The organism is Actinosynnema sp. NPDC023794 (genome assembly GCF_040639675.1).
Taxonomy (GTDB): Bacteria; Actinomycetota; Actinomycetes; order Mycobacteriales; family Pseudonocardiaceae; genus Actinosynnema; species Actinosynnema luteola.
The window spans coordinates 115,344-169,925 of sequence record NZ_JBFAFR010000018.1; the positions used below are offsets into that span (position 1 = coordinate 115,344).

Genomic DNA, 54,582 nt, shown 5'->3' on the forward strand with positions numbered 1-54,582 from the left:
CAAGGGCGTGACGCCGACGTCGGCGCGCACGGTCCACGGTTCCTCCGGCCGGGTCAGCACCCGGCCGGTCTCGGTGTCCAGCAGCCCGTTCGGCACCGCGTCCGGCGTGGCCCGCGCGCCGAAGGTCTGGAAGAGGACGACGGCACCGTCCGGCGTGGCGCGCAGCCGGACGTCCTGCCGCTCGCCATTCGCGTCACCACGCCGGACCTCGTGCCGCCACCGTTCCCGACCGGTCACCTCGTCCAAGGCGGTGACACCCAACGTGTCCGCGCACTCCACCGGCACCAGGACCGTCGTGCGGCCCCAGGCCACCTGGCCGAACCACGACGTGCAGCCGGCGGGCGGCGACCAGTGCCACCGCGCCCCGCCGTCGCCGAGGTCGTAGCCGGTGATGACCTCGTGATCGCGCACCACCAGCATCCGCGTGCCGGGCATCACCTGGCCGGTCTCCACCAGGACGGACCGGACCACCATCCCGAACCGGGGCGTGCCGGTGTCCGCGTCCAGCACCACCACCGACTGCGCCCTGGTGTCGTGCAGCGACCGGAACGACACCACGACGGTCCGCCGGTCCATCGACGCCACCAGCGAGCCGACCGGCGCGCCGGGCCGCGCGTACCGCCATTCCACCCGCCCGTCGTTCCCGTTCAACGCCACCACGGCCCCGTCCCGGGTGGCCACGGCGACCCCGTGCAGGACCGGCACGACCTCCACCACGTCGGTGGGCGGCTGCCAAGCCCACTGCCGCGCACCGGGCCGCTCCACCACGGGCTCCGGCGGGAAGTTGCGAGCGTCCCGCGTCTCGGACCGGACGATCACCGCCTGGGCCCCGGCCGGCGCCAGGAACGCCGCGACCACAACCAGCACCACCGCGAGAACGCCAACGGGCCGCACCCGCCACCCATCGGACCGGGCCCGCCCCGTCGACGAACCACCGGCCGCCGCCTGCCGCGTGACGTCATCGCCGTACGCCGCCGCACCCTCGGCCGATCGTGCCTGCGGTTCCGGCTTGTCTTCAGCCGACCCGGTTGGGTGTTCTGCCGCATCCTCGACCGGCGCGTGCTGTTCCGCCGGACTCCGGATCGACAGCTCGGGATCTTCCCCCGAGCCGGACGGCGCCGGCTGTCCCACCGAGCCGCCGACCGCCTGGGAGCGCCGGCCCGCCAACCCGACCGCGCCGACCGCCACCGCGAGCGAACCCACCGCCAGCACCGGCAAGTCGTCGCCGGTCAAGCCGATCAGCAGGTCCGACACCAGGAGCCACCACACCGCGCCGGCCGACCCGACACCCCCCACCGCCGCGAGCACCCGGGCCGGGCGTCCGCCGCCCACCGCCAGCGCGGCCGCGAGCACGACACCCACCGCCAGCCCGATCACCGTCACGTCCGCCTCCGGCCGGGGCACCCCGCCCGACCGGAACGGCGCCCACCCGGCGCACAACGCGCCCGCGACCGTCATGTAGCGCAGCATCTCGGCACCTCCCCGCGTGGGACGGCGAGCACCGCGGATCCGTTCCACCCGGTCCGCGTGCCGATCGCCTCGGGCGAGGTGAAGAGCGGTCGACGGGCCGGTGTCCTCCCGGCGGTCTCGTCCGACCCGGCTCCTCGCGGCACGGCCGTGGATCACCGAGGCGGGCTGCCGGGGAAGCCGCAGGTGGGCCGCCCGCCACCGGCGATGGGGCAGAATCTGCCCGGTGAGCACCAACTGGGCAGGCAACTTCACCTTCTCCGCCGCGCGCACCGCGCACCCCACGTCCGTCGAGGAACTCCAGGACGTGGTCAGGACGGCCGGGTCGGCACGCGTGGTCGGCGCGGGGCACTCGTTCAGCACGATCGCCGACACCGACGGCACGCTGATCAGCCTCGACCGGATGCCCGAGGTGTTCGAGGTCCGCGCCGGATCGGTGCGGGTGGGCGCCGGCACGCGGCTGGCGCGGCTCGCCGAACGGCTGCACGCCGCCGGCCTCGCGCTGCCCGCCATGCCGTCGTTGCCGCACATCACGATCATCGGCGCGTGCGCCACCGCCACCCACGGCTCGGGCAACGACATCCCGTCGCTCGCGAGCCTGGTCCGCTCGCTCGACCTCGTCGCGGCCGACGGCGCCATCCGCACCCTGACCAGGGGAGACGTCGGTTTCGACGGTGCCGTGGTGGCGTTCGGCTCGCTTGGCGTCGTGGTGGCCGTCGAGCTGGACGTCGTGCCGACCTTCGACGTCGAGCAGCGGGTCTACCAGGACATGCCGTTCGACGCCCTGGTCGAGAACGTGGACGCCGTGTTCGGCAGCGCCTACAGCGTCAGCGCCTTCACCACGTGGCAGGGCGTGGCCCACGTGTTCGCCAAGCACCGCACGACCGACACCAGGCACGACCTGAGCTGGACGGGCGCGACACCCGCCACCGGGCCGGTGCACCCCGTGCCCGGCCAGCCCGCCCTGCACTGCACGACCCAGCTCGGCGTGCCCGGCCCGTGGCACGAACGGCTGCCGCACTTCCGCGCCGACTTCACCCCGAGCGTCGGCCGCGAGCTGCAGTCCGAGTACTTCGTGGCCCGCGAGCACGCGGCCGACGCGCTGCGGGCGCTCAACGACCTGTCCGCCGAGATCGCGCCCGTGCTGCTGACCTCCGAGGTCCGCACGATCGACGCCGACACCCAGTGGCTCAGCCCGGTGCACGACCGGCCGAGCGTGGCCTTCCACTTCACCTGGCACCCGGACGACGCGGCCGTGCGCGCCGTGCTCCGCAAGATCGAGGCGGCGCTGAGCCCGTGGCGCCCGCGCGCGCACTGGGGCAAGTTGTTCGAGTTGGCCGACCCCGGCGAGCGTTACCCGGAGTGGGCGCGCTTCGCCGGGCTGCGCGACGAGCTCGACCCCGCCCGCACCTTCCGCAACCCCTTGATCGACGGCTGGTTCACCGCATAGGCGCCGCTCACAACCGCGCGAATCGCCGCAGCCCTTCCAGATCGGGCACGACCACGTCGCGCCGCAGGTGGCTGACCACCACACCGGCCTTGCGCAGGTCGGCGAACGCCTTCTCGGCCGTGCGCGGCTTCATCCCGGCGATCGAGGCCAGCTCCACCTTGGTCAACGGGATGCCGAGCACCCACCCGCCGACCTCCTGGCGGCCGTGCGCGCCGACCAGCTCGGCCAGCACGCGGGCCACCCGCTCGGCGGCGGTGTGCGACAGGAAGTCGCGCCGCCGCCGGTTGGCCCACCGCAGCTGGTCGTCGATGACGCCGATCAGCTCGACGAACCCGTCGTTGCGGCGGTGCAGGAACCCGTGCAGCTCGGCGCTCGTGATCAGCTTCGCCGACACGTCACCGCACGTCACGACGGTCGCCGACCGCGGCTTGTGGTCCAGCGCGGCCAGCTCGCCCACCAGGTCGCCCGCGACCCGCACGGTGAGCACCGCGGTGTCCCCGCTCGAGTCGTTGACCAGCACCTTCACCACGCCTTCGAGCAGCAGGAACACGTGCGTGTCGGTGGCGTCCTGGACGATGAGCTCCCGGTCGGCGGCGTAGCGGACCGTGGTGCCGAGCGACATCAGCTCCTGCCGGCTGCTCTCCCGCAGCCGCGCCAGCAACGTGCCCGGCGGCCACTCCGGCACCGCCGCGTGCTGCCGCGCCGGGGGCGTGCTCGGCTTCGTCGTGGCCAGCGACCGGCCCGCGTCCGCGAACGACGCGTAACCCCGCTCGAACGACGGATCGGGCCCCACCCCGGACAGCAACGCCTCGCACGCCCGCCGCTGCTCGTCCAACGCCCGCACGGCCGGGTGGTCCGCGCCCAGCGCCGACACCGCCCGCATCGACGCGTCGCGCACCACGTCCAGCAGCCGTTGCGCCTGGCCGCGGGTGCCGTCGAGGTGGGCGAGCTCCAGCTCGGCCGACGCCAGGTTCGACGTCGCGATCACCGAGTGCGGGTGGTCGGCGCCGAGCCGGGTCGCGGTGCGGTCGGCGGCCGAACGCAGGCTGGGCAGGGCGAGCCGGGCCCGTTCGGCGGACCGGCGCACCCTGGCCAGCTCGAACTCCGCCGACGCCAGGTTCGCCTGCGCCACGAGTGCCCGCGGGTGGTGCGCGCCCAGCGCGTTCAGCGCCCGGTCGGTCGCGTCACGCAGGTCCGTCAGCGACTCGGCGACCTCCTCGGCGTCACCGTGGTCGCGGGCGATCCGGAACCGCGCGCACATCAGGTTCAGCCGCAGCACGCACGTCTGCGGGTGGTTCGACCCGAGCACCGCCGCGTTGCGCTGTAACGCCAGCTCCAGCGCGCCCGTCTCGCTCGGTTTCGCCATTTCCACGGCCACCGCCACCGACCCGACCGCGACCGGGTCGGCCACCGGCAGCGGGTCGAGGAAGTCGCCGACCACCTGGCGCAACGGCGCGCCGCGGCCGAACGCCGTGGTCGGGGGCCTGCGGCGCACCTGGCGCGGCGCGGTCGTCCCCGGCTCACGCCGACCTCGGGCCACCGACGCCAACGCCTGCAGGTCGCGCACCCGTGACGCCTCCGGCCCGGTCGGGTCGACCAGCGCCAGCATGGCGATCAGCAACGCGTCCGCGGCGTCGGCGGAGCCGATCCGGGTCAGCGCGGCGGCGCAGCGCAGCAGGCGGTCCACGTCGCGGCGCGCGCTGAGCGCGTCCAGCGACCGCGCCAGGTCCACCGCGAGGCGGCGGGCCGCCTGCCGGTCCGGCGCGGACCGGGCCAGTACTGCTTCGAGTTCGACCATTCGGCTGTTCATCCGGCACCCCAGGTGGTTGCTCGGTCCGCGACGGCGCGGTTCCTGCGTTCGGACGCCGTGTTCCGGCGTTCGGGCGCGGGGACTCGTGCCGCCGGAGTGGAATCCTCGTCCATAGCGGCGATATCGGTTGCTCCGGGCATTCGTTAGCGCATCCCTGACATTGTTACGGTACGAATGGTCGGATGTCCGAGTGTTATCCGCACTATTGCGGAGAACCGTGCAAGTTTTTTGTCGTAGTGAACCCCCTGCGACCGGACCTGGGCGAGATCGACCTCCCGCGCGGAGGACTCCTCGGGTTTCCGGCCGTGCCGACACCCCGCCGACGCCGGTGGGGTGCGCCGCCGTCCACCGGCCGCCGTGGCACAGTGATCGCATGCGGGTGGGGGTGCTGGGGCCGCTCGAGGTCACGGCGGACGGCACGACGATCGAGGTCGGCGGCGCCAGGGTGCGCACGCTGCTGGTCCGGCTGGCGGTCGCCGCCGGCCGGGTCGTCACCACCGAGGAACTGGCCGACGCGCTGTGGCCGGACGACCGGCCGGCGGACGAGGTGGCCGCGGTCCGGTCGCTGGTGTCCCGGCTGCGCCGCGCCCTGCCCGCCGACGTGCTGCGGTCCGCGCACGGCGGCTACCGGCTCGACCTGCCCGCCGACGCGGTCGACGCGCTCCGGTTCGACCGGTTCGCCCGCGAGGCCAGGGCCGCGCTGACCGCGGGCGACCCGTCCACCGCGCGGCGGCTGGCGGCGGACGCGGTGGCGCTGTGGCGCGGACCGGCGTTGGCCGACGCGGCGGGCGCGCCGTTCGCGGTCGGCTACGTCGCGGGCCTCGACGAGACGCGGCTGGCCGTCGTGGAGGACGGCGCCGCGGCCGACCTGGCGTGCGGCCGGGCCGAGCACCTGGTCGCCGACCTCACCGACCTCGCCGCCCGGCACCCGCTGCGCGAGCGGCTGCAAGCCCTGCTGCTGCGCGCCCTCGTCGCGACCGGCCGCCCGGCCGAGGCCCTGGCCGCCTACGAGGAGGTCCGCCGCCGGATCGCCGACGAACTGGGCGCCGACCCCGGCCCCGAACTGCGCGAGACGCACCAGGAGATCCTCCGCGCCGAACCCGCCGACCAGCCGCGCGCCGGCAACCTGCGGCTGCCGTTGACCAGCCTGGTCGGGAGGTCCGCCGACGTCGAACGGGTCGCCGGGCAGCTCGCGGGCCACCGGCTGGTCACCCTCGTCGGACCGGGTGGCGCGGGCAAGACCCGCCTCGCCACCACGGTCGCGGCCCGGCTGCCCGGCGGCGCGTGGCTGGTCGAGCTGGCGTCGACGACCGACCCGGACGACGTCGCGCCCGCCGTGCTCGGCGCGCTCGGTCTGCGCGACCGGCGCGCCGTCGACCGACCCGTGGCGCCGATCGACACGATGACCCGCCTGGTGGACGTGCTCTCGCGCACCGAGGCCGTGATCGTGCTGGACAACTGCGAGCACCTGGTCGACGCGACGGCCCGGTTCGCCGACGAGTTGCTCGGCCGCTGCCCGCGGCTGCGCGTGCTGGCCACGAGCCGTGAACCGCTCGGCGTGTACGGGGAGGTGGTCAGCCCGGTGCCGCCGCTGGACGGCGACGCGGCCGTGCGGCTGCTCGCCGAACGCGCGGCGGCGGTGCGGCCGGGCTTCGCCGTGACGCCGGACAACGCCGAGACCGTCGCGGAGGTGTGCAGGCGGTTGGACGGCCTCCCGCTGGCGATCGAACTGGCCGCCGCCCGGCTGCGGTCGCTGTCGGTCGAGCAGCTGGCTGCCCGCCTCGACGACCGGTTCCGCCTGCTCACCGGCGGCAGCCGCACCGCCATGCCCCGGCACCAGACGCTGCGCGCGGTGGTGGCGTGGAGCTGGGACCTGCTGTCGGACCCGGAACGGGACTTCGCCGAACGGCTGGCCGTGTTCCCGGCGGGTTTCGACCTGGAGGCCGCCGAACGGCTCGCCGGCGCCGACGCGTTCGACCTGCTCGCCGCCCTCGTCGACAAGTCGCTGGTGCAGGTCGTCGACGGCGCCCGCTACCGGATGCTGGAGACGATCCGCGAGTACTGCCTGGAACGGCTGGCCGAGGGTGGCCGGGTCGCCGCGGCGCGGGCCGAGCACGCCGAGTACTTCCGCGACCTGGCCGAGACCGCCGAACCGCACCTGCGCGGCAAGGAGCAGCTGACCTGGATCGCCCGGCTGGAAGCCGAACGGGACAACCTGATCGCCGCGCTGCACTTCGCCGCCGACAACGGTGACGCGGACACGGCCGTGCGGCTGGCCGCCGCGATGGGCATGTTCTGGACGATGCGCGGCAACCGGGCCGAGTCCGTGCCGTGGCTGCGCCTCGCGCTGTCCGCGCCGGGCGACGCGCCCGCGACGGCACGGCAGGTCGCGTCCGCGTTCCTGCTGGTCAACAACGCGGTCACGGGCGGCTTCACGGACCTCGACCACCACATCGCCCGGCTCGCCGAGCTGGTCGCCGAGTCCACCGGCGACGACCACCCGGTGCTCGTGCTGCTGGAGCCGATGCTGGGGCTGTTCCTCGACGACGCGCAGCGGGCGTTGGCGGCGGTGGACCGGCGGCTGGAGGTGCCGGACCCGTGGGCGCGGGCCGTGCTGTGGATGGTGCGCGGCGCGGTGCGGGAGAACGAAGGCGACCTGCGCGGCGCGCGGGAGGACGTCACCACGGCGATCGCCGGGTTGCGTGAGGTGGGCGACCGGTTCGCGCTGGCGCAGGCGTTGACCGGTGCGGCCGAGGCGCACCTGGGCTTCGGCGAACCGGAGGAGGCGGTCGCGGCGCTGGAGGAGTCGATCCACCTGCTCTCGGAACTGGACGCCGACGACGACGCGGCGCACGAACGGATCCTGCTGGCCACCGCGCGCGTGCAGCTGGGCGACGTGGCGCGGGCCCGTGCGGACTGCCTGGCGTTGACCAAGCCGACGTCGCAGCCGTGGTCGGCGCGCGGTGTCGCGTTCGCCTGGCTCGTGCTCGGCGACCTGGCCCGGTACGAGGGCGACCTGGCGGACGCGGAACGGCAGTACGAGGCGGCCCGGGAGTCGCTCAGGGGCGAGCCGTTGGTGATGCCGCAGTTCCACGCGCGGATCCTGACATCCCGCGCGCACCTCGCCGTGGAGCGCGGTGACCGCGAGGTGGCCGCGGAGGCGGTCCGCGCGGCCTTCGAGCAGGCGATGTCGGCCAAGGACATGCCGGTCCTGGCCAGGGTCGCGGTCGCCGAGGCGGCCGTGCGCGCCTCCTTCGGCAACCCGACCGACGCGGCCAAGGCGCTGGGCGTGGCCGAGCAGCTGCGCGGCGCGCCCGACGCCCGCAACCCCGAGGTGGCCCGCCTCGCCGCCCGCCTGCGCGCCGACGTGGGCGACGCCGCCTACGACCTCGCCTACGCCACCGGCGTGGCCCTCGACCGCGCCGACGCCATCGCCCTGATCCACCCCGACACCTGAACCACCTCACGACCACCACCGCGCGCGAGTCTGGAGCGCCATCCGGGGTGGGGTTGTCGTACTCGTCGATGACCGCGTCGGGGTCACGACGAGGAAGCGGTGAGGTAGCTGAATGAATGCTCCAACCAAGTGAAGCAAGGCTGAATATCAGGTCGGTGCGAATAGCCGCAGATAAGCGGAAGGAGAAGCGCCGGACCACCCATGTAGGGCCGGTGCTCCGCCATGTGCGGCGTGTCCGCCGAGGTCATGTGGTCCAGACGCGGAACGCGCCGCGCGGGGCGGGTGCGGGTGGCCGAAGCAAGTCAACTCGTCCTCGGTGAGGTAGAGCACACCGCCTCGAGGTAGAGCACACCGCCGTTCCCGTCCGGCGGGTCGGACAGGTCCGGCACAAGGGTACGGACGATCACCGAGACGTCACCGACCAGCACGGCAGCGAAGGTCTGCTGCTCGATGGCCGGCATCTGCCCCGATGCGCCCGGAGGGTCGGCGACGGTGGCCGGCGGGCCGAGAACGGCCGGCTCGGCCACCTCCCGAGCGGCCGGTACCGACATCCGACGCACGGCGGGTAATTCATTTCCCGCCGAACGCCGTGATCACGTGCGACGACCGGCTGAACCTGCCCCGGAGTTGTGACTCATTCGGCCCTTGTGGGAGGTGTGGCGCCGAACCAACAATCAATCACGGTTCGGCCGGACCGTTATTCGACGGTGCGCAACAGGTCGGGCCGGAACACTCGGCCTTTTCCTCTTCCTGCGCCAGGTCTGCCATTCGGCGGATCGGACATTCCCGGAAGGACGATCATGTCACGAAGATCCACCGCCCTGTTCCGCCTCTTGGTGCCGGCGGTGCTCGCCGCAGGCGTCATGGTGCCGCTCTCCGGGGGTGTCGCCTCCGCCGCGGAGCCGATCTGCCTGAGCGGCAACCTCAACTTCGACTACCAGTCCGCCGAGGAGGGCACCGCCAAGCCGATCCGGACCAGGGCCGTGCGCAACGTCTCGGTCGAGCTCTGGGGCCGGGAGAAGTCGACCGACACCGACCAGAAGCTGAACACCGACACCCGGCTGACCGGTGCGGCCGACGGCTCGTTCAACCTCTGCCACACCCCGGTCACCACCACCGCGATGGACCGCCTGTTCGTGCGCTTCGCCACCCGCAACAACCAGGTGTGGCGGGTCGCCAACGCCGCCGGCACGGTCTACACCTACGACACGCCGGTGCAGTCGAACGTGTCGGCGAGCATCGCCCTCGGCGTGGTCAAACCGGCCGCCGCGGCCCGCGCCTGGCACGCCTTCGACACCGTCAACCTGCTCTGGTCGCGCCGGGCCAACTCGACCACCCCGTGCTGGACGACCGCCGAGGCGAACGCCGCGACCTGCACGACGCTGACGCTGCGCTGGCACTCCGGGTCCGTCGACGGCACGTACTACGACCTGGCGAACACCATCCACCTGGCTGACGCCGACCCGGACTCCGAGCACACCGTGCTGCACGAGGCCGGCCACTTCTTCCAGCACCGGCTGTACAACAGCACGTTCCCGAACGTCACCAACTGCAACCCGCACTTCATCGAGAAGGCGTCGTCCGCCACCTGCGCCTGGACCGAGGGCTTCGCCGACGCGGTGGCGGCCTACCTGCTGGGCGACAAGCGCTACGTGTTCCCGAGCGGTACTTCCTCCCCGTTCATCCACGCCGCGGGCTGGGAGACCGGCGACCACGTGCAGGGCAACGTGGCCGGCTCGCTGCTCGGACTGTGGAACCAGGTGGACGGCAGCTGGGACCGCACCATCAGGACCCTGGCCTCGAACACGCCCGCGACCTTCGCCGACTGGTTCAAGAACGTCCGCCCGACGGCCGTGCCGCCGCTGTCCACCACCGGCGCCGCGCTGACCGCACTGGAGTCCTACGCCGTCAACTACGGCCCCACGGTGGTCGGTGACAACGCCTACCACGCGCTCAGCAACGGCGGTGGCGTCGCGCTGCAGCGCGGCGGGACGTGCAGCGTCACCATCCAGACGGTGGCCGAGTTCGCCGCGCTGGACACCTCCCGGGCCTCGCAGCGCTGGAAGTTCACCTCCAACGGCGACGGCACCGTGCGCGTCTACGACAGCTGCCTGGTCCCGCTCTACCTGACCGCACCGACCACTGCCGGCGGCCAGGTGTCCCTGCAGGCCGTCAACCTCGGCGCCCCCAACCAGCGCTGGCAGGTCACGCAGAACAGCGTCGGCACGTACACCCTGATCAACCCGGCCACCGGCTACGCCCTGGACGGCAACGCGGTCGCGGGCCAGGCGGTCACCGCCAACACCGCATCCGCCACCTCGACCAGCCAGAAGTGGGCGTCGGTCTTCTCGATCTCCTGACACCGGCCGGCCGAGCTCCATGACGTTCCACGATCCGCAGGCCCAGGGTTCGAAACCCCGGCAATCACGCGGCCGAGGACCGGCCCGAACACCGTTTGGGCCGGTCCTCGGGCCACGGCGGTCGGCCGGAGAACCAGGAACCGGCCGCCCTGCTCGGACAGCTCGCCGAGCCGTCGCCCGAGCCCCGCCTGGTGGTCGCCTCGCGGCGGCCTCGCCCTTGCCGAACGCCGTGTCGCGCTGGGCGTGGGTCACCGGGCGGCCCCGAGCCCACCACTCCGCACGGGAAGCGCAGGTCAGGCGCGACGCCGGTAAGCCTGCACGGCCAGCGGCGCGAACACGGCGACGAACAGCGCCGACCAGGCCACCGTCCACGCCACCGGACCGGCCACCGGGCCACCCACCATCAGACCGCGGGCCGCGTCCATCACGTGCGTCACCGGGTTGACCTCGACCCACGACCGCAACCACCCCGGCAACGTCTCCGCCGGCGCGATCATGCTCGTGCCGAACGTCAGCGGGAACATCACCAGGAACCCGATGCCCTGCACCGAACCCGAGGTCCGCACCAGCATCCCCACCAGCACGAACGCCCAGCTCACCGAGAACGCGAACAGGATCGCCAGCAGGCACGCCGCCAACGCGGGCAGCACGCCGGTCTCCACCCGGAACCCCATCAGCGTGCCGAACGCCAGCAGCGACACCACCGCCACCACGTACCGGATCAGGTCGCCGAGCACCGACCCGATCAACGGCGCGGACCGGCCGATCGGCAGGCTCCGGAACCGGTCGAACACGCCCTTGCCGATGTCGGTGTTCAGGTTCACCCCGGTCGCCATCCCGCCGAACATGGTCGTCTGCACCATGATCGCGGGCAGCAGCAGCTGCAGGTACTCGTGCGTCGACCCGGACACCGCGCCGCCCAGCAGGTACACGAAGAGCACCACGAAGAGCACCGGCTGCAGCGTCACGTCCAGCAGCTGCTCCGGCGAACGCATCGTCTTGATCAGACTGCGCCGCGCCAACGCCGAGCTGTGCCGCACGAGGGCGAACGGCCGCTGCGCCTCCGCCCGACGGGCCACCACCGGCGAAGTCGTCACCGTCGTCATGCCGCCACCTCCGTGTGCTTGCCGGTCAACGTGAAGAACACCTCGTCCAGGCTCGGCAGCCGCAACGACAGCTCCGTCACCGAGATCCGCCGCTGGTCCAGCCGCCGCACGACCTCCGTGAACGCCGCGTCACCGTCCACCGGCACGGTCACCACACCCCGCGCGGTCGACTCCGGCTGGTGCCCGGACACCTCGGCCAGCACGGCGGCGGCGTCCGCCAGCCGGGCCGGGTCCGCGGGCCGCACCAGCACGGTCTGCCCGCCGACGACCCGCTTGAGCGACGCGGGCGTGCCGTGCGCGATCACCCGCCCGTGGTCGATGACCGAGATCTCGTCGGCCAACGCGTCCGCCTCCTCCAGGTACTGCGTGGTCAGCAGCACGGTCGCGCCATCGGCCACGAGCGTGCGCACCACGTTCCAGATGTCGTCCCGCTTGGCCGGGTCGAGCCCGGTGGTCGGCTCGTCCAGGTAGATCACGTCGGGTCGGCCGACCAGGCTCGCGGCCAGGTCCAGTCGCCGCCGCATGCCGCCCGAGTAGGTCTTGACCTGCCGCCCGCCCGCCTCGGCGAGCTCGAAGTCGCGCAGCAGCTCGGCGGCCCGCGCCTTCGCCTGGGAGGTGCGCAGGTTGAGCAGCTGCCCGATCAGCACGAGGTTCTGCACGCCGGTCAGGTCTTCGTCCACCGAGGCGTACTGCCCGGTCAACCCGATCAGCCGACGCACCCGCGCCGCCTCCGACACCACGTCCAGCCCGCCAACGGCGGCACGCCCGCCGTCCGGTCGCAGCAGCGTCGCCAGGATCCGCACGGCGGTCGTCTTGCCCGCGCCGTTCGGCCCGAGCACCCCCAGCACGGTCCCGGGACGCGCGGCGAGGTCGACGCCGGCCAGCGCGGTCGTCTTGCCGTACCGCTTGACCAGGCCTTCCGCCTCGAATGCGTACTCCATGTCCGTTCCCTTCCCCGTTGTTCGGGGACGACAGTCCGGGATGGACATGTCATCGGGCGTGCAGACGCGTGTCACGACCCGTGTCGACCGCCGTGTCAAGACCCTCCCGACGACAGGGCAGGTCCGTTCACAGACGTTCGCAGGCGTTCCGGGGCGTTCCGCCTCCGCCTGCGGGCACCGGCAGGACCGGTCAGCGTTCCGCTTCCCGAAGCGGAACGCGCTCGTCCGGTTCTGCGCATGCCGTCGCTGAGTCATCCTGTGCCCTCGAAAACCCCCGGTCAGCGGTGCCCCGTTCCGGGGACGGACCTTGTCCGACGCGTCCGCCGCTGTTGACCTGTCCCGAGCCCGATCTCCACCGCAGGAGGACTTCCCGATGACCGTTGCCCACGACGATCCCCACGTCGCGCGGCTCTTCGAACAGATGGCGCAGCTCGTCTGCGACGGCGTGGGCGACCCCCTCGACATCCGGGAGCAGCTGGTCGAGCTGGCCGTGGCGAACTCGCCGGACGTCGCCCGCTACTGGAAGCAGGTCGGCGTGGGCGTCGGCGTGCCGGACACCGCCTACAAGGACGGAGGTCCGCACCTCTTCCCGGACGCGCCGACCGTCCGGGTGTTCCGCACCAGCGGAACGAGCGGCAGCGCCCGGGGCAGCGTCCGCTACTCCAGGCTCGGGCTCGAGCTGAAGGGCCTGGCGGTCGAGGCGAACGCCCGGCGGCACGTCTCGGTCCCGGACGACGACGGCCCGCCCGTGGTCCTCGCGTTCGTGCCGTCCGAGGAGGCCGCGCCCGAGATGGCGATCGCGTTCGACATGGCGCGCATCGCCAGGTCGTTCGGCGACCCGGAGCTCAGCGCGTCCGTCGTGGGCCCGCACGGGGTCGACTTCGACCTGCTCGGTCGACGCCTGGACGTCGCCGTGGCGGAGGGGAGGCCGGTGGTGCTCCTCGGCGGCACGTTCGCGTTCGTCAACATCTGCGACGCGCTCGAGGCGCAGGGACGGGGGTGGCGACTGCCGCCAGGCTCGGGGGTGTACGAGGGCGGCGGGTTCAAGGGCCGCTCGCGGGTGATGCGCGTGGACGACCTGCGCGCCGCCGTGCGCCGCGTCTTCGGCGTCGAGCGGCACCGCAACATGTTCGGCATGACCGAGCTGGCCAACACGCTCTACGACGCCTCGGAAACCCCGGTCGGGCCGCTCGGCGAACGCCCCAAGGGCGGCCACCCGGCGGGCGGTCCGAAGGTCCGCGACCCCCGCACGCGCGAGCACCTCGCGGAGGGCCCCGGCCTGCTGGAGATCACCGACCTGTCCCTGCTGGACCGGCCGCACGTGCTGCTCACCGGCGACCTCGGCATCGCCGGGCCGGAGGGCGTGGCGATCGCGGGCCGGATCGCGGGCAGCAGCCGCGGGTGCTCGCTGACCCTGGACGAGATGACGGGAGGTGCGGTGTGAGCGTGTCGTGGGCGCCGGGGTGGCTGACGGCGGGCGGCGTGCCGTTCACCCTCAAGTCCGGCCCGCACGAGTGGCGTGGCGTGCGACCCGCCGACTGGGCCGCGGTCGGCGACGGGCTCCGGTCCGCGCACGAGGACCTCCGGCGGCTGCCCGTGCGCCGGATCGTCGAGGCCGTCGACGCGGTCGTCGACCTGTGGGCCAAGCGCGACTTCACCGCCCGCCGCGCCGCGGTCCGCGACGCGGCACTGGTCACCGGCATGTCGGAGGAGACGATCGACCACGCGCTGGACGCCGAGCTGGGCACGCTGCGCGCCGATTCGCTGCTGGCCGCGCTCACCCGGGAACTCGGCGACCCGGAGGTGCTCGACGGCTTCCGCGGCGGCACCACGGCGATCGGGCCCCGCACCGTGCTGGCGGTGTTCTCCGGCAACGTGCCGGGCCTGCCCGCGCGGTCGCTGGTGCGCGCCCTGCTGGTGAAGGCGTCGGTGATCGCCAAGATCCCGGCCAAGGAGCCGCACTTCACCGCCGCGTTCCTGCGCACCCTGCACGACGTGGAGCCGGTGCTGGCCGACGCGGTCGTGGCCACCTACTGGGACCGCGACGACGAGGCCACGCTGGAGGCGGCGCTCGGCCAGACCGACGCCGTGATCGCCTACGGCGGCGACCAGGCGTGCGCGGCGATCCGGGCCAAGGTCGGGCCGCACCAGCTCTACGAGGAGCACGGGCACAAGCTGTCGTTCGGCATCGTCAGCGCCGAGTACGCGGCCCGGCTCGGCGCCGCCGAGGTGGCGCGCCGGATCGCCGCCGACTGCAGCGACTTCGACCAGCACGCGTGCCTCTCGCCGCAGGTCTACCTGGTGCAGCGGGAGCACGCCCGCGCGATCGCCGAGCACCTGGCCGGGGCGATGCGGCGGGAGGCGCGGGACCGCCCGCCCGGGACGATCGACGCGCAGGACGCCACCGTGCTGCAACACCGCAGGTTCGTCGCCGAGTGGCGTGCGGCCACTGCGGACGGCGGCGAGGTGTGGGCGCCCGACGGTCTGGAGTGGACGGTCGTGCTGGACGACGTGCTGATGCCGCTCAGCGGCGCCGGCAACCGGGTCGCGCGGATCGTGTCCGTGCCGGACGTGGCCGCGGCGGTCGACGCGATGCGCCCGTTCGCCCGGCACCTGCAGAACGTCGGCCTCGGCGCGGTCGGCGAGGAGTTCCGGCGGACCGCGCGCGAACTCGCCGTGCTCGGCGCGAGCCGGGTGTCCGCGCCCGGTGAGATGACCAAGCCGTCCATGGCGTGGCGGCACGACGGGCAGCCACGCATCGCCGGCCTCGTGCGCTGGTGTGACATCGAGCTCCACCCGGAGCTCGACAGACCTCAGCCCCGCCAGGGGTGACGACTCCGCCGTGCCGCCCGCGGGTGGGCACGGCCATCCTCCGGGGAGGATCGGCAATGTCTGTGACGGTGAGCGGCGCGCCCGGCGCGCTGGGCGAGAGAGACCTCCGCCGGCTGGCGGAAACCGTGGCCTTCGCGCGGGACCGGAGCACCGGGGACGCGTTGGCGGCGGTGTTGGGTGGCGACCCACCCGGGCCTCTCGTGCGCCACCTGGAGTTCGCGCGAGCCGCGGCGCTGGTCGCGGCGGTGGCGGCGGCGGACGTGATCGGCGTGCTGGCCGACCTCGGCGTCGACGCGCGGGAACCGCGCCCGGGCGCGGTGGTGCGCGACCGGCTGCGCGTGCGGACCGGGCAGGAGTTCGACGTGCGGCTCGTGCGCGGTCCCGTCGCCGGCGGCCCGCGTGAGGTGGAGCTGGTCGTGGTGCCGGGCGGGTCGGCGTTGTCCGAGGCCGGCCGGGACGCCGAGTCGCACGTGGCGTTCCACGTTCCCGGCGACGACGACGTGCTGCTGCGCGGGGTGTGCGGGACGTTGCGGGACGCGGGCCTCACCGCGGACGGCGGCGGCTACCACGACGACGAGAACGTGACGGTGCTGTGCTTCCGCGGCGCGACCCGGATGCGGCTGGAGCTGGAGGTCCCCGGCCGGCACGCCGCGCTGCTGGAACGCCACGTGGGACGGCCCGACCAGCCGCGTCGCTCGATGCTCGACCTGATGACCGGCGCGTGGCGCACCCGCGCGGTGGCCGTGGTCGCCGAACTCGGGATCGCCGACCTGCTCGCCGACGGCCCGCTCGGCACCGCCGAGCTGGCCGCGCGCACCGGCTGCCGTGCGGACAAGCTCCGCCGCGTGCTCGCCTTCCTCGCCGCGCTGGGCGTGTTCCGCCGTGACGACGAGCAGTGGTCGTTGACCGAGGTCGGCACGATGCTGCGCGCCGACGCGCCCGGGTCGCAACGGGACCTGGCGCGCATCTACGGCGGCCTGTTCTACCGGTCGTTCAGCGGGCTGGAGCACGCCGTCCGCACCGGTGAGAGCGGGTTCAGCCACGTGTACGGCGCGGAGCTGTTCGAGCACTTCGCGGCCCACCCGGCGGACGCGCGGCTGTTCGAGGGCGCGATGGCGGCGGGCACGAGCTTCCTGGAACTGGTGCCCGGCCTGCTGGACCTGCCCGCCACCGGCACGGTGGTCGACGTGGCGGGTGGCGACGGCCGGCTGCTCGACCTGGTGCTGACCGCCGCGCCCGGCCTGCGCGGAGTGCTGTTCGACCGGCCGCACGTGGCCGGCGCCGCGGCCGACGTGCTGGCGGCCCACGGCGCGCGGGCGTCGGTCGTCGCGGGCGACTTCTTCCACGACCCGGTGCCGCCGGGCGGCGACCTCTACCTGTTGTCCCGGATCCTGCACGACTGGGACGACGAGCGGTGCTCGACGATCCTGCGCAACGTGCGCGCGGCGATGGCGGAGGGCGCGACGCTGGCCGTGGTGGAGCGGCCGATCCAGGATGACCCGCGCACGCTGCTGCCACTGGCGTTCAACGTGCACATGATGGTCAACACCGTGCAGGGCGGCGAGCGGACCACCGAGGAGCACCGCAGGCTGTTGGCGGCCAACGGCTTCGCGTTGGAGGACATCCGCGAACTGCCGCTGGACATGGCCGTGCTGGTCGCGCGCGCCGCGGTGTGAGCGCTCTCACTGGTCCGCATGCTGGAAATCGGCTTCCTCGTCGTCCACCCCGGCGACGAGGATCGCCGATGTGCCCGCGCTGAGCGAAACCCCTGTCCAATCCCGGTCCCGACCCTTCGTGCCGCTGCTGTCGGTGAGCCTGCTGACGGGTGTCGGGTACGCGTTGGCGGCCCCGTTCCTGTCGCTGTTCCTGATCAAGGAGATCAAGGCGGGTCCGGTCGCGGTCGGGGCGTTCCTGCTGATCAGCGCGCTGGTGTCGATGGTGGTGAGCACGCTGGTCGGGCGGTTCTCCGACTCGCGGCCGATCCGCCGCACGGTGCTGGTCGTGGCCGGCGTGTCGGGCGGACTGGCGTGGGCGCTGTTCGCCGTGCTGCGGGACTACTGGCTGCTGCTGGTCGTCGCGCTCACGGTGTGGGCGATCTCGTCCACGCAGATACCGCAGATGTACGCCTACGCGCGGCAGTTGCTGGAACGCAGCGGCTCGACCAAGGCGCCGTTGGCGATGAGCGGCCTGCGGACGACCATGTCGATCGCGTGGGTCGGCGGTCCGCCGCTGGGCGCGCTGCTGCTCGCCGGCGGCGGGTTCTCGGGTCTGTTCGCGGTGAGCGCCGCGGTGTACGTGCTGGCCGTCGTCGTGGTCCTGGTGTGGCTGCCGGAGCTGGGGCCGTCCGCGGCGCCGTCGCACGAGGTGGCGCGGCAGTCGGGGCTGCGGCGGGAGGTCGTGCTCGCGGCGGCGGCGTTCGTGCTGCTGCAGTGCGCGACATCGCTCGGCGTGACGGCGATGCCGTTGTTCGTGACCGAGAGCCTGGGCGGGACGACCCGTGACGCGGGCCTGGTGCTCGGGCTGTGCGCGGCCCTGGAGATCCCGCTGATGCTCGGCTTCGGCGCGTTGGCGGTGCGGCACAACCTCCGGGTGCTCGTGCTGGCGGGCGGCGCGGTCGCGCTGGTGTACTACACGATCATGCTCCTCACCCAGGCGACCTGGCAGGTCATGGCGGCGCAGGTGCTGCACGCCGTGGTCATCTCGGCGGTGATGGGCCTCGGCATCTCCTACTTCCAGGACCTCGCGCCCGACCGGCCCGGGTACGCCAGCACGCTGTTCACCAACACCTACAAGACCAGTGCGATGCTCGTCGGGCCGTTGCTCGGCCTCGCGCAGCACCTCGGCTACCGCACCGCCTACGGCATGGGGCTGGTGATGTCGGTGCTGGGGTTGGCGTTGCTGCTCGCCGCACGTCCCAAGTCGGCGATACCGGCCGCGTGATCGACGAGTTGCTGCGGCGCCAGGGCGACCTGCAGGCGGAGGCGGACGCCGTGGTGGCCGACCTCGGGCCGCACGTGCTGCTGTCCGCGACGGTGGACCGGGACGCCGTCGTGGACGTCGCCGCCGGCTCGCGCGGCACGAGCGGGTGCGTCTGGTTCGTGGACGAGCCCGAGCGCCAGCCCGACCTCGGGCACGTGCGCGCGCTGCCCGACCGGATCACGCCGGAGACCAGGGCGGCGATCCTGCTGATCAAGCACTCGCGCCCCGCCTGCCGCAGCTTCGACGTCCACCGGTCGGTGCTGGACGACGGCGTGCGGACACCTGAGGACTACGACCGGTGGCGGGTCACGCACGGTCAGTGAACCGACCGTCTGGTTTGCGCTCTTCGAGCGGTTCTCCGCGAAATTCGGGTCTCGTGGCCCTCGGCGTTGCTAAACCTTCCTCAGGGGGAGGAGGTCACGGTGCCAAAGGGTTTCTACACCGACGACCGCGGCCGGGTCCGGCCGGTCGCCGGCGGGGGCGGGCGGAGCAGGTCGGTGCTGCTGGCCGGCTTGATAGCGCTCAGCGCGGTCGGGTACGGGGGAGCGGTCGGCCTCAGCGCGGGCGGCTCCGGTGGCGGCGGCGGTCCGGGACTGGGCGTCGAGGCGCGCAAGGCCGAGAGCGGTGACCTCGCCCGGCGCGGTGACGCCGACGGCGCGTGGCGCCGGATGGGGCTGCGTGGGCTCAAGCGGACGGAGAAGCAGCAGGCCGCGTGCGTGGACGCGGCGTTCGGCGCGGTGCGGGAGTTCCTCCGCGAGACCGGGTGCACGTCGATGGACCGGGTGCTGTTCACCGTGGGGGACGACGCGGGCAACTCGGCGGTGATCGCGGTGGCCTGGGTCGTGTTCGCCTCGCGCGGCGACGCCCAGGAGTTCCAGGCCATCATGGACGCGCCCGGGACCGGTGACGTGAAGGCGCTGGGCGCGGCCCAGGTCGGTCTCGTGGACGTGGCGTTCACCGGCGCCAACTACGGCTCGGGTCGGGACCGGTCCACGGTCACCGTCGCCGAGGCCGAGATCGCGACCGGCTACGTCACGCCGGAGGTGTTGGACGCGTTGGCGGAGGTGGCGGCGCAGCTGCCCCGGTGAACACGGGATCGCCGAACGACGCCCGGCGAGCGGCCCGGCGCAACGTGCGCAGCAGCACCGGGCCGGTCACGAGCACCAGGATCGTGGTGGTGACCGCGCGGCCGACGTCCCAGCCGAAGGACGTGGCCAGGCTGAACGCCACCACGCGCACCAGGTTGTCCAGGACCGGCGCGCCCGGCTGGAAGGACAGCGAGGTGCTGCCCGCGCTCAACGCGAACGGCCAGAACGACAGGTTCAGCAGCAGCCCGTAGACCAGGGACGCGATGGCGCTGTACGCGGCGAGCAGCGCCAGTTCGGCCTTGCCGCGCGCCGACGGCAGCAGACCCGCGCCCAACGCCACCCAGGCCGCGCCGAGCATCTGGTACGGCAACCACGGCCCCACACCGCCCGTGAGCAGCGCCGACGCGAACAGCATGGTGTTGCCCAGCACGAACCCGAACCCGGGCCCGAACACCCGGCCGCCGAGGACGAGCAGGAAGAACACGGTCTCGATCCCCGCCGTGCCCGCGCCGAGAGGACGGATCGCCGCGCCCAACGCGGACAGCACGCCCAGCATCGCCACGGCTTTCGCGTCCAGCCCGCCTTCGCTGATCTCGGCCAGCACGACGGCGAGCACGAGCGGCAGGAGGAGGGCGAACGTCCACGGCGCGGTCGCGCCCTGCGCGATGACGGCGTCCGCGGAGACCAGCAACGGCCACCCGAAGGCGACCACGCTGATCGCCGCCGCCACGGCCAGGGCCAGGGTGGCGCGGGGACGGATCCGGACCGGCGGGTTCACCGGGCCGCCAAAGCCGCGCGGACGTCCGCCACCGTCAGCCACGGCGCCGGCGCGAGCACCTTCGCCACCTGCGGCGAGAAGACCGGGGACGCGGTGACCACCTCGGCGGTCGGTCCGTCGGCCACCACCTCGCCCTCGGCCAGCACCACGACCCGGCTCGCGTACTCCGCCACGAACTCCACGTCGTGCGTCGCCAGCACGATCGCGTGCCCGTCGTCGGCGAGGTCGCGCAACGCCGCCGCGAGCCGCGTCTTGGCCGGGTAGTCCAAGCCCCGCGTCGGCTCGTCCAGCAGGAGCGCCCGCGGCGACGGGGTGAGCGCCACGGCCAGCACCAGCGCGAGCCGTTGCCCCTCCGACAGGTCACGCGGGTGCCGGTCGTCCGGGATGCCCGGCGCGAGTCGGTCCAGGAAGTCGCGGCACGTGCCCTCGACCTTGCCCGACTCGCGGTCCGCCTGCGCGCACTCGCCGCCGACGGTGTGCAGGTACAGCAGGTCACCGGGCTGCTGCGGCACCAGACCGATGGCCTTGCGCCGCGGGCCGGGCTTGAGCGTCGCCGGGTCGACGCCGTCCACCGCGACCTCGCCGCCGGACCGCTTGCCCGTGCCCTGCACCGCCCACAGCAGGCTCGACTTCCCCGACCCGTTGCGACCCATCACGGCCACCCGCTCACCCGCGCCGACGCTCAACGACACACCACGCAGGGCGTCCACAGTGGAGTAACGCACTCGCAGGTCACGCGCGTGCACCAGCTCCGCCGGCCGGGGCGGCGTCGCCACCGGCGGCTCGGGCAGGCGCTCCCGCAGCGGAGCGGCCAACCGCCGCGCGTCGCGGATCGACACCGGCACCGGCTCCCACCCGGCCAGCTGGCCCAACCGCACCACGGGCGGCGCGACCGGGGCGTCCGCCAACACCGGGCCGGGCTCGCCCGCGACCGGCGGCAGACCACCGCCGGGCAGCCACACCACGCGGTCGGCGTACTGCGCGACCCGTTCCAGCCGGTGCTCGGCGATCAGCACGGTCATGCCCAGGTCGTGCACCAGCCGGTGCAGCGCGGCCAGCACGTCCTCCGCCGCACCGGGGTCCAGCGCCGAGGTCGGCTCGTCCAGCACCAGCACGCGCGGGTGGGCGGTCAGGGCCGCGCCGACGGCCACGCGTTGCTGCTGCCCGCCCGACAACGTCGCCAGCGGCCGGCGCCGCAGGTCCGCGAGGCCGAGCAGGTCCAACGTCTCCTCGACCCGCTTGCGCATCACCGGCTGCGCCAGCGCCAGCGACTCCATCGAGTACGCCAGCTCCTCCTCGACCGAATCGGTGACGAACCCGGCCTGCGGGTCCTGCGCCACCATGCCCACCACGTCGGCCAGTTCGCGCGGCGGGTGAGTGCGGGTGTCGCGTCCGGCCACGAGCACCCGGCCGGTGAGCGTGCCGCCGGTGAAGTGCGGAACCAGGCCGTTGACCGCGCGCAGCAGGGTCGACTTGCCCGACCCCGTCCGCCCGACCACCAGGCACAACTCGCCTTCCGGCACGTGCAGGTCCACCGCGGCCAACGCGGGCGCGTCGGCGTCGCGGTAGGTGACGGAGACGTTCTCGAACCGGATCACGTGTTCACCCTGTTCCTCGCGCCGGCGTTCCCGGCGGTGACGACGGGCGCGAGCGCGCACAGCAGACCGACCGCGGGCAGCAGCGGCAGTTCGGGCACGGTCAGCGGCACCGTGCTCGGCGTCAACGCGCCGCCGCCCAGACCCTCCGGCGCGAGGAACGTCGCGAGCGCAGCGACCAGCCCGGACCCGATGATCACCAGCTCGCGCGGACCCCACCGGTCGGGCCGGTACCGGCTGCGCCGCACCCGCCGCGACCCCGTCCACAAGCCCGTGACGGCCAGCGCCGAGCCCACCACCAGCATCGGCGTGCCGACCACGCCCGGCGCGCTGCCGCCGAGCAGCCCGTACGCGCCGACGCACAGCCCCAGCAACCCGCCGAGCACCAGCGCACCGGTCACGACCCGGGTCCGCTTCGGCAGTCCCGCCGTCCGGCCGTACCCGCGCGAGTCCATCGCCGCGGCCAGCACCAGCGACCGCTCGAACGCGTCCTCCAACACCGGCACCATCAGCACCCGCATCGCCTTCACGCCGCGGACCGCGTCACCCCGCAACGCCCGCGCCCGCCGCACCGACCGCGCGCTGGCCACCAACTGCGGCGCGACCGTCAGCGCCACCACCACCGCCACGCTCACCTCGTACAACGCGGCCGGCAACGACCGCAGCAGCCGCTTGGCGTTGGCCAACGCGTTCGCCGCGCCGACGCAACACAGCAACGTGGCCAGCTGAAGCCCTTGGTACAAGGCGAACGCGAGCCCTTCGGCGCTGACCGGGCCGCCCAGCCGGATGCCCTTCGTCCACTCCGGCAACGGGATCTCCGGCAACGTCACCAGCACCGTGGGTCCGCTCACGCCACCCAACAGCACGTGCAGCACCACCCGGATGGCGAGCACCACCAACGCGAACTTGAGGAACACCCCGTAGGCGCCGGCCCACGGGGTGTCCTCGCGGCAGGACACGGCCACGTACCCCGCGACCGCGATGACCAGTGCCAACAACACCGGGTTGGTGGCACGGCCGGCCACGGCGGCGAGGCACAACGCCCACAGCCACCACGCGCCGGGGTGCAGGCTCACTCCGTAGCCTTGGCGCGCCGGCGCGCGGTCCACAGACCCAGACCGGCCAACGCGGCGATCACCACGATCCCGGCGATCAGGCCGACCGTGCCGCCGGACGACGTGCCCGCCGTCGGCTCCACGGCCACCGACGTCGAGCCCGTCGGCGCGGCGGAACCCGACGTCGTGCTGCCGGACGTCGCCGCCGCCGACGAGGGCGGTGCGGTCGTCGTCCCGGCGGTGGTCGACGCGGACGTCTCGGACTGCCGGGTGGTCTGCTGCGTCGGCTGACCCGGTTGTGGCGGCGCGGGCGGCGCCGGTTGTCCGGGCTGGACGGGTTGCGTGGGCTGACCGGGCGCCGGCTGTTGCGGCGCGGGCTGGGTGGGTTTCGGCGCGGGCGCGGGCGGCGCGATGCCCGGTGGCTCACCCGCGCCGAACGACCAGCCCTCGACGCTTCCCGGAGCGGGGTCGTACGCGCCCGCGCTGGTGTTGCCGTAGACCCACGAACCGCCGGGTCGGCCGTGCCAGTAGCCCCAGTACGCGGTGGTCGGGGACGTGTTCACGCACGGGTCGTTGCTCGGCTTGCCGTTGATCCGGCACACGAAACCGGGCTGCCGGGACGCGAACGTGTAGCCGAACCCGGCGGCGGTCAGCGCGGCCGTCCCCGTGGCGGGATCCCCCGGAGCGCACCCCGTCTGCACGCCGCCGCCCAAGGAGCGGAAGTCCACGACCACCGTGACCCCCGAGCAGTCGGCCGCCTGCGCGGTCGGCGGGGCGGACGCCAAGGCGAGCCCGACGGCGGCCAGCGCCGTCAGGCCACGCCGCGACCGGCCGGTCATCGTGCCACGACCGCGGCCGGCGTGCCGCGATCACGTGCCGTCACTTCCGTGCCTCCGCGTACCGCCGGCGCGCCAGGACGACCGCGAGCACGCCGCCCACCAGCAGCAGCGCGCCGATCCACAGCATCGGACCGACGTCCGCGCCCGTGCGGGCGAGGTTGCCGCCGTTGCCCGCCACGGCCACCACGCCGGTCGTCGTCGTGCTGGTGGCGGTGTCCGAGGTGGTGGTTGCGCCCGTGGTCGTCGTCGTGGTGTCGGAAGTGGACGTGGAGGTCGACGTAGTAGGCGTCGTGGTGGTCACCGGGCAGTCGAGCACCGGCGCGGACGGCGTGCCGCCCTCCGCCGTCAGGTCCGCGAAGTTCACGCCCACCAGGCCGAGGACGCCCTGTGCGCTCGCGCGCAACGACGTGGCCTGCGTGAACCCGGTCTTGTCGAACGCGATCGCGCCCCGGCCCGCCTCGGCGGCCGCGCAGCCGACCTGCAACGACGTCAGGAACCTGGCCGCCAGGTCCGCGGCGGCCGTCCGACCGCCCGCGCGCAACGCCTGCGCGGCGAGCCCGGTGCTGTTGGCGTTGCCCTCGCCGGCCTGGCCCTCGTCGCGGAACCCGCCGCCGGGCTGCTGCACACCGGTCAGCCAGTCGAGCGCCTTGCCCGCCTCTGCGGTCTTGTCGACCGCCAGCAGCGCCTGCACGACCATCGCGGTGGCGTCCACGTGCGACTCGCAGTCCTCGGCCTCCAGGACCAGCGGGAACCCGCCGTCCGGGCACTGCGTGCCGACGAGGTAGTCGACGGCGGCGTGCGGCGCGCCGTCCCACCGGTCCAGCGCGAGCACCGCGAACGCCTGGGTGAAACCGTTGGAGTAGTCGCCCCACTGCGACTTGTCCTGGAACCGCCCGGACGGCGCCTGGAGCGCGGTGAGGCCGGCGATCAGGTCCTCGCCGCCGAACGCCGTCGGGTCCTGGCCTCGCACCTGGGCCGCCAACGCCAGCTTGGCGTGCGCGCCCGCGTACGACTCGGCCGGGTCGCCGGCGTGCAGGTAGTTGGCGATGATCGCGGGCTCGGCGAGCCAGGCGGCGGCCTTGTCCGAGCTGGCGGACGCGACGCCGGCCGCGGTGAACGCGAACACCGCGTCCAGCGTCAGGCCCTGGTCGGGGTAGGCGATGCCGTCGAAGACGTTCTCGAAGTGGTCGCCGTCGACGAGCTGCCGGGCGAGCCAGCCGGCGGCGGCGTCGCTCACGTCCGTCGTGGGCGCCACGCGCTCCTCGCTCCGGGCTGCGGGAGCCGACGCGAGGGCGGCGACCGCGGCGGTGAGGATGACGGCGGCGGTCCGTCTCAACGACATGTTCGGCCTTTCCGGGGGCAAGGCGTGGGCGGACCCCGGACAGCCGTGACCGACTTCCCCCGGGCTCCGACCCGTTGACCTCGACGGTGTCAGGAGCGTGGCACGCGCGACGGGCGTTCGGGCTCGTCCCGGGTGGGACCTACCGTTGCGGGTCAGCGCCGGATTTCGACCGGCTTCCCCCGTAATCGCGCGCGATTGCCGATCGTCTGTCACGGACCATGAAGTGTCAATCCGCCTCTAGCGCGATGCTGCTCACCCGTGCGTGCGGCTACCGTCGGGCGATCCAGTCTGGGGAAGAGGGGTGTTCGATGACGACTCTGGCGTCCGTGCGCGACGGTTTGGTGGCGTGGGTCGCACGGCGTTCGGCGACGCGGTGGGTGTTGGGCAAGATCGGATCACGGGCGTTTTCGCTGCTCCCGGACCGTGCGCTGGTTCCGCTGAAGCGCGACGGGGTGGTGCCGGTGCCCGAGTTGGAGCGGATGCGGGAGTCCGGCGCGGTGCACCGGATCCCGGTGCCGTTCGGCTTGCGGGTGTGGCTGGTCACCGGTCAGGACGAAGCGAAGAACGTGCTTTCCGACACAGGGGCGTTCAGCAACGACTACGCGCGGCTCGGCGCGGCGGTCGGTCGGCTGGAGCAGTCGCCCGGTGGCCTCGGCTTCGCCGACCCGCCCGACCACACCCGGCTGCGCAAGCTGCTCACGCCGGAGTTCACCATGCGGAGGCTGTCCCGGCTCGTGCCGCGCATCGACGCGATCGTCACCGAGCGGCTGGACGCCATGGAAGCCGCCGACGGGCCGGTGGACCTGGTGCAGGAGTTCGCCCTGCCGATTCCGTCGTTGACGATCTGCGAGCTGCTCGGCGTGCCCTATGAGGACCGTGACCGGTTCCAGGAGCTCGCGGCGGCGCGGTTCGACCTGTTCGGCGGCGCGGGGCAGGCGTTGGGCGCGATCTCCGAGTCGCTGTCGTACATGGAGGAGATCGTGCGTCGCGAGCGCCGGTCTCCGGGGGACGGCCTGATCGGCTCGATCATCCGGCAGCACGGCGACGACGTGAGCGACGTCGAGCTGGCGGGCTTGGCCGACGGGGTGCTGACCGGCGGGTTCGACACCACGGCGTCGATGCTCGCGTTGGGTGCGATCGTGCTGCTGAAGGACGACGCCGCGCGTGCGGCGATGCGTGACGACGACGCGGCCGCCGCGCCGTTGGTCGAGGAGCTGCTGCGGCACCTGAGCGTGGTGCAGGTGGCGTTCCCGCGGTTCGCGCGGCACGCGTTGCGGGTCGGTGATCAGCAGATCGAGGAAGGCGACGTGGTCGTGGTGTCGCTGTCGGCGGCGAACCGCGAGGAGGCGTCGGAGTTCGACGCGGGCCGTTCGTCGTCGCACCTGGCGTTCGGCTACGGCGCGCACCGGTGCGTCGGCGCGGAGTTGGCGCGGTTGGAGCTGCGGGCCGCCTACCCGGCCCTGCTGCGCCGCTTCCCGAACCTGCGCCTGGCCGCCGAGCGGCCCGCGTTCCGGGCCGCGTCGATCGTGCACGGTGTCGAGTCGCTGCTCGTCCACACCCGCTGACCTGAGCGTTGAATTCGGGGGTCCTGACCGTAGGACACACGCGTTCCGAACGTAGGACACGCGGGCGCTGGACGTTCGACACGCGCGGCGCGAAGGCAGGACTCTCGCGCGTGTCCTACGTTCGGCGCCCACGTGTCGAACGTTCAGGTACCCCGAGTTCTACGTTCAGGTGGAAGCGACGTTGTAGCGCTGCTTAACGTGGCGTCATGATGTTTCACTTTTCTTGAAGGTGGTCGTGGGGGACGGTGGTCCCATGACCGGACGTGGCGTGCTGCGGTTGGGTGTCCTGGCCCTCTTGTGGGGGTCGGGGTTCCTGTGGATCAAGCTGGCCCTGACCGGGTTGTCGCCGGTGCAGATCACGGTGATCCGGTGCGCGCTCGGCGCGGCCGTGCTGGTGGTCATGGCGGGGGTCGGGCGGCAGAGGTTCCCGGCGAGGTTGTGGGGCCACCTGGTGGTCGCGGCGTTCTTCTGCAACGCCTTGCCGTTCCTGCTCTTCGCGATCGGCGAGCAGACCGTCGACTCCGGCGTGGCGGGCGTCCTCAACGCGACCACCCCGCTGTTCTCGCTCCTCATCGGACTGGTGATCGGCACGGACCGCGGCACCACGCCGGTCCGGGTGGCCGGCCTCGTCCTCGGCTTCGCCGGCGTCCTGCTGATCTTCGCCCCCTGGCAGCAGCACGGCCTGGCCGGCGTCGGCGCTCTCGTCCTCCTCGGCGCTGCGGCCAGCTACGCGGTCGCGTTCGCCTACATGGGACGCAAGCTGGTCGGCGAGGGCGGACCGATCGCGGTGTCCGCCGCCCAGCTCACCGCCGCCACCGGCCTGGCCGCCGTCATGCTCCCGTTCGACCGCACCCCGGCCACGCCCAACGCCACCGCGATCGTCGCCGTGGTGGTGCTCGGCGTCTTCGGCACCGGCATCACGTTCGTCCTCAACTACCGGATCATCGAGGACGAAGGCCCGACCAGCGCCGCCACGGTCGGCTACCTGCTGCCCGTCGTGTCCGTCGCGCTGGGCGCGATCGTGCTGGACGAGCCGCTGACGGCGCGGATCGTGGCCGGGATGGCCGTGGTCCTGGTCGGTGTCGCGCTGACCCGGTTGGCCCCGGCCAAGCGGCCGGGAGAGCGAACCGGGCATTACCAGTTGTCGGTTATGTCCACCGAGCGTGACGGCGGCGGCGGCCGTTCGGCCGACCACGGTTGACCATGGCATAACCGCTGGTCAGGCTGCTGGTCTGAACCTCGGTCGAGTGACCGTTCGCCCCGTCAACCCTGCGTCGGGGCGCACTCGCCCGGGTTCACCCGAAGGAGCCAACCCGTGCGTCCTTTCCGTCGAACGCTCACCGTTCTGGCCGTCGCGACCACCGCCGTCGGCCTCACCGCCACCACCGCCTCGGCCGAACCCCTGCACGAGGCCGACATCATCACCGCGACGGCGTCCGCGACCGTCCACCCGATCAAGGACTCCTACATCGTCACGCTCGGCGCGACGGCCCGCGGCGGCGCGAGCGTGGCCGCCACGGCGGGCGTCACGCCGACCCACGTCTGGGACGCGGCGTTCCACGGCTTCGCCGCCAAGCTCACCCCGGCGCAGCTGCGCAAGCTCAGCCGCGACCCCGCGGTCACCACGATCGAGCAGGACGTGCTGGTCACCGACGCGCTCGACGCCACCCAGGCCAACCCGCCGTCGTGGGGCATCGACCGGGTCGACCAGCGCAACCTGCCGCTGTCGGCGAGCTACACGTACACCTACACCGGCGCGGGCGTGCACGCCTACATCATCGACACCGGCATCACGCCGGGCCACGCGGACTACGGCGGCCGGGCCACGTTCGACTACAACGGCATCGACAGCAACAACACCGACTGCCACGGCCACGGCACGCACGTCGCCGGCACCATCGGCTCCAACACCTACGGCATCGCCAAGGGCGTGCGGCTGCACGGCGTGAAGATGATGAACTGCTCCGGCGGCGCGACCACCACCTCGGCGCTCAACGCGATCAACTGGGTCACCGCCAACCACACCAAGCCGGCCGTGGCCAACACGTCGTGGAACTTCACCGCGTCGGCCAGCCTGGAGACCGCGATCCGCAACATGATCGCCGCGGGCGTCTTCCTGGCCACCTCGGCGGGCAACACCGGCGGCAACTCGTGCGACCGCCTGCCGCGCAAGGTGGAGACGGCCAGCGTGGTGGCGTCCTCGACGAACACCGACGCCCGGTCGTCGTTCTCCAGCACCGGCGCGTGCGTCGACCTCTACGCGGCGGGCAGCTCGATCGTCTCGACCGTCCGCACCGGCGGCTCGGGCACCATGAGCGGCACGTCGATGGCGACGCCGCACGTGGCGGGCGTGGCCGCGCTCTACAAGCAGCGGTTCGGCGACCAGTCCTCGGCCACCGTGCACAACTGGCTGAACTCCAGCGCCACGCCGAGCGTCGTCAGCGGCGGCGGCACCGGCGGCACGGTCAACCGCCTGCTGTTCACCAACGGCCTGTGACCGGTCCCCGGCGCGCGGGGGTTTCGCGCCCTCGCCCCGCGCGCCGGGGAACCCTACGCGTCCAACACCGCCGAGAGGTGCCGCGCGACGACCGACACGTGCGGCAGGTCCACCATCGAGAGGTGGTCGCCGGGCACCGGCACGACCTCCAGCGCGCCGCACGCGTCGGCCCACCCGAGGTCGTCGTCGTCCTGCCGGCGCAGGTAGCGCGGGTCGAGCACGGTGGTCAACGTCTCCCGGTCGGTCGCCCGGTAGAACACGACCCGGCCAGGGTAGTGCCGCGGCGTGAACCGCTCGGCCGCCCGCGCGTCCAGGTAGGACGTGCGCTGGTGGCGCAACGCGCCGGGGCTGATGCCCAGGCCGGCGACCGCTGCCAGCACCGCGTCGATCTGCCCCACCTCGTCCAACGCGGACAACGACTCCCAGGGCAGCTCGACCGACGCGCCGTAGACCTCCTCGACGTGCCGGACGTACCGGGCGAACCGGTGGCGCACCAGGTCGGCGGGCGAGACGTCGGGCGCGGGCAGCGGCCGGACCGCGTCCATCATCACGACCAGCTCGACCTCGGCGCCATCGTCCAGCAGCAGGCACGCCACCTCGTGCGCCAGGCACCCGCCGAACGACCAGCCGCCCAGCACGTACGGCCCGGACGGCTGCACCGACCGCACCAGCTCCACGTACCGCGCCGCCTTGGCCGGGATGTCCGGCGCCTCGTCGATCCGCTCGTACCCGTAGCACGGCCGGTCCTCCAGCAACCCCACCAACGGCTCGTACACGCTGGTCGGGCCGCCCGCCGGGTGGAACAGGTGCAACGGCCGCCGCGACCCGCCCGCGCGCAACACCCGCACCGGACCGCCCGCGTCCTCGAACGCCGAACGCAGCCGTTCGGCCATCGCCTCCACGGTGGGTGAGGCGAACAGGGAGTCGTCGGCGGCGACCCGGCGGCGGACCAGCGCCAGCAGTCGTTGCCGCGAGCCGCCGAGGGCGGAGAAGTCGTCGTGGACGCCGAAGTCCCGCCGTCCCAGCACCTCTGCCCACAGCCCGAACAGCCACCGCTCGGTCGGGTCACGCGGCTCGACCCGGGGCGAGGCCTCACGTTCGACCCCCGAGAGGTGACGTTCGACGTCCCGCAGGCTCGCCCCGCGCAGCAGCAACGGCACCGGCAGCTCCACCCCCAGGTCGTGCTCGACCGCGTTGCGCAACCGCATCGCCATCAACGAGTCCAACCCGAGCGACGTCAACGGCGATGAGGGATCCGGCGCACCACCCATCACCCGCGCCACGATCGCGCCCAGCCGGTCCGCCGCCGGCAGGTCGGGCGGAGGCTGGAGGAACGACTCGAAGAACGGCCGGTGCGCGAGCCCCGGGAACAGCTCCACCACGCGCCGCCGGTCGAACCTCACCACACCGGTCGCCACCCGTCCGGACAGCAGCAACGCCTCCACCGCCTGCACGCCCTCGGCGGGCGAGATCGGCCGCAGCAGCGGGTTGTCGTTGTCCCGGGCCGACCCGACCCGGCCCCACGCGCCGAAGTCGATCGTCGTGGCGGGCAGCCCCGACGCCCGCCGCCACCGGGCGAACCCGTCCAGCCACGCGTTGGCCACCGCGTAGGCGGCCTGACCGGGCGAGCCGAGCAGTGCCGCCGCCGAGGAGAACACCACGAACCAGTCCAGCCGACACCCGGCCGTCGCCTCGTGCAACCGCAGCGCCCCGTCGACCTTGGGCCGCAGCACGCGCCGCACGTCGGCCGGGTCGAGCCGGTCGAACGACGCGTCGGCCAGCACACCGGCCGCGTGCACCACGCCGCACAGCCGCGACCCGCCGTCCACCGCCGCCGTCACCGCCCGCTCGGCCACGCCTGGTTCGGCGACGTCACCGGTCACCACGACGACGTCCGCGCCGAGCGCCCGCAGCTTCGCCACCTCCGCCCGAGCGTCCGGCGACGGCTCACGACGGCCGCACAGCACGATCCGCGCCGCACCCCGCTCGGCCAGCCACCGGGCCATGACCAGCCCCAACGCGCCCAACCCGCCGGTGATCAGGTACGCGCCCGAGTCGACCACCGACCCCGTCGCGGGCACGTCGACCTCCGCGCGCCGCAGCCGTGCCGCGTACCTCGCGCCACCGCGCCAGGCGACCTCGTCGTCGGCCCGGTCGGCGAGGAGTTCGCGCGGCAGCACCGCGACGTCGTCGACGTCCACGATCGTGGCCCTCAGCTGGGGTCGTTCGAACGCCAACACCCGCACCGCACCGCGCAACGCGGCCTGCTCCGGCACGCCCGCCTCACCGTCCAGGACGCACGCCGCGTCCCGCGTGACGATCCACAACCGTCGCGCGTCGTGCGCCAACGCCGACAGCCGCGCCAAGTCCTGTTCGAGGTCACCGCCGGGGACGAACACGATCCCGTCGGCCGCTGCCGAGGGACCGGTCGTCACGTGCTGCCCGGCGTCGATCAGGACGCGGGCCAAGGTCGGGGAGTCGGAGAGCAGCAGCCACGTGCGGGACGCGCCCTCGACGGCGGGCAGGTCGTGCCGTTCCCACCCGGTCTCCAACGCCAGGCCGGACAACGCCACCGACGCCGGCCGCACCCGGACGTCCGCGACCTCCACCAGCAGGGCGCCGGCGTCGTCGTAGAGCCACACCGACCCGGTCAGCTCGCCGCCGCCGCTCTCCCGGACCACGGCCTCGCACCGGTTTGCCCGGCGCGGGTCACCGTGCGGTCGCACGGCGCCGATGCCGACCGGCAGGTACGGCCCACCGGCGGCGACGTCGAGCGCGGCGGCGGCGAGCGCGTGCAGGCACGAGTCGAGCAGCGTCGGCGGCAGCCGCAACCCGCGGTCCGGGCCGTCCGGTCGGTCGACCAGGCAACTCGCCGCACCGGCGCCGGCCAGGGCGGACCGGATGCCCCGGAACGCGGGGCCGTAGTTCATCCCGACCTCGGCCAGCCGCTCGTAAAGGTCGACCGGTTCGAGTCCACTGCGGACCGGTGGTGCGGCGCCACGTTCCTCGCCCGGCACGACGGTGGCGGTGGCGTGCCGAACCCACCCGTCGCCGGTCTTCGCGTGCACCTCGACGCGTCCGGCCCGGAACGTGGTGCTCAGCGTGACCTCGTCGGCCAGGGGCAGCAGCGCCTCGAACGCCACGTCGCGCACCGCGAGCGGCCCCGGCACCACCTGCGCGCCGGCGGCGAGGGCGATCTCCGCGTACGCCGCGCCGGGCAGCACGGCGGTGTCCTGCACCCGGTGGTCGCCCAGCCACGGCAACGCGGCCAGACCCACGTCGGCCTGCCACGCGTGCGTGCCGTCGGGCAGTTCGACGTGGTCGCCGAGCAGCGGGTGCCGGTCCACCGGACGGGTCGGGGGAGCGGTCCAGTGCGGGCGGTGCTCCCAGGGCGCGGTCGGCACGTCGGTGACGCCTCGGGCGGGCACCAGGCCGTGCAGGTGGAGTGACGCGAGGTTGTCGTGGAAGGTCCGCACGTCGTCGGTGTCCCGGCGCAGCGAGCCGACGAGCGCGAGGGACGGCGCGTGCTCGGCGATCGCGGACAGCGCCACGGGATGCGGCGAGACCTCGAGGAACGCGGTGAAGCCGTCCTCGATCGCGGCGGTCACGGCCTGGGTGAACCGCACCGGGTGGCGCATGTGCGCGGCCCAGTAGGCGGCGGTGAACGGCGGGGCGTGCCTCGGATCGGCCAGCACGGTCCCGTACAGCGGCACGTCACCGCGCCGTCCGGCGACCTCGCGCAGGGCCGACGCCAGCTCGTCCAGCACCGGCTCGACGGCGGGGGAGTGGCCGCTGGTGCGCAGCGGCAGCACGCGCGCCGTCCCGCCGTCCGCCTCGACCCGGGCGACCAGGGCGGCGAGCCGGTCCGCCGGGCCGGACACCGTGCAGCGGCGTGGCGCGGCGTGCACCGCGACCGACAGCGCGGGGTCGTCCACCTCGTCGGCGGGCAGGTCGACCGCCGCCATCCCGCCGTCGCCCGCCGCGTCGACCACGTCCAGCAGCCGGGCGCGGGTGGTGATCACGAGGGCGGCGTCGGCGAGGGACAACGCGCCGCTCACCACGGCCGCGGCGACTTCGCCCGCGGACTGCCCGATCACCGCCGACGGCCGCAGCCCGCGTGACTCCCAGAGCCGCGCCAGGGCGACCTGCACGCCGAACAACGCGATCTGGCCGTCCCCCAAGGTGTCCGACGGCGACTCCAGCAGGGACCGCACCGAGTGCGGCGCGATCAGCCGGTCCACTTCGTCCACCGCCGCCGCGAACACCGGCTCCGCGTCGAGCAGCCGACGTCCCATCCCGGCCCAACCCGAGCCGTACCCGGAGAACACCCACACCGCGTCGGTGCGACGTTCGGCCCTGCTCACGGGGCGCTCTCCCGAGGCCAACGCGCGCAACCCGGCCACCACGGCGGCCCGGTCGTGTCCGGCGACCACCGCGGCGTGGGGCTCACGTCCACGACGTCGGGCCAAAGTCGCGCCCACGTCGTGCAGGTCGGCGTGCGTCGTGGCCAGCCACTCGGCCAGCGCCGAGGCGTGCCGCCGCACGCGACCCCCGGACGTGCCCGACACCACCAGGAACGCCGGGCCGTCGGGCCGGTCGGCGTGGTCGGTCGCGGGCGGCTCCTCCAGCACGACGTGCGCGTTCGTGCCGCCGAACCCGAACGACGACACACCCGCCGTGATCCGGCCCGAGTACCGCGGCCACGGCGTCGGCTCGGTCACCACGCGCAAGCCGGTGAAGTCGATGTGCGGGTTGGGCACGCGGAAGCGCAGGCTCGGCGGGATCTCGCCGTGCCGCACCGCCAGCACCGCCTTCACCAGCCCGAGGACACCAGCGGCCGACTCGGCGTGGCCGAAGTTCGACTTCGCCGACCCGAGCAGCAACGGCCCGTCGTCGCGGGCCGCCTCGTCCTGGCCGAGCACCTCGCGCAGCGCGCCCACCTCGATCGGGTCGCCGAGCAGCGTCCCGGTGCCGTGCGCCTCCACGTAGTCCACCCGGGACGGGTCGACGCCCGCGTCCGCGTACACCTGACGCAGCAAGTCGGCCTGCGCCTGTGGGTTCGGCGCCATCAGCCCGTTCGAACGCCCGTCGGAGTTCACGCCGCTGCCCCGGATCACCGCGAGCACCCGGTCGCCGTCACGTCTCGCGTCCGACAGGCGCTTGAGCACGACCGCCGCACAGCCCTCGGCCCGGGCGATGCCGTCGGCGGCGGCGTCGAACGGCTTGCAGCGCCCGTCGGCCGACAGCAGGCCCGCCCGGTGGAACGTGAGCGTGACGGCCGGACCGAGCAGCAGGTTCACCCCGGCGACCACGGCGGCGTCCGCCTCACCCGCGCGCAGGCTCTGGCACGCGTGGTGCACCGCGACCAGCGACGACGAGCACGCCGTGTCCACCGCCAGGCTCGGCCCGCGCAGGTCCAGCAGGTACGACAGCCGGTTGGCGGCGATGCTCAACGCGGCGCCGGTCGCCGTCCACGGCTCCACCCGGCTCAGGTCCGCCGCGCTCGCCGTGCCGTACTCGCCGGTCGAGATGCCGACGAACACGCCGGTCCGGCTGCCGCGCAAGGTGTCCGGCGCGATGCCCGCGTGGTGCAGCGCCTCCCACGACACCTCCAGCACCAGCCGTTGCTGCGGGTCCATCAACGCGGCCTCGTGCGGCGCGATGCCGAAGAACTCGGCGTCGAAACCCTTGATGTCGGACAGGAAGCCGCCGAACCGGGGCGTGCCGTCGGGCAGGCCGGGCCACCGGTCCGGCGGCGCGGGCGTGACCGCGTCACCGCCCGAGCGCAGGAAGTCCCACAGCCGGTCGGGGCCGTCGACGCCGCCGGGCAGTCGGCAGCCGACGCCGACCACCGCGATGCCCTCGTCCACGGGTCGGCCGGGCTCGGCGTCCGGCGTGGGTGCGTGCCCGGCCAGGTGGCGCGCCAGGCGGGCGATGGTGGGGTGCTGGTAGAGCACGGTCGGGGGCAGCGGCACGTCCAGGAACTCGCCCAACGCGCCCGCGAGCACGACGGCGTCACGCGATGACAGGCCGAGCTCGGCCAACGGCTGGTCGACGTCCACCTCGCCCTCCGCGAGGTCGGCGAGTTCCGCGACGCCGCGCACCAACCACGTGCGGAGTTCCGCTTCCGCGGACGTGCCGAAGCCGGTCATGAGTCACCTTTCGTACGATTTCCACAAAAACGCCTCGAAGTATTTTAGGGATGGCGGACGACACGTTCCCGATCCGGGTGTCTGCGGCGTGCGAACGATCGTGGCCTGGTCAACGTGCGTGAACAATAGGCCGATCGGGTCAATGGTCGGTCGCGCGAAGTAGTTGTTGACAGTTCTTCTACTCGTCGGTAGCTTCTGCGCCCGGCGTGCTGTGAAATCACTTCGGCAAAAGTTGTGACGATCGCACAAAACCTATTTCGGAATTTGTCGCCGCGCAGAGGAGAGGGTGTTCATGACGGTCACCGCGACCACCACCGGCACGGTCGTGGACGCCGTGCGGCGTTGGGCCCGAGAGCGGCCCGGCCGCACCGCCTTCACGTTCCTCGACCACGAGGCGGACCCGCGCGGAGTGCCGGTCTCGATCACCTGGGCCGAGCTGGACGCGCGGGCCCGCGGCGTGGCCGCCGAGCTGCGTCGTCGGTGCGCGCCCGGCGACCGCGTGCTGCTGTTGCTGCCCCAAGGGCTGGACTACGTGGTGGCGTTCGTCGCCTGCCTCTACGCCGACGTGCTCGCCGTGCCGTTGTTCCCGATCACCGGCGACGGCCACCGCGAACGCCTCGACGGCATCCTGCGCGACTGCGCGCCGACCGTCGCGCTCACCGACGCGCCGGCCGCGCTCGACCTGGACGTGGTGGTGGTCGGCAGCGTGCCGCCGTCCGCCGAACCACCCGTGCGACGGCTCGGCGGACCCGCCTACCTGCAGTACACGTCCGGCTCCACGCGCACGCCGGCCGGTGTGGTGGTGACCGACCGGAACTTCCAGGTCAACGTGCGCCAGGCGCTCACCGCCTACGGCCTGGCCGACGTGGTGGCGTCGCCGGTGAGCTGGCTGCCGCTGTTCCACGACATGGGGTTGGTGCTCGGCGTCGGCGTGGCGTTGGCGACCGGTGTCGAGGCGGTGCTGATGGACCCGTCGGCGTTCCTCTACCGGCCGTCGCGGTGGCTGCGGGCCATGCACGGGCGGCGCAACGTCCTCAGCGCCGCGCCCAACTTCGCCTACGACCTGTGCGCGCGGCGGGTGTCGGCGGCCGACCGGTCGGGGTTGGACCTGAGCGGCGCGGTGGCGCTGATCAACGGCAGCGAACCGGTGCGCGCGGCGACGTTGGCCCGGTTCCAGGAGGCGTTCGGGCCTTGCGGGCTGCGGCCGGACGCCCAGCGCCCCTCGTACGGCCTGGCCGAGGCGACGGTGTTCGTGACCGCCGCCGCCAGGCCCACGACCACCGGGTTCGACCGCGCCGCGCTCGCCCGAGGACGCGCGGTCCGCCAGGACGACCCGGAGCGGGCGAGCGTGCTGGTCGGCTGCGGCGGCGCGGTCGACCAGCACCTCGCGATCGTGGACCCGGCGACGGGGGAGCGGGTCGACGGCGACCGGGTGGGCGAGATCTGGGTGTGCGGGGAGAACGTCTCGCCGGGCTACTTCTCCGGTGGCGAGGGTTTCGGCGCCCGGCTGCCGGGTTCGCCGCGAGGGCCTTGGCTGCGCACCGGTGACCTGGGGGTCCTGCACGACGGCCAGCTGTACGTGGTCGGCCGGATCAAGGACCTGATCGTCATCGACGGCCGCAACCACTACCCGCAGGACGTGGAGGCGGTGGTGGAGGAGGCCGACGACGTGATCCGGCGTGGTCACGTGGCGGCGTTCGCAGTGCCCTCGGTCGACGGCGAGGCGGTGGTCGTGGTCGCCGAGCGGTCCTCGAAGGTGCCGCGCGTGGCCGTCGACCACGCCCGCGTCCGCGCCCGCGTGCGTGCCGCCGTGTCCCGGCACCACGACGTGCGGGTGCGGGACGTGCTCGTGGTCGAACCCGGCTCGGTGCCCAGGACGTCCAGCGGGAAGCTCTCGCGCGCCGCCTGCCGCGACCGCTACCTCGCCGGCCTGCTGCCCACCTCGTGACCGCTGCGGTCTGGCGCCCACCACGTGATCACAACCCCGGACGCGTCGCGGAGGTCCCCGCCCAGGGGGACCCCTGTTCTCAATCTACCGACGGGGTCCGACAATTTCGGGAGAAGTCATGTCGCGCGTGCTGTTGCCCGCCCTGTCCGCCCTGGTCCTGATGGTCGTTCCCGCGCAGGCCACACCCGTCGCGGCCGATGACGGGGCAGTAGTCGTCGGCGAGCGGTGGCTCGACGCCCGCACCGTCGACCTCACGGTGTCCTCGCCCGCGATCGGCGGCCAGGTCCCCGTCCGCGTCCTCACCCCACCGGGCTGGTCGCCGACCGCCTCCAGGACGTGGCCGGTCCTCTACCTCCTCCAAGGGGTCGGCGACGACTACACGTCGTGGACCAGGGAAACCGACGTCGAGGAGCTCAGCGCGTCGAGCGACGTCCTGGTCGTCATGCCCGACGCCGGACGCGCCGGCTGGTACACCGACTGGTGGAACGGCGGACGCGGTGGCACGCCCAGGTGGGAGACCTTCCACACCGGCGAACTGCCGCAACTCGTCGAGCGGAACTACCGGGGCGGCACGGCGCGCGCCGTCGCGGGGCTGTCGGCGGGAGGCACGGGCGCGTTCGGGTACGCGGCCAAGCACCCCGGCATGTTCCGGGCCGCCGCCTCCTACAGCGGTCTGCTGTCCACGCAGTTCATCGGCGTGCCCCAGTTCATCTACACCACCGTGCTGCGGGAAGGCCTCGACCCGTACGGGCCGTGGGGCCGCGAAACCCTCGTGCCCGCCGTGTGGGCGGCGCACAACCCCAGGCAGCTCGCGGCGAACCTGCGCGGCATGTCCCTTTACATGTCCTACGGCAACGGCTTCAAAGGCGCGCTGGACACGGACTGGTGGTCCTACGACGCGTTCGAGACGATCGTGGGCACCACGTCGCCGGACTTCGTGGCCCGGATGCGGTCGCTGGGCATCCCGATCACGGTCAACGCCTACGGCGGCGGCACGCACACCTGGAAGTACTGGCAACGCGAGCTGCGGGCGTCCTGGCCGATGCTGATGGCCGCGCTCGCGTGAAGCGCGTCCTGCTGGTGGCCTGCTTCGCGGCCTTCGTCACGGCGCTGGACAACAGCGTCCTGGTGGTCGCCCTGCCCACCATCGGCCGCGACCTCGGCCTGTCCACCAACGACCTGCAGTGGGCCGTGATCGGCTACATGCTGGTGTTCGCGAGCCTCATGCCCGCGGCGGGCGCGGTGGGCGACCGGTTCGGGCACCGGCGGGTGCTGCTGGTCGGGCTGCTCGGGTTCGCCGCCGCGTCCCTCGGCTGCGGCACGTCGGACGCCGGCTGGGAGTTGGCGCTGTGGCGGGCGGCCCAGGGCGCGTCGGCGGCGGCGATCGTGCCGACCGGGCTGGCCGTGCTGCGGACCGACCTGGACGCCGCCCGGCGCCGGACGGGGATCGCGGCGTGGACGGCCGCGCTGGCCGTGGCGCTCGCGGTCGGGCCCGCGCTGGGCGGCCTGCTCAGCGAGGCGGCGCACTGGCGGTGGATCTTCCTCGGCAACGTCCCGGCGTGCGTGGCGGTGGCCGCCTTCGCCGCCCTGGCCCTGCCGTCACGGCGGATCACCCGCCCGACACCGCTGCCGGTCCGGTCGACGGCGGCGTTGACCGCAGCCGTCTTCGCGGTCACCGCCACCGTGCTGAGCGTCGGCGGCGAGGGTCCGGTGGCGGCGTTGGCCGCGTTGTCCGGCGCTGCGTGCCTGGCGTTCGTGGCGGCGGAGCGGTCGGCCGCGCACCCGTTGTTCCCGGCGGGCCTGGCCCGGTCGGTGTTCGTCGGCGGCACGGTCGCGCAGGCGTTGTGGGGGCTGGCGGTCAGCGGTGTGCTGTTCGTGCTGCCGCTGCACCTGCACCGCGCCGAGGGCCTCACCCCGCTGGCCACCGGCCTGGTCTTCGTGCCCGCCGCGTTGGCCGTCATCGCGGGCGCGCCGGTCGTGCCCGTCCTGGTGCCCCGGCTCGGGCCGTGGCGGACGGCGGCGTGCGGGCTCGGTGCCGTGACGGCCGGGCTCGTGGCGATGCCCTTCGCGCGTCCGCCGGTGGTGCTCGCGTGCCTGGTGGTGATCGGGTTCGGCTCGGCGTTGACGACCCCGTTGACCACCGTGGCGCTGGACGCCGCCGACGAGCGGTGCGCCGGGGTCGCCTCGGCCACCGTCACCGCGAGCCGTGAGCTCGCGGGCGGTTTGGGCGTGGCGGTCATCGGTCTGGCGTTCACCGCGGCCGGGCTCTTCGCGGCGCTCGTGGTCGCCGCCGGCGTGGTGGCGGTGGGGCTGGGGATCGTGATCGCCCTGGACCTGGCCGCGCGCACGCGGTCGGTGAGCCGTTCGGCGGGTTCCCGCAACGGGACGTGAGCGCCGGTGCGAAGATCGTCACATGGGGACCACCGCGTTGGTGCTGCCGCTAGCCGATCCCGCCGCCGACCTGGAGACGGTCGGCGGGAAGGGCTCCTCGCTGGCCAGGCTCGCCGCCGCGGGCCTGCCCGTGCCGGCCGGCTTCCACCTGACCACGCACGCCTACCGCCGCGTCACCGAGGGCCTCGACGCCGGGATCCGGGCCGGACGGGGAGGCGAGGCCGCCATCGCCGCCGCGTTCGAAAGCCTGGACATTCCCGCGGACATCGCCGACGCCATCCGCGCGGCCCTGCCGCCGGGACCGGTCGCGGTGCGTTCGTCGGCCACCGCCGAGGACCTGCCGGACCTGTCGTTCGCGGGACAGCACGACACCTTCCTCGACGTGTCCGGCGACGAGGTGCTGGACGCGGTCAAGCGGTGCTGGGCGTCGCTGTGGACGGCACGCGCCACCGCCTACCGCGCCCGCAACGGCATCACCGACGTGGCGCTCGCCGTCGTCGTGCAGGAGATGGTGCCCGCCGACGCGGCCGGCGTGCTGTTCACCGCGAACCCCGTCACCGGCGCGCGGACCGAGACCGTGGTCAACGCCGCGCCCGGCCTGGGCGAGGCGCTGGTCGGCGGCACGGTCACCCCGGACGAGTACGTCGTGTCCGCCGACGGCGTGGTGCGCCGGTCGGGAGGTTCCCTGCTCTCCGACGCGCAGGTGCGGGAACTGGCCGGGTTGGGCGCACGGATCCAGGACCTGTGCGGCGTGCCGATGGACGTCGAGTGGGCCGTGGCCGGCGGGCGGGTCGCGGTGTTGCAGGCCAGGCCGATCACCGCGCTGCCCGAGGTCTGGAACGACACCCTGCGCGGCGACTACCTGTGGACGTGCGCGAACCTGCGCGAGGCCGTGCCGAGCGTGATGTCGCCCGCCACCTGGTCGTTCGCCGGGGTGCTCGCCCAGCCGCCGATCGCCGGTCACCCGACGTCGGGCAACATCGGCGGCCGGTTCTACCTCAACCTCAGCGCCGCGCTGGCCGTCGGCCGGGCGCTCGGCCTGAGCCGGTTCACGTGGCGGACGGTCGAGCTGTACTTCGGCCGCGTCCCCGCGGGCGTCGAGGTGCCGCCGCTGCCGCTGTCACGCCTGGCCGTGCTGCGGGCGGCGATCGGGGCGGCGCTGCCGTTCCTCCGGCAGAACCGGGAGTTCCGGGCGAAGATCGACGACCTGCTGGCCTCCGCGCCGGGTCGGGCCGAACGGCTGCACGCCGCCTTCCGCGCCGCCTCGACGTCCGCCGACCTGCTCGCGCTGTGGAAGTCCGACGTGCACGACGTGCTGCACGTGGACGCCAAGGTGTTCGACGCCGGCGCGCGCAACGGCTCCATGTCGTCGGTCAAGCTGCGGCGCAAGCTGGCCGAGCTCGTGGGCGAGGACGACACCACCGCGTTGCTGACCGGCGCGCACGGCGCGGCGGGGGAGTTGGAGAGCCTCGGGCCGGTGCTCGGCCTGGCCCGGCTCAAGCGCGGCGAGATCACCCGCGAGGCGTACGTCCGCCAGTACGGCCACCGGTTCGCCGACGAGTTCGAGGTGTCCGCGCCGCGCCCGGCCGAGGACCCGGAGTGGCCACGCCCCGACGACGTCGGAGTCGACCCCGAAGGGCTGCTGGCCAGGCAGGCGGCCGTGCGCGACGCGGCGTGGGAACGCCTGCGCGCCGCGCACCCCGGCAAGGTCGACCGGCTGCGCCGTGAGGTGGACGGGCTCGCCGCGCTGGCCCGTGAGCGGGAACGGGCGCGGTCGGAGTTCGCGCGCACGTTCGCCGTGCTGCGGGCGTTCCTGGTGCGGGCGGGCGAGACCACCGGGCACGGCGACGCGGTGTTCTTCCTGCCGATCGAGGAGACCTTGCGCGTCCTGGAAGGCGATGAGGCCCCGTTGGCATCGGTGCCGGCCCGCCGTGCCGCCTACGACCGCTACCGCGCGCTGCCGCCCTACCCGACCGTGATCCGGGGCCGGTTCGACCCCGAGGCGTGGGCCGCCGACCCGAACCGCCGGCTGGACGTGCACGACGCCTCCGCCGAACCCCTCGGCGACGCGGTGTCCGGCTTCCCCGGCGCGGCGGGCGTCGTGGAGGGCGTCGCCAGGGTGATCCACGACGTCGCGGACGCCGACGCGCTCCGACCCGGCGAGATCCTGGTGACCACGGTGACCAACATCGGCTGGACCCCGCTGTTCCCGCGCGCCGCCGCCGTGGTCACCGACGTCGGCGCGCCCCTGTCGCACGCCGCGATCGTCGCCCGCGAGCCGGGCATCCCCGCCGTCCTCGGCTGCGGCAACGCCACCACCCGCATCAGCACCGGCGACCGCGTCCGCGTGGACGGCGGGCGCGGCGCCGTGACCGTGCTGGGCTGATCACTCCCGTCGGGGCAGTTGCCCGGTCGGCCCGCTGGTCACGGTCAACCGGCCGGGACCGAACGTGACCTGCCCGGTCGGACCCGGCGACACCATGGCGCTGCCCGCCTGGAGGTCGGCCTCGAAACCGGGCAGCTTGAGCCGGATCAACGCGGGCAGCAGCACGGCCACGGTGAACAGCCCCACCAGCACCGGCGTGGTGGCCGTCAGCATCACCGCGGTCACCTTGGCGGAGAAGAAGAACGCCGTCCACATCGTGCCGAGCAGCAGCAACGAGATCGTCGCCACCGCGTAGCCGCCCCAGATCGCGGGGGCCACCGCCTTCATCTCTCGTTCCAGGAGCTGGAGGTTCCGCTGCGCCTCGACGTGGCCGCGACTGCGCTTGAGGCACTCGCGCAGGTGGTGCATGGCCCGCAGCCGGTAGCCGAACCGGCCGCGCGCGTCGGCGGCCAGCGACCCCATGCGGTGGTGCGCCACACCGGCCACGAAGTGCGGGTCGGCCTCCGCGTCCGGCGCGGTCTCGATCGCCGACTGCGCCTGCGCGTACGCCTCCGCGTGCAGGTCCGGGTTCTGCTGCTTGTCGCCGCGCTGCACCAGCAGCCGCGCCAGCGCCAAGTGCGTGCGCCACTTCCGCGACGCGTCCTGCCGCTGCTCGGCGAGCCGCAGCACCGACTCGGCCTCCGCCTCGTCGCCGGCCCTGGCCAACGCCTGCGCCAGCCCGATCGCCGCCGCGCCCGAGGCGGGGTCGATCGCGATCGCCTGCCGGAACTCCCGTTCGGCGTCGGACAACCGCTCCTCGCCCAGCTGCAGGAACAACGCGCCCAGCTCGACGTGCGCGTTCACGTCGTACCAGTCCCGCGCGACGGCCTTGCCCAGCTCGACCTCGGCTTCCTCGTACCGCCCCATCTGGACGTACAGCGCGCCGAGGTCGGCGTGGCTGCCGTGGTGCGGGTCGATCTCCAGCGCCTTGCGCAGGTGGTACTCGGCCGAGGCCAGGTTGCCGCGCCGGAAGGCGAGCACGCCGAGGCACACGTGCACGGGCGCGGAGGCCCGCCGGTCGAGCAGACCGCCGGCCAGGCCCTCCGCCTCGCGCCACCGCCGCTCGCCGTCCTGCCGCGCCAGCGCCCACACCAGGGCCAGCACGTAGTCGTAGTCGTCCGGGCGGTCCGCCAGCGCCGCCCGGAACTCCTTCTCGGCGGTGACGAGGTCGTCGTCGGTGAACGCCACCCAGCCCAGGGCGTGGTGCGACGCCGCGCGCTCGTAGTCGTCGCGCGAGTCGGCGAGCAACGCGGCGAACACCCGGCGCGCCTCGCCGAGCCGGCGGGCGTCGTGGTGGATCCACCCCAGCTCGAACCTCGGCCCGCGCAGGTGCGGCGCCCGGGCGCAGAACTCGGCGACCAGGCGTTCGGCCTCACCGAGGCGGCGCAGGGTGCGCAACGTCGCCGACAGCGCGACCACCAGGTCCACGTCGAAGGGGTCGACGGCGCGTGCGGCGGCGAACTGCTCCTCGGCGCGGTCGAACGCGCGGACGTGGTCGTGCACCTTGGCCAGCAGCACGTGCAGGTCCACCACGCCCGGCGCGTTCACCAACGCCTGCCGCGCGGTCTCCTCCGCCTCCTCGAACCGGTTGAGGAGCATCAACGCGGCGACGCGCGCCTCGTAGGCGGCGACGTGCCCGCGGTCGAGGTCGAGAGCGCGGTCGGTCACCACCAGCACGCGGTCGAGATCACCCATGTCGCCGTGCAGCCAGGCCGCCGCGACGAGGGCGTCCGGCTCGTCGCGGCGGAACTCGAGCATCCGGTTCGCGGCGCCGAGCGCCTCGGGGTAGCGGCGGGCCGCGCGCAGCAAGCTCACCTTGGTGCGCCACGCCCACTCGTGCCCCGGCCGCAGCTCCAACGCCCGCTCGACCTCGGCGAACGCCGCCTCGCCGCGGTCGAGGTCCGAGTGCAGCCAGGCGATGTCGACGCGCAGGTCGGCGTCGTCGGGGAAGCGCGCCAGCGCCTCGTCGGCCGCCCGCCCGGCCTCGTCGAACCGGCGGGCGAGCCGCAGCACGCGGATCTTCCGGCGGTGGGGCAGCGCGTAGGCCGGGTCGACCGCCGACGCCCGGTCCAGGTGGGACAGCGCCTCGTCGACGAGGTGCCGGGCGGCGGCCAGTTCGGCGGCGGTCACGTGCAGACTCGACGAGTCGGGGTGCAGCGCCGCCGCCTTGGCCGCCGTCTCCAGGGCCTCGTCCACCCGACCGGCGGTGTGCAGGACCGCGGTCCGGCTGCGCAACGCCCACTCGTGCTCCGGGTCGAGCGCCAGCGCGGCGTCCAACGACGTCAGGGCGTCCGGCACCCGGTGGCGGTCGGCGTGCAGCCAGGCGACGGTGACGTGCAGGTCGGGGTCGTCGGTGATCCGGGCCAGCGCTTCGTCGGCCGCGCGCCCGGCCTCGTCGAACCGGCGGGCTTCGCGCAGGTAGCCGATCAGGCTCCGCACGGCGGTCCGGTCGTCGGGCTCGATCGCGAGCGCGCGTTCGGTCGTGGTCACGGCGTCGTCGTGCCGTCCGGACTGGTTGTACGCGTCGGCCAGGCGCAGGAGGGTGGGCACGTCCTCGGGTTGCTGCTCGGCGGCGGCTTCCGCCGCGCGCAGGGCTTCCGGCAGTCGGCCGAGGGCGTCGAGCGCGATGATCCGCGCGCTGTGCGCCCCGGAGTGCCGGGGTTCGAGCGCCAAGGCCCGCTCGGACGACGTCACCGCCTCGTCCAGCCGGCCGCGGGCGATGTGCAGGCGGGCGATCGTGACGTGCAGCTCGGCGTCGTCGGGCTGCCGGCGCACGGCCTCCGCCGCGGCGGAGATCGCCTCGTCGAACCGCTTCGCGTAGGTCAGGAACCTGACGCGGCTGCGCAGCGCCCAGGCGTGGTCGGGGGACAGGCGCAGCGCGCCGGTGACCGCCTCGACGGCCTCGTCCTCCAGGTCGAGCGAGCTCAACGCCCACGCTTGCTCCACGTGCAGGTCGGGCTCGTCCGGGCGCAGCGCCACGGCGTGCCGCCCCGCCTCCACGGCCTCCTCCCGCCGGCCGAGGGAGCCGAGGCAGTCGATCCGCGCCTGCAACGCGTTGGTGTCGCGGGGGTTGACCGCCAACGCGCGCTCGACGTGGTCGAGGGCTTCCTCGTGCCGGCCCTCGTCGGCGTGCAGGCGGGCCAGCGCGAGGTGGATCGAGGGGTCCCGGGGGTGGAACGCCAGTGCCCCCTCGCCGGTCTCCAACGCCTCCGCGGACCGGCCGGCGTCACGGAGGATCATGATCTTGCGGCGCAACACGCCGGCGTGCCGCGGGACGCCGGCCAACGCCTTGTCGCAGCACGCGACGGCGAGGTCGGTCTCGCCGCGACCCACGTGCACGCCGGCCAGCGTGAGCTGGAGGTCGGGGTCGTCCGGGTAGTGCTCCAGGGCCACGGCCGCCGCCGCTTCGGCCTCGTCGTGCCGGCCCGCCGACACCAGGATCGAGATCCTGCTCCGCACCACCGACTCCTGCGTCGGCGTGATCGCCGACGCCCGGTCCAGGTGCTCGACCGCCCGGTCGTGCTCGTCGCGCCCGGCGTGCAGCCAGGCCGTGGAGACGAGGAACATGACGTCGGACGGGTGCCGGGCCACCGCGTCGGCCGCCTGCTCCAGCGCGTCCTCCGTGCGGCCGAGCGACTGCAGCAGGTCGATCCGGCTCTCCAACGCCCAGCGATGCGCCGGGTCGAGCGCCAACGCCCGGTCGACGGCGGCCAGGGCTTCGTCGTAGCGGTGCTGGTCGCTGAGCACCCACCCGTGCTCGACGTGCAGCCGCGGCACGGCGGGTACCGCCGTCAACGCGGCTTCGGCCACCCGTTCTGCCTCGTCGTAGCGGTGTTGGGAGCGCAGCGCGGTGATCTTCCACTCGAACGCGTCCGGGTGGTGCGGGTCGAGGTCCAGCGCCGCGTCGAAGCACGCCACCGCGTCCGCGTGCTCGTACGAGGTCGAGTGGACGCGGCCCAGGACGTAGTGGGCTTTCGGCACCTCGGGATGGGCGCGGACCACCTCGCGGGCCGTCGCCTTCGCCTCGTCCAGCCGGGCCAGGTTCGCCAGGGCGACGGCGAGCCAGCCGGCAGCGCGCCAGTCGTCGGGCGCGAGGCGACGGGCTTCGGTGAAGGCCGCGAGCGCCTCGCGTGACCGCCACGCGTCCAGGTGCGCCCGGCCGAGGGCCAGTCGCAGCGGCACGCTGTCCGGGTGCCGCGTGATCGCCTCGGCGGCCACGGCGAACGCCTCGTCGTCCCGGTACATGCGGGACAGGGTCGCGACGCGCCACGCCAGCAGGCGGTCGTCGTCGTCCGCGAACAGCGCCAGCGCCTCGTCGTAGCGGTGTCGGGCCAGCGACAACCGGCCACGCGCGATCCGCAGGTCGGTGTCGTCGGCGGAGTGGTCGGGCCCGGCCAGCGCCTCGGCCCGGTCCAGCTCACCCTGGCGGCGCAGCCGGTCGATCTCGGCGGCGGTGGGCATTGGTCCCCCTCGGTGGCCCGGTCCGTTGTGGATCACAGTGCACCGTAGTCGGCGGGGCCGTGCGCCTTCGTCGGAATCACCGTTGCGGCAGCCGGAGTATTCCATCGGGGTGACGGAATCGTTACAGTCGGTGTCTGGGAACGCTCCCAGAGACGACAACGAAGGGGTTGTTGTGCGAAATCTGCTGGCGGCGGTGGCCGCTGTGGTGTCGATAGCCGGGTTGGTGGTGATCGGCGGGACCAGCACGGCGGGGGCTGCTCCCGTCTGCGCCGTGGACTACAAGCTCAACCAGTGGGCCACCGGGTTCACCGCCAACGTGACCGTGACCAACCAGTCCGCTCCGGTCACTTCGTGGAAGCTCACCTGGACCTTCGCCGGTAACCAGGCGGTCAGCTCCGGTTGGAGCGCCGACGTGAAGCAGTCCGGCGCGGTCGTGACGGCGTCCAGCATGCCGTGGAACGGGTCGCTGGGCACGGGCGCGAGCGCGCAGTTCGGCTTCCAGGCCACGTACAGCGGCACGAACGCGGTGCCGACCGACTTCGCGTTCAACGGTGTCTCGTGCAGCGGCGACGGCCCGACCACGACGACCACATCCACGACCACATCCACCACGACGTCGACCACCACCACGACCACGACGACCGGCAACCCGCCGGTCGGCTGTGACACGGCGGCGCTGTGCGACGACTTCGAGCAGCAGACCGGGTCCGCCCCGAGCGGCCGGTGGACCGTCGGCGCGGCCAACTGCACCGGCCAGGGCACGGTCGCCATCGACAACTCGGTCGCGCGCAGCGGCTCGAAGTCGGTGCGGGTCAACGGCGCGTCGGGCTACTGCAACCACATCTTCTTCGGCACGCCGCTCACCGGCACGAGCGTGGTGCACGGCCGGTTCTACGTCCGCCACACCACGGCCCTGCCGATGGCGCACGTGACGTTCATGGCCATGAAGGACTCCGCCGACGGCGGCAAGGACCTGCGCATGGGCGGCCAGAGCTCGGCGTTGCAGTGGAACCGCGAGTCCGACGACGCCACCCTGCCCGAGCAGAGCCCGGTCGGCGTGTCGAAGAGCAAGCCGCTGCCGACCGGCCAGTGGAACTGCGTGCAGTTCACCGTCGACCCGGCGGGCCGGATCTCGACCTCGCTCAACGGCGCGGTGGTCGAGGGCCTGGTGGCCGACGGCGTGTCCACGCCCGACGTCGACTCGCAGTGGCTGCGCAAGACCAACTGGCGGCCCGCCGTGACCGACCTGCGGCTGGGCTGGGAGAGCTACGGCGACGGCGCCGACACCCTCTGGTACGACGACGTGGCGGTCGGCTCCTCGCCCATCGCCTGCTAGTCGGGCCGTCCTCGGCGGCGCACCCCACGCCGCCGAGGACCCCTTTCCGGACGCGACGCGGGTGTCCGAACCGGCGGGGCGGCCTTCCTCCGAACGGCTGACCGCAGGCCGATCCGCACACCCCCGGCGATGCGCGTGGCTACCGTTCGGCGGGACCAGATCCGCCAGTCGGTTGGGGTGCATGAGCCGTGGGAGCCGATCCGGCACGGGTGCACACCAGAGCGGACCTGGTGCGTGAGCTGGACCTGCTGCGCGGCCACGCGGCCCTGGACGGACCTGGACGTGCGTCGGCGGCCGGAGGGCGTCGGGCCCACCGGCCGCCGACCGGGGATCAGGCCGCGTTCACCGAGACGTCGTCCACCACGAACGAGGTCTGGTAGGACCAGTCCTCCACGCCGGAGAAGCTCAGCGTGACGCTCTGGCCCGCGTACGCGCCCAGGGCGAAGGTGCGCACCTCGTAGCCGGACGGGTTGAGGTTGGTGTAGGTCGCCAGGGTGGTGCCGGCCACCGAGACCGTGAAGGTGTCGAACACCTCCGGCTCGTACTCGTCGGTGCTGATCTTGAGCCACAGCGACAGCGTGGTGTTCGTGCAGCCCGCCGGGATGGTGACGGTCTGCGTCAGCGTCTCGGTGTTGCTGTAGCCGTAGCCGCTGATCCACGAGGAGCGGGTGCCGGAGCGGGGCGAGCCCTCGCCGGTCCACGCGGCGATGGTGTGGGTGGCGTTCGACCACCCGGTGGTGCCGCTCTCGAAGCCGCCGTTGACCGCCTTCTCACCAAGCGCGGCGCACGTGCCGCCCGCCGGGGTGACGGTCCAGGTGAACGCCGTGCCGGCGGACTTGCCCGCGCTGTCGGTCACCGTCGCGGTCACGTTGTAGGCGCCTGCGGCGGTGGGCGTGCCGGAGATCAGGCCGGTGGACGCCGCGATCGTGAGGCCGGGCGGCAGGCCGGTGGCCGACCACGTGTACGGCGGCGCGCCGCCGGAGGCCTTGAGCTGCAGGCTCGTGGCCGTGCCGACGCTGCCGGTCTGGTTGCCCGGCGGCGTGACCGACGGGTTGCCGGGTCCGGGGTCGCCGGTGTTGACGAACAGCAGCTGGTTCGGCGAGCCGGTGCCCGGACCGGTGATCTTGTTCGGGGTGGCGTTGCCGATCATCGCGCTCGCGACCTGCGCGGGCGTCAACGACGGCGTGGCGCCGAGCAGGACCGCGGCGCCGCCGGCCACGTGCGGCGCCGCCATGGACGTGCCGCTGATGGTGTTGGTGGCGGTGTCGTTGGTCATCCACGCCGAGGTGATGTTCTGGCCGGGCGCGAAGATGTCCGTGCACGTGCCCCAGTTGGAGAACGAGGCGCGGGCGTCGGTGTTGGTCGACGCGTTGACCGTGATCGCCTCGGCGACGCGGGCGGGGGTGAAGTTGCACGCGTTGGCGTTGGAGTTGCCCGACGCGATCGCGTAGGTCACGCCGTCGGCGATCGAGTTGCGGACCGCGGTCTCGCCGGTCACGTCGCTGCCCTGGCCGCCGAGGCTCATGTTGGCCACGGCCGGGCCCGAGGTGTGGTGGCCGGTGACCCAGTCGATGCCCGCGGCGACTCCGGCGAACGAGCCGGAGCCGGCGCAGTTGAGCACCTTGACCGCGATCAGCCGCACGCCCTTGGCGACGCCGTGGGCCGTGCCGCCGACCGTGCCCGCCACGTGCGTGCCGTGGCCGTTGCAGTCGGTGTTGTTGGTGTCGACGGTGTTGGTGCCCCAGGTGGCCCGGCCGCCGAAGTCGGAGTGCGTGGTCCGGATGCCGGTGTCGATGATGTAGGCGGTGACGCCGGTGCCGTCGTTGGGGTAGGTGTAGGACGAGTCGAGCGGCAGGTCGCGCTGGTCGATGCGGTCCAGGCCCCACGACGGCGGGTTCGGCTGGGTCGCGGTCGCCTTGACCTCGCCGTTCTGCTGGACGTATGCCACGCCGGGCTCGGCCGCCAGGCGGCGCGCGTCCCGTTCGGACAGCGTGCCCGCGAAGCCCTTCAGGGCGTTGCGGTAGGTGTAGTCGACCTTGGCGTCGTACTTGGCGCTGAGGTCGGCGGTGAGCGCGTCGACGCTCTGGGTGGACAGCTGGTCGTAGACGACGATGTAGCTGTCCGCGATGGCGGTCGGGTTGTTCGTGCCGAGGATGTCGCCCTCGGCGGCGGCAGGTGTGGCGCCGGAGGCCAGCGCCGTGGTGGTCGCCGCGACCGCGGCTAACGCGATCAGGGCTCGTCTGGATCCGCGAACGTCTCCCATTGCAGGGTTCTCCCTCGTGCAGGGGTTCCGGCAGACCCATAGCGGCGCGGGTCGGCCGGGGAGTGGAGGTTCTGCGATCACGTTCGCGCGGACGTGATCGGCAACGTTAGAGGACCGCTCGGTACCGGACAATCGACCGGCAGTGGGAACGACCTGCGGTATTCCGAACGACGGCCACGATCGGGCTACCCACGCCCCATTGGCCAATTATCTTAATAGCTTCAGTGTCCACTAAACCCAGTTTTCTTCCGGCACCGGACGTGGCACCGGAAGAAAACTGGGTCCAGAGCAACCAGGACGGTCAGCGGCCGACGTAGGCGCCGAGGTGTCGGGCGGTCAGGGTGGAGGCGTTCTCGACCAGGTCGGCGGGTGTGCCCGTGAAGACGACCCGGCCGCCGTCGTGCCCGGCGCCGGGGCCGAGGTCGATGATCCAGTCGGCGTGCGCCATGACGGCCTGGTGGTGCTCGATCACGATGACGGTGTTGCCGTCGTCCACGAGTCGGTCGAGCAGGGCGAGCAGCTGGTCGACGTCGGCGAGGTGCAGGCCGGTGGTCGGCTCGTCGAGGATGTAGGTGGACGCCTTCTCGGCCATGTGGATGGCGAGCTTGAGCCGTTGCCGCTCGCCACCGGACAGCGTGGTGAGGGGTTGGCCGAGGGAGAGGTAGCCGAGGCCGACGTCGACGAGTCGGTCGAGGATGGCCTTGGCCTGCTTCTCGGTGAAGAAGTCGCGGGCCTCGGTGACGGACATGCCGAGCACCTCGCTGATGTTGCGGCCCCGCAGGGTGTGGGTGAGGACCTCGGCGGTGAACCGCTTGCCCTCGCACTCCTCGCAGACGGAGGCGACACCGGCCATCATCGCGAGGTCGGTGTAGACGAGGCCGATGCCCTTGCACTTGGGGCAGGCGCCTTCGGAGTTGGCGCTGAAGAGGGCGGGTTTGACGCCGTTGGCCTTGGCGAAGGCGGTGCGGATGGGGTCGAGCAGCCCGGTGTAGGTGGCGGGGTTGGAGCGCCGTGAGCCGCGGATGGGCGCCTGGTCGACGGTGACGACGTCGTCGCGCTGGGCGAGGGAGCCGTGGATGAGCGAGCTCTTGCCGGATCCGGCGACGCCGGTGACGACGGTGAGGACGCCCAGGGGGATGTCGACGTCGACGTCCTTGAGGTTGTGGAGGGTGGCGCCGGTGATGGGCAGCCGGCCGGTGGGGGTGCGGACCTGGTCGCGGAGTCGGGCGCGGTGGTCGAGGTGGCGGCCGGTGAGGGTGCCGGAGGCGCGGAGTTCGTCGACGGTGCCGGTGAAGGTGATGTGGCCGCCGTTGGTCCCCGCGCCGGGGCCGAGGTCGACGACGTGGTCGGCGATGGCGATGGTCTCGGGCTTGTGCTCGACGACCAGCACGGTGTTGCCCTTGTCGCGCAGGCGGAGCAGGAGGTCGTTCATGCGCTGGATGTCGTGGGGGTGCAGGCCGACGGTGGGTTCGTCGAAGACGTAGGTGACGTCGGTGAGGGCGGAGCCGACGTGGCGGACCATCTTGACGCGTTGGGCCTCGCCGCCGGAGAGGGTGGCGGCGGTTCGGTCGAGGCTGAGGTAGCCGAGGCCGATCTCGACGAGGTTGTCGAGGAGTTCTTTGAGGGTGGTGAGCATGGGGCCGACGGACGGGTCGGTGATCTTGGCGACCCAGTCGGCGAGGTCGCTGATCTGCATGGTGGAGCAGTCGGCGATGTTCACGCCGTCGATCTTGGACGAGAGGGCGGCGGCGTTGAGGCGGGCGCCGCCGCAGGTCGGGCAGTCGGTGAAGGTGACGGCGCGGTCGACGAAGGCGCGGATGTGGGGTTGCATGGATTCCCGGTCCTTGCCGAGGTAGAGGCGTTGGACTTTGACCAGGAGGCCTTCGTAGGTGACGTTGGTCTTGCCGATTTTGACTTTGGTGGTTTCGCGGTTGAGGAAGGCGTCCCATTCTTCGTCGGTGAAGTCCTGGAGCGCCTTGTCGGGGTCGTAGAAGCCGGAGTGGACGTAGGTCTGGACGTACCAGTTGTCGACGGTGAAGCCGGGGACGGTGATGGCGCCTCCGGTGAGGGATTTGGTGCGGTCGACGAGTTGGTCGATGTCGACGGTGGAGACGCGGCCGAGGCCCTCGCAGTTGAGGCACATGCCTTCGGGGAGGTTGAAGCTGAAGGCGCCGGAGGTGCCGACGTGCGGTCGGCCGAGGCGGCTGAAGAGGATGCGGAGCATGGTGTGGGCGTCGGTGGCGGTGCCGACGGTGGAGCGGGAGTTGGCGCCCATGCGTTCCTGGTCGACGATGATGGCGGCGCTGAGGTTGCGCAGGGCGTCGACGTCGGGACGGCCGAGGCTGGGCATGAAGGACTGGATGAACGCGGTGTAGGTCTCGTTGATGAGTCGTTGGGACTCGGCGGCGATGGTGCCGAAGACGAGGGAGGATTTGCCGGAGCCGGAGACGCCGGTGAAGACGGTGAGTCGTCGTTTGGGGATGTCGACGGAGACGTCGGCGAGGTTGTTCTCCCTGGCGCCGCGTACTTGGATGACGTCGTGGCTGTCTGCTGGTGCGGCCATCGCCTGGCTTTCCCCCTGCTTTGTTTATGCCGTAAGGTGCTTGCGGCACCGTACTTTACGCTGTAAGGGGTGGGCAAGTGGCGGTCTTCGCCGGACAGGGTGACGCGCGTCGGTCGATGCGGCTGCTGTGGCGTGCGCCGGGTGGTGGTGCGGGGTCGGGGTTGTCGGTGGACGTGATCGTGGACGCGGCGATCGAGGTGGCGGATCGGGACGGCATGGCGGCGTTGTCGATGCGTGCGGTGGGTGAGCGGTTGGGGCGTTCGGCGATGGCGTTGTACACGTACGTGCCGAGCAAGGCGGAGTTGTTGGACCTGATGTACGACCGGGTGTTGGGGGAGTTGCCGTCGGAGTACCCGGTGGACGGCGGGTGGCGGGTGGCGTTGCGGGCGTGGGCGCAGGACGCGCGGGCGTTCTTCCTGGCTCATCCGTGGGTGTTGCAGGTGTCGCAGGCGCGGCCGGTGTTGGGGCCGAACGAGTTCTTGATGGTGGAGGTGTTGTTGCGGATCCTGCGGCCGACGGGTCTGGGCGCGTCGGTGTTGCGGGGTGTGGTGGGTGCGGTGGTGCAGTTCGTGCGTGGTGCGGCGGGGGTGATCGCGGAGGCGCGGCGGGCGGCGCGGGAGACGGGGATGACGGACGAGGAGTGGTGGTTCTCGCGGTCGGGGGTGTTCGAGGAGGTTGCGCCGGACTTCGCCGAGCGGTTCCCGCTGTCGGCGTGGCTGGGCGCGGAGGAGCCGCCGGCGGTGGAGGGGGAGGAGGACGTGCCGTATTTGGAGCGGGACGCGGTGGGGAACTTCGTGACGGGGTTGGAGGTGTTGTTGGACGGCGTGGAGGCGGCGGTGGCGCGTGCGCGTGCCGGTGGGGGCTGAGGTGGGTGGGCGGTGATATACGGTGTGCCGGTTGGCGCGGACGAGGGAGGTGGGACCCATTTCTGCTGGTGTGCATCGGGTCGCTCCCGGCCGCGTCGTGGCGGTGTGAGGGGCGCCCTCGGGTTTCACGCGAGAGGCGTTCGTTTCCATGGATCTTGATGTCGTCGCGCGGTTGCGTGCGGCCGGGTGTGTGTTTGCCGAGGACGAGGCGCGGGTGTTGGTGGAGGCCGCGCGTGGTCCGGAGGAGTTGGAGTCGTTGACGGCTCGGCGGGTGGCCGGGTTGCCGTTGGAGCACGTGGTGGGGTGGGCGGAGTTCTGCGGGTTGCGGGTGGTGGTGGATCCGGGGGTGTTCGTGCCCCGTCGGCGCACGGAGTTCCTGGTGCGGGTGGCGGTGGGGGTGGCGCGGGCGGGTTCGGTGGTGGTGGACCTGTGTTGTGGGTCGGGTGCGGTGGGTGCGGCGGTGGTGGATCGGGTGGCCGGGGTGCAGTTGCACGCGGTGGACGTGGATCCGGTGGCGGTGGCTTGTGCTCGGCGCAACGTGGGTGCTCGTGGCGATGGGCAGGGTCGGGTGTACGCGGGTGATCTCTACGAGCCGTTGCCGGTGTCGTTGGCGGGGCGGGTCGACGTCCTGGTGGCGAACGCGCCGTACGTGCCGACCGGGGCGATCGGGTTGATGCCGCCGGAGGCGCGTGAGCACGAGCCGCGGGTGGCGTTGGACGGTGGGACGGATGGCTTGGACGTGCAGCGGCGGGTGATCGCGGGCGCGGCGCGGTGGTTGGCGCCGGGTGGTCGGTTGTTGGTGGAGACGGGTGCGCGGCAGGCGGCGGGGACGGTGGAGGCGTTCGCGGCGGGCGGGTTGCGCGCGGAGGTCGTGTCGGACGAGGAGCTGTCGGCGACCGTGGTGATCGGTTCGGTGCGGTCCTAGTGCGTTGACCACATACGTTCACCGGGTTGGAGACACGCCGGACAAGATCCCCGACGCCGGTTCGTGGTGATCCCATGCTCGGTGGTGACGT

At 73.3% G+C, this 54,582-nt stretch carries 33 protein-coding genes and 1 riboswitch (1 of these 34 cut by a window edge); of the genes, 19 read left to right on the plus strand and 14 right to left on the minus strand.

From position 1 onward, the window contains the following. A protein-coding gene (locus AB0H12_RS30060; RefSeq protein ID WP_499627396.1) for an outer membrane protein assembly factor BamB family protein crosses the window boundary here: on the minus strand, window positions 1–1,470 show its 5' portion. It extends 339 nt beyond the left edge of the window; 1,470 of the gene's 1,809 nt are visible here — the first part of the coding sequence; the start codon lies at window positions 1,468–1,470; its stop codon lies off the left edge, out of view. Between the two features lie 223 nt (window positions 1,471–1,693). Between AB0H12_RS30060 and AB0H12_RS30065 the strand changes: the two genes are divergently transcribed. Continuing rightward, a complete protein-coding gene (locus AB0H12_RS30065) occupies window positions 1,694–2,917 on the plus strand; it encodes an FAD-binding protein (protein WP_499627398.1) in 1,224 nt (407 codons plus the stop codon). Between the two features lie 7 nt (window positions 2,918–2,924). Here the strand turns inward: AB0H12_RS30065 and AB0H12_RS30070 are convergent, their stop codons facing one another. Next, entirely contained in the window at window positions 2,925–4,727 is a 1,803-nt protein-coding gene (locus AB0H12_RS30070; protein ID WP_499627400.1) for a Crp/Fnr family transcriptional regulator, read from the minus strand. Window positions 4,728–5,100: 373 nt separating this feature from the next. Between AB0H12_RS30070 and AB0H12_RS30075 the strand changes: the two genes are divergently transcribed. Next, window positions 5,101–8,184 (plus strand): BTAD domain-containing putative transcriptional regulator, encoded by a 3,084-nt coding sequence (locus AB0H12_RS30075; RefSeq protein WP_499627402.1) that lies wholly within the window; start codon window positions 5,101–5,103, stop codon window positions 8,182–8,184. Window positions 8,185–8,486: 302 nt separating this feature from the next. Here AB0H12_RS30075 and AB0H12_RS30080 read toward each other — a convergent pair whose 3' ends face one another. Beyond that, on the minus strand, window positions 8,487–8,711 hold the full coding sequence (locus AB0H12_RS30080; RefSeq protein ID WP_499627404.1) for a hypothetical protein: 225 nt from the start codon (window positions 8,709–8,711) through the stop codon (window positions 8,487–8,489). 273 nt (window positions 8,712–8,984) lie between these two features. Between AB0H12_RS30080 and AB0H12_RS30085 the strand changes: the two genes are divergently transcribed. Continuing rightward, a complete protein-coding gene (locus tag AB0H12_RS30085; protein ID WP_499627407.1) occupies window positions 8,985–10,544 on the plus strand; it encodes an RICIN domain-containing protein in 1,560 nt (519 codons plus the stop codon). Between the two features lie 293 nt (window positions 10,545–10,837). Here AB0H12_RS30085 and AB0H12_RS30090 read toward each other — a convergent pair whose 3' ends face one another. Both AB0H12_RS30090 and AB0H12_RS30095 read right to left on the minus strand, forming a co-directional pair. Further along, window positions 10,838–11,650 carry an ABC transporter permease gene (locus tag AB0H12_RS30090; RefSeq protein ID WP_499627409.1) on the minus strand — a complete coding sequence of 271 codons (813 nt, stop codon included), beginning with the start codon at window positions 11,648–11,650 and terminating at the stop codon, window positions 10,838–10,840. Beyond that, complete coding sequence (locus tag AB0H12_RS30095; RefSeq protein ID WP_499627411.1) at window positions 11,647–12,591, minus strand: ATP-binding cassette domain-containing protein; 945 nt, start codon at window positions 12,589–12,591, stop codon at window positions 11,647–11,649. The genes AB0H12_RS30090 and AB0H12_RS30095 overlap by 4 nt, the downstream gene beginning before the upstream one ends. Before the next feature lie 373 nt (window positions 12,592–12,964). On the opposite strand from AB0H12_RS30095, the gene AB0H12_RS30100 reads away from it, so the two are divergent. From AB0H12_RS30100 to AB0H12_RS30125, 6 genes are all read left to right on the plus strand, one after another. Then, window positions 12,965–14,035: an acyl-CoA reductase gene (locus tag AB0H12_RS30100; protein ID WP_499627413.1), complete on the plus strand. Its 1,071-nt coding sequence runs from the start codon at window positions 12,965–12,967 to the stop codon at window positions 14,033–14,035. After that, window positions 14,032–15,423 carry an acyl-CoA reductase gene (locus tag AB0H12_RS30105; protein WP_499627414.1) on the plus strand — a complete coding sequence of 464 codons (1,392 nt, stop codon included), beginning with the start codon at window positions 14,032–14,034 and terminating at the stop codon, window positions 15,421–15,423. The genes AB0H12_RS30100 and AB0H12_RS30105 overlap by 4 nt, the downstream gene beginning before the upstream one ends. 56 nt (window positions 15,424–15,479) lie before the next feature. Next, window positions 15,480–17,099, plus strand: a complete 1,620-nt coding sequence (locus AB0H12_RS30110; protein ID WP_499627416.1) for a methyltransferase — start codon at window positions 15,480–15,482, stop codon at window positions 17,097–17,099. Window positions 17,100–17,217: 118 nt separating this feature from the next. After that, window positions 17,218–18,363: a sugar efflux transporter gene (locus AB0H12_RS30115; protein WP_499627418.1), complete on the plus strand. Its 1,146-nt coding sequence runs from the start codon at window positions 17,218–17,220 to the stop codon at window positions 18,361–18,363. Then, window positions 18,360–18,725, plus strand: coding sequence for a hypothetical protein (locus AB0H12_RS30120; protein ID WP_499627419.1), 366 nt, complete (start codon window positions 18,360–18,362; stop codon window positions 18,723–18,725). Before AB0H12_RS30115 ends, AB0H12_RS30120 begins: the two co-directional genes overlap by 4 nt. Before the next feature lie 99 nt (window positions 18,726–18,824). Continuing rightward, window positions 18,825–19,490, plus strand: coding sequence for a hypothetical protein (locus AB0H12_RS30125; RefSeq protein ID WP_499627421.1), 666 nt, complete (start codon window positions 18,825–18,827; stop codon window positions 19,488–19,490). On the opposite strand, the gene AB0H12_RS30130 is transcribed toward AB0H12_RS30125, so the two are convergent. Genes AB0H12_RS30130 through AB0H12_RS30150 form a run of 5 tightly spaced genes read right to left on the minus strand, consistent with a single transcriptional unit; the run spans window position 19,435 to window position 25,099 of the window. Further along, the gene (locus AB0H12_RS30130) at window positions 19,435–20,268 is read right to left on the minus strand and encodes an ECF transporter S component (RefSeq protein ID WP_499627423.1); all 834 of its coding nucleotides are present in this window, start codon (window positions 20,266–20,268) and stop codon (window positions 19,435–19,437) included. The genes AB0H12_RS30125 and AB0H12_RS30130 overlap by 56 nt on opposite strands. Further along, complete coding sequence (locus tag AB0H12_RS30135; RefSeq protein ID WP_499627425.1) at window positions 20,265–21,866, minus strand: ABC transporter ATP-binding protein; 1,602 nt, start codon at window positions 21,864–21,866, stop codon at window positions 20,265–20,267. The genes AB0H12_RS30130 and AB0H12_RS30135 overlap by 4 nt, the downstream gene beginning before the upstream one ends. Then, window positions 21,863–22,939, minus strand: coding sequence for a CbiQ family ECF transporter T component (locus AB0H12_RS30140; protein WP_499627427.1), 1,077 nt, complete (start codon window positions 22,937–22,939; stop codon window positions 21,863–21,865). The genes AB0H12_RS30135 and AB0H12_RS30140 overlap by 4 nt, the downstream gene beginning before the upstream one ends. After that, window positions 22,936–23,757: a hypothetical protein gene (locus tag AB0H12_RS30145; protein ID WP_499627429.1), complete on the minus strand. Its 822-nt coding sequence runs from the start codon at window positions 23,755–23,757 to the stop codon at window positions 22,936–22,938. Before AB0H12_RS30145 ends, AB0H12_RS30140 begins: the two co-directional genes overlap by 4 nt. Window positions 23,758–23,797: 40 nt before the next feature. Further along, entirely contained in the window at window positions 23,798–25,099 is a 1,302-nt protein-coding gene (locus AB0H12_RS30150) for a peptidase (protein WP_499627432.1), read from the minus strand. Window positions 25,100–25,190: 91 nt separating this feature from the next. Beyond that, a riboswitch (cobalamin riboswitch) is annotated at window positions 25,191–25,304 on the minus strand. Between the two features lie 103 nt (window positions 25,305–25,407). On the opposite strand from AB0H12_RS30150, the gene AB0H12_RS30155 reads away from it, so the two are divergent. The 3 genes from AB0H12_RS30155 to AB0H12_RS30165 all read left to right on the plus strand — a co-directional run bounded on the left by AB0H12_RS30155 (window position 25,408) and on the right by AB0H12_RS30165 (window position 29,161). Then, window positions 25,408–26,664 carry a cytochrome P450 gene (locus tag AB0H12_RS30155; protein WP_499627434.1) on the plus strand — a complete coding sequence of 419 codons (1,257 nt, stop codon included), beginning with the start codon at window positions 25,408–25,410 and terminating at the stop codon, window positions 26,662–26,664. A gap of 253 nt (window positions 26,665–26,917) precedes the next feature. Continuing rightward, window positions 26,918–27,865: a DMT family transporter gene (locus AB0H12_RS30160; protein WP_499627436.1), complete on the plus strand. Its 948-nt coding sequence runs from the start codon at window positions 26,918–26,920 to the stop codon at window positions 27,863–27,865. A 114-nt stretch (window positions 27,866–27,979) separates the two neighbouring features. Then, window positions 27,980–29,161, plus strand: coding sequence for a S8 family peptidase (locus AB0H12_RS30165; protein ID WP_499627438.1), 1,182 nt, complete (start codon window positions 27,980–27,982; stop codon window positions 29,159–29,161). 53 nt (window positions 29,162–29,214) lie between these two features. On the opposite strand, the gene AB0H12_RS30170 is transcribed toward AB0H12_RS30165, so the two are convergent. After that, window positions 29,215–35,313, minus strand: coding sequence for an SDR family NAD(P)-dependent oxidoreductase (locus AB0H12_RS30170; RefSeq protein ID WP_499627439.1), 6,099 nt, complete (start codon window positions 35,311–35,313; stop codon window positions 29,215–29,217). 292 nt (window positions 35,314–35,605) lie between these two features. Between AB0H12_RS30170 and AB0H12_RS30175 the strand changes: the two genes are divergently transcribed. The 4 genes from AB0H12_RS30175 (at window position 35,606) to AB0H12_RS30190 (ending at window position 42,038) form a co-directional block, all read left to right on the plus strand. Then, the gene (locus AB0H12_RS30175; RefSeq protein WP_499627441.1) at window positions 35,606–37,261 is read left to right on the plus strand and encodes a fatty acyl-AMP ligase; all 1,656 of its coding nucleotides are present in this window, start codon (window positions 35,606–35,608) and stop codon (window positions 37,259–37,261) included. Between the two features lie 118 nt (window positions 37,262–37,379). Further along, complete coding sequence (locus tag AB0H12_RS30180; RefSeq protein WP_499627443.1) at window positions 37,380–38,327, plus strand: alpha/beta hydrolase; 948 nt, start codon at window positions 37,380–37,382, stop codon at window positions 38,325–38,327. Continuing rightward, entirely contained in the window at window positions 38,324–39,652 is a 1,329-nt protein-coding gene (locus tag AB0H12_RS30185; protein ID WP_499627445.1) for an MFS transporter, read from the plus strand. Before AB0H12_RS30180 ends, AB0H12_RS30185 begins: the two co-directional genes overlap by 4 nt. A gap of 22 nt (window positions 39,653–39,674) precedes the next feature. Next, window positions 39,675–42,038 (plus strand): PEP/pyruvate-binding domain-containing protein, encoded by a 2,364-nt coding sequence (locus tag AB0H12_RS30190; RefSeq protein WP_499627447.1) that lies wholly within the window; start codon window positions 39,675–39,677, stop codon window positions 42,036–42,038. On the opposite strand, the gene AB0H12_RS30195 is transcribed toward AB0H12_RS30190, so the two are convergent. Then, entirely contained in the window at window positions 42,039–46,538 is a 4,500-nt protein-coding gene (locus tag AB0H12_RS30195) for a tetratricopeptide repeat protein (protein WP_499627449.1), read from the minus strand. 172 nt (window positions 46,539–46,710) lie between these two features. Between AB0H12_RS30195 and AB0H12_RS30200 the strand changes: the two genes are divergently transcribed. Then, window positions 46,711–47,874 (plus strand): cellulose-binding domain-containing protein, encoded by a 1,164-nt coding sequence (locus AB0H12_RS30200; RefSeq protein ID WP_499627451.1) that lies wholly within the window; start codon window positions 46,711–46,713, stop codon window positions 47,872–47,874. Between the two features lie 331 nt (window positions 47,875–48,205). On the opposite strand, the gene AB0H12_RS30205 is transcribed toward AB0H12_RS30200, so the two are convergent. Beyond that, window positions 48,206–50,137 carry a S8 family peptidase gene (locus tag AB0H12_RS30205; RefSeq protein ID WP_499627452.1) on the minus strand — a complete coding sequence of 644 codons (1,932 nt, stop codon included), beginning with the start codon at window positions 50,135–50,137 and terminating at the stop codon, window positions 48,206–48,208. 301 nt (window positions 50,138–50,438) lie between these two features. Then, window positions 50,439–52,700 carry an ATP-binding cassette domain-containing protein gene (locus AB0H12_RS30210; protein WP_499627454.1) on the minus strand — a complete coding sequence of 754 codons (2,262 nt, stop codon included), beginning with the start codon at window positions 52,698–52,700 and terminating at the stop codon, window positions 50,439–50,441. Window positions 52,701–52,777: 77 nt separating this feature from the next. On the opposite strand from AB0H12_RS30210, the gene AB0H12_RS30215 reads away from it, so the two are divergent. Together AB0H12_RS30215 and AB0H12_RS30220 are read left to right on the plus strand one after the other, a co-directional pair. Then, on the plus strand, window positions 52,778–53,566 hold the full coding sequence (locus AB0H12_RS30215) for a TetR/AcrR family transcriptional regulator (protein WP_499627456.1): 789 nt from the start codon (window positions 52,778–52,780) through the stop codon (window positions 53,564–53,566). A 148-nt stretch (window positions 53,567–53,714) separates the two neighbouring features. After that, window positions 53,715–54,491, plus strand: coding sequence for a putative protein N(5)-glutamine methyltransferase (locus AB0H12_RS30220; protein ID WP_499627458.1), 777 nt, complete (start codon window positions 53,715–53,717; stop codon window positions 54,489–54,491). The last annotated feature ends 91 nt before the right edge of the window (window positions 54,492–54,582 follow it).

Bases quoted from the DNA above. Each gene is read 5' to 3' on its own strand.
- AB0H12_RS30070 (WP_499627400.1), bottom strand. From the start codon at position 4,727: ATGAACAGCCGAATGGTCGAACTCGAAGCAGTACTGGCCCGGTCCGCG.
- AB0H12_RS30075 (WP_499627402.1), top strand. From the start codon at position 5,101: ATGCGGGTGGGGGTGCTGGGGCCGCTCGAGGTCACGGCGGACGGCACG.
- AB0H12_RS30085 (WP_499627407.1), top strand. From the start codon at position 8,985: ATGTCACGAAGATCCACCGCCCTGTTCCGCCTCTTGGTGCCGGCGGTG.
- AB0H12_RS30090 (WP_499627409.1), bottom strand. From the start codon at position 11,650: ATGACGACGGTGACGACTTCGCCGGTGGTGGCCCGTCGGGCGGAGGCG.
- AB0H12_RS30095 (WP_499627411.1), bottom strand. From the start codon at position 12,591: ATGGAGTACGCATTCGAGGCGGAAGGCCTGGTCAAGCGGTACGGCAAG.
- AB0H12_RS30100 (WP_499627413.1), top strand. From the start codon at position 12,965: ATGACCGTTGCCCACGACGATCCCCACGTCGCGCGGCTCTTCGAACAG.
- AB0H12_RS30110 (WP_499627416.1), top strand. From the start codon at position 15,480: ATGTCTGTGACGGTGAGCGGCGCGCCCGGCGCGCTGGGCGAGAGAGAC.
- AB0H12_RS30145 (WP_499627429.1), bottom strand. From the start codon at position 23,757: ATGACCGGCCGGTCGCGGCGTGGCCTGACGGCGCTGGCCGCCGTCGGG.
- AB0H12_RS30150 (WP_499627432.1), bottom strand. From the start codon at position 25,099: ATGTCGTTGAGACGGACCGCCGCCGTCATCCTCACCGCCGCGGTCGCC.
- AB0H12_RS30155 (WP_499627434.1), top strand. From the start codon at position 25,408: ATGACGACTCTGGCGTCCGTGCGCGACGGTTTGGTGGCGTGGGTCGCA.
- AB0H12_RS30160 (WP_499627436.1), top strand. From the start codon at position 26,918: ATGACCGGACGTGGCGTGCTGCGGTTGGGTGTCCTGGCCCTCTTGTGG.
- AB0H12_RS30170 (WP_499627439.1), bottom strand. From the start codon at position 35,313: ATGACCGGCTTCGGCACGTCCGCGGAAGCGGAACTCCGCACGTGGTTG.
- AB0H12_RS30175 (WP_499627441.1), top strand. From the start codon at position 35,606: ATGACGGTCACCGCGACCACCACCGGCACGGTCGTGGACGCCGTGCGG.
- AB0H12_RS30180 (WP_499627443.1), top strand. From the start codon at position 37,380: ATGTCGCGCGTGCTGTTGCCCGCCCTGTCCGCCCTGGTCCTGATGGTC.
- AB0H12_RS30190 (WP_499627447.1), top strand. From the start codon at position 39,675: ATGGGGACCACCGCGTTGGTGCTGCCGCTAGCCGATCCCGCCGCCGAC.
- AB0H12_RS30195 (WP_499627449.1), bottom strand. From the start codon at position 46,538: ATGCCCACCGCCGCCGAGATCGACCGGCTGCGCCGCCAGGGTGAGCTG.
- AB0H12_RS30205 (WP_499627452.1), bottom strand. From the start codon at position 50,137: ATGGGAGACGTTCGCGGATCCAGACGAGCCCTGATCGCGTTAGCCGCG.
- AB0H12_RS30210 (WP_499627454.1), bottom strand. From the start codon at position 52,700: ATGGCCGCACCAGCAGACAGCCACGACGTCATCCAAGTACGCGGCGCC.
- AB0H12_RS30220 (WP_499627458.1), top strand. From the start codon at position 53,715: ATGGATCTTGATGTCGTCGCGCGGTTGCGTGCGGCCGGGTGTGTGTTT.